Genomic DNA, 55953 nt, shown 5'->3' on the forward strand with positions numbered 1-55953 from the left:
CGCGCTTGTGCAGTTCCAGGGTCAGGTTACGGTACAACAGGTTGTAGTATGGCCGCAGCTCGAAGCTGTGGCGTTCCATCGAGATGCCGACCACGGCGTTCTTGCCGCTGATCAACTGCCGTGCCGCCGCGCTCGGCTGGTACTGGATACGTTCACTGATCTCCAGGATATGCGCGCGCAGCTTTTCACTGATACCCGGCTTGCCGTTCAGCGCCCGGCTCACCGAGGCGATCGAAACGCCAGCCGCTTCGGCGATTTCATGAATGGTGGCGCTTTTGCTGGGCACCTGCGCATCGCTTGCGGCTGCCATTTTACGGGACGGGCGGCTGGGCATAACGGGTACGGTCCTTCGGTGGGTAGAGTGCGGAACGGGGCCTTCCTTCGATTTGGGGAAGCGCTGCATGCCGCATTGTTTGTTGTGCGGGTGGCCGATTGTGTGCAAATGATCATACCGCCTGTGTCCGCTACTGGGTAGCGCGGCCCGACCATCGTATAACGTCAAGGGTAATTCCTTCCCAAAGGGTAACTTCTCGACCTTTGACATCTTCACTGCTGCCTCCGCTTCGATCGCGGCGCTTCCAGGGCGCCGCATCACTCCGGTAGGCGTGAATTCCTGCTCGTTTATGCTGCATTCAAAATGCATTTTAATCGCATAATTATAAGAAAAATAAAGATAATATTTTTTTTAGAAAAATTTAAGTGCGCCTGGCTGTTGCATTGGGAACGAGGACGATATTAGTCTTGGCATCAGTTACGTAAACGCTTACGTTTCTGAGCGGTCACTACTGAATAAGGCTGCCAGGCGTGAAAGGTTGTAACGCGCTCGTGACGTAAAACATAAAAATTAAACATAACAAAAACGGTAGTTCCCACCATGAAAGCTCGCACTTCTGCCCGTGGCGCTCTCGCCCTCCGTACTTCCCTCGCACTGCTGGCCTGCGCCGCCGTTCCCGCCCAGGCCGCCGATCTCAACTCGACCTTCAGTATCGATGCCAACGTCGAGATCGATACCGATGCCGTGGATTACGGTGAAGACTCGACGAAGTTCCAACAAGGTGGTCGCGTCGAGGCCAACCTGCGCGGCGAAATCCGCAGCGAAAGCCACTTCGTACGGGGCAAGGGCACGCTGATCCTGGCCAAGGATTCCGATACCCATACCGACGACATGTGGATTCAGTTCGGCGATGACTTTTGGGACCTGCAGTTCGGCCGTTTCGAGGCGATGGACCTGTTCCCGAAAGGCAAGGACACCCTGCTGGTACGTGCCGCACCCGATGAAGTGCAGTTCTACGAGGCGAACCTGGCCCGCGGCCGCGCCGGCGACAGTGGCGGGCAGATCGCGCTGCACCTGAACGGCAGCAGCGGCTTCGGTTTCGAGCTGGCGACCCTGTTCGGCGACGACAACGCCGAGGGTACCAAGGAAGACGCGGTGACCGGCGTGCGCCCGGTGGTGTTCTACAACGGCGACGGCTACTCGGCCCGTTTCGGCGTCGAGTACAAGAAACTCGATCTGACCACCGGACGCGAAATCGAACAGCAGGGCGTGGGCGGTTCGGTCAGCTTCGGTGTCGGCGATGCGCTGATCAACCTCAACGCCGCCTGGCTCGATAACAAGACGGAAGATGACAACCTCGATGAAGTCCTGAGCCTGGGCGCCAACCTGGTCTACGGCCGTTTCGGTGTCGGCCTGATCCACTCCGAGACCGACTACAAGGTCGGGTCCGATCCGAGCGGTACCACCCTTTACGCTGCCTACACCATGCCGCTGTTCGATATCGACAATGCCAGCGTCACCTTCGCGGTGTCCGGTTCCCAGGCAAACGATGTCAGCGGTGACGACTCGGCCTACGGCGGCCGCCTGCGTTTCAACTACACCTTCTGAGCATGAAGCCGCTGCGCCGGTATCCTGGCCTCGAACCCGCTTCGGGTTCGGACGCTACAGCCCTGTCCCCGAAAGGGCGGCGCTGCCGGTGCGCGCGGTTGTTGGACCCCTTCAGCATACGAATTTCGCGGCGTGCCCCCCGGGTCCGCCGCTTTTCTTGTTCCGCGCGGCGGGCCTGCAATGGCCGTCGCGCAGCGGGTAAATGCCATGCAGGACAACAATAAGAAAATGACCATCGTGACGATGGCGCAGCGGCTCGAGGTGTCGACCGCCACCATCTCCAATGCTTTCAACCGTCCCGACCAGCTGTCGGCCGAACTGCGCGAGCGGATCCTGGACGAGTGCCGGCGCAGCGGCTATGGCGGCCCCAGGCGCGGACGCCAGAAGTCTCGGCGTCCGGTACTGGGGCTTGTGCTTGAAGGCGCCCTTGGCGACAGCCTCGGCAATCCCGAGACCGGGGCGCTGATCCGCGGGCTCAGCGAGGAACTGGACCGCCAGCAATACAGCTTGCTGTTGCTGTCCGGGCCGGGCAGCAACACCGGGGCTCAGCTGCCCGTCGTCGATGGACTGATCTACTGGCGCTTCGGTGGACGCCGCCTGGACCGGTTGCCGGAGGCCAGCGTCGTGGCACTGGAGTGCAATGTTCCGGGCTGCTCCTCGATTCGTATCGACCACTACGCCGGTGGCCGGCTCGCGGCGCGACACGGCATGAAGCTGGCCGGCGGCTCAGCGGCCATCCTGGGACTTGGCCTGCTCGACAGCGACCGTGTCTGCCGGGTGCGGGAAGCCGAAGCGCTGGCGCGCGATGGCGATCGCTGGCAGCAACGCCTGCGCGGTTACCTGGACGGTCTGCAGGAAGCCGGTGTCGGGCGGGCACGGGAACGGATCTGGCACCTGCCCGGCACGGCACCCTCAGTGGCACGACAGGCCGTGAGCGAAGCGCTGGATTGCAACCCGCGTCCGCGTCTGCTGCTGTGCATGGACGATCGCATCGCTGCCATCGCGCTGGAGGTCGCTGCCGAGCGCGGGTTGCAGGTCCCGCATGATCTGCGCGTTATCGGCTTCGGTAACGCGGTGGCGCAGGGTGAACCGGAACTGACCACCCTGGTGCCGGCACCGGCCGAAGAGCGTGGCCGCCTGGCGGCACGCATGCTGTTCGGTGAAATTCCGCTGCAGGATCAGCTTCTGACGCCTAAATTATTGCCGGGTAGAAGCTGTCCCTGACTTAATACGGTTACGGCAGGGCCAGTTTGAGCGTTATTACCTAAAACGGTTGGTGTTTAAGATGAATTTTAGTTATTAAGAGAATTTAAGAAAAATAAGTATTTTATTTAAGTAACTTAAAATCAATAGGTTATAGATTTCTTCGTGAATTCGGGTTGGCGTTCTGACGACGACCTGAAGAGTGGCTATTCTAGTAAGGGAATACCATCCGGCCGCGGCTCTGCGGTTTATATGGAGGCCACTGACATGATCAAATCAAGCGCTTTAGCACTGCTGCTTTTCAGTGCCGGGGCTCAGGCCGGTATCGGGCCTGATTCTGGCTGGGGTGATCTGTACCAGAACCGGTTTTACGAACCGGAAACCCCGGTGATACCCTTCTATGTTCGTGCCAGTACCGGCGCGGATGCCCGCCTGTTCCTGAAAAAGGCCCATGACGTTTCCGTTTTCCAGGGGCGCGACGGTAAACAGTATTTCTATGGCGGGCAGGCCCGCATCTGTTCCCGGTACTCGGTGACCGGCAGTGTCAGCGACAGCCGGCGGGAATGCCTCTCGTACGAAGAGGTGGCCCTGGTCCGGGAGCGGACCACCGAATTCCGCTACTGTACCTTCCGTTCCGATGACGACTGTCAGAGCTACGCGATCAGCGAGGACGAGTACCGGTTGGAATACCGCGTGCCGGTCATGTATCGCACCAGCGAAAGCGACAGCTTTACGCCGAGCCGCGTCGCCTTTTACAAGCCTTTGAAAATCGGCGCGTGCGATGACTGTTCGGAACGCCTTGGCTACTGAGGGCAATGAATCCTGCTGGGTGCCGGTTGATTCGGAGGTAACGGGGAGATGAGCAAAGTGTTGGGTCGTGTGATCCTGTGCGGGCTGTTGGCAAGCATCGGCATGCCTGCATCGGCTTTCTGCATCTTCAACGATAGCGGTCAGACGGTGTATTTCCAGGTGGGCGACCATGGTATCCAGTACCGCAAGAAAGCGGCGCCGGAATCCATGTCCTGCTGTGACTGGCGCCAGGAAAACTGCAACTGGACCGGGACTGCCTGGGGCGGGCTCAGCCTGCGGGTCTATGACACCCCCCCGAACGGGGTACCTCAAGCCTGTGGCTTCACCATTCGTGCCGATGGCAACGTCCGGTTGAAGGAGTTTGAACCGAGCGACGGCTGCCGCTGGGTCGTGGAACGCTAGGGAGCCTGATCGAGGCTCCGGCTCCATGCGCTGCCAGCCCGTGAAGGCCGATACCGCTGGGCGCGGTATCAGGCCCCTCGGTCGGTTGTGAAGACCTAGTCGAGCAGGGACTTCAGCAGGCGACGGGTCGGTGCGGCGTTACCGGTGGCGGTCTCGTAGCCGAACTCCATCGGGGTGATGGTGACATGGCCTTCGGCCACCTTGTAGGCTTCGCTCGAGGTGTCGGTGCCGGGCTCGGCGGCATCGATGCTGTTCGGGGCGATGCTGATGCCGGGCAGGTCGGAGCTGATGCCATAGGCCGATGCCACCGGGTCGTCACCGAGGTTCTCGGCGAAGTAGACCTTATAGCTGTCGAAGTTGCCGAAACGGGTCAGGGTCCAGGGCAGGGCCGTGCTTTCGCCCGCTTCGAATGCTGGAAAGTTGACATTGAGCGCCAGCCCTTCGGGCAGAAGCTCGCCATCGCGGGATTGCTGCTCCAGTGTATCGAGCAGTTTCAGGGTCAGGTCCGCGGCTTCTGCGGCGAGAATCTCGTCGTCGGTCGTATTGCCGTCTGCACTGACGGCAATGGCCGGAATGCCGCGGCTCAGGGCGTACTGGGCGTTGGAAACGGTGCCGGAGGAGATGGTGATCGAGCCCAGGTTCTGGCCTTCGTTGGGGCCGGAAATGACCAGATCCGGGGCCTGTCCCCACTGCGCCTGTGCCTGTACATCGATGCCGTACAACAGGGCCATGACCGGGGTGCCGGCGACATAGAAAGCATTATTCAGGCCGGCGATCTCGCCGACGCCGGGAGCGCCGGCCGGGGCGGCGTTGCCGATACAGTCACCCTCGAGCGGGCCGATCGGCTGCAGGAAATTGATCGAGGCACCCTTGCCGCTCTGGTTGTAGCAGGGCACGCTCAGAATGACGTCGTGCCCGGCCGCTTCCAGGGCGGTCTGCATTGCCTGGACGTTGACGGTGAAGCCGTCATCGTTGGACAGTACGATATTCAGGGCGTGGGACTGCAGCGGAAACAGGGCAGCACCGGCGATAAGAAGCGAGGAGAGACGGGAAGGGGTCACTTGGAATACTCCAGACAGAAAATGTAGAGGCGCATATTCTCCGTTTCGATTATTACAGGATAATGAATTATATATTTGGCATTATGCCCGCCGTGGCACTGCGACCGGGCTGGCGGGCGGGCGTTCCCTGGTCCACTATTCTTCATATCTCTCAGTGTGGAGCGGGAAAAATGCACAGATCGATCAAATGCGGTAGCCGGGAAGCCATGATCGGGGTGGCCATGTCGGTAATGGCGTCCACTGTGTTGGCGCAGGGCCCCGTGGCGCTTGCGGCGCCCGAGCCGGGGCTGGAGGTCTGCTATATCGGGGGCTTTATTCGTCATATCGACGAGATGGTGCGCCAGGAAGACCGCAAACAGTGCGAGCCCGGGCCTGTGCTGCCGCAACTCGACTACAGCACCGGCACCGGCAATGTGTTGACGAGCCAGGACCATGACGGCGTCATGGCGCGGATTAGTGGCTTCATTCACCTGGAACAGGCCGGCTCCTATACCTTCGCCTTCGAATCCAACGATGGCGTCCGGCTCGAGATCGACGGTGCCATGATCCTCGAGGACCCGGACGTCCATTCGGACCAGTTCTCCGACTACGGCTACCTCGAAGTCACCGAACCCGGCTGGTATCCGCTGCTGATCCGCTATTTCGAACGCAAGAACACCTCGACATTGAAGTTCCACTGGCAGCCGCCAGGCACCGAGGGCACCATGCCGCTGGTGCCCGCCGTCGCGCTTGCGCACGGCTCCTAGCACGGGGCAGCAGCCTGTTTGGGCATCGTGACGGAGGTGCCTCAGCAGCGCCATGCAAACGAAAAAAGAGTCCCGCCGCGTCCCGCAGCATGTAGAGTGTGCGAGGCGTGAGGGGACTCAAATCGGCCGACCCGGCCGAGGATCGGGTACGGCCGGCGGTGCGGGGCGAGTTACCGCACCTGACTGAACAGCGAACCCCAGCTGTGCAGTCGTGACGAATCGGCGCCGGCGAGCCGCATGCCTTTCCAGACGCCGGTCGCGATACTGTCGTAGATCGGCACACCGAGTTCCCGCTCGAGCTCGGCGGCAACGCGGGTACCGCGCAGGTTGGTGCAGAATATGGCAATGGCGTCTACTTTCCGCTCCGACGCCACGGCGCGTACCATTTCGGCGATGGACTCCTCGCCGTACTCCGAAAAGGAGAAGTTGCCCCTGTCGCCCAGGTGGCGCTCCGCGACGCAGCGGTAGCCCGCCTCTCGGTAGTTGTCGACGATCTTTTCCTGCACCTCGTCGAGGTAGGGCGTGACAAGGCCGAACGTCCTGACCCGGGTTTTTTCGAAGATTTCGTTCAGCGCCAGTACCGAGCTGGACGCCGCAATGCCGGTTTCCCGGCTAATCGCCTCGCACAGCTCAGCGTCATCCTGGAAGCCCCGCCAGCCCGACGAGGTGCCGCTCCAGACGATCGACTGAACCCGGGCGTCCGCAAGCAGACGCGCCGCATCCATGAAAGGCGCCCGGTCGAACTGGCCCAGCGCCCTTTGCTCCAGTGAAATTTCGGTGACCCGAAGGCGTCCGAAGTGGGCGCTGACGTCGGGCAGTTCGTGCAGCATAAGCGTCGTCAGCGGCTCCAGCACCGTATTCGACGAGGGCGTGAGGACGCCCAGCAGGGTACGTGGGGTCATGTGTAGCTCCTGTTCAGTTAAGGCGGCACGGGTATCGAGCCGCCGTCATGTCGGCTCAGGTGCGGCCCATCAGCTGACGGACACCCTCGGCTGCGTCGCGGTGCAGCTGTTCCAGGTCCAGACCCGGAATAAGGCCGTTCTCCACCACCAGGCGGCCGTTGACGATGCTGTGGCTGACCGGTGCGGGTTCGCCGGCGGTGACCGGGGCCAGGGCCGGGTCGTGGAAGCCGAAGAAGCGCGGGTGATCGAGCTCGTACAGCACCAGGTCGGCGGCCTTGCCGACCTCGAGGGTGCCGACATCGTCGAGCCCCAGCACCCGGGCGCCGCCGGCCGAGCCCCAGTGGATGACGTCCTCGGCAAGCGTCGCTGCAGCGCCACCGGCGGCGCGGTGGATCAGCCAGGCCGTGTTGAGTTCGCCGGTCATGCTGCCGGACTCGTTCGAGGCGACGCCGTCGACCCCGATGGAGATCGGTACCCCGGCCGCAGCCATCTGCGGTATCGGCGCGATGCCGCTGCCGAGCCGCGCGTTGCTCACCGGGCAGTGGGAAACCCCGGTGCCGGTCTGCGCCAGCAGACGGATCTCGGAAGGCTGCACATGCACCATATGGGCAAACCAGACGTCCGGCCCCAGCCAGTCGTGCTCGGCGACGAACTCCACCGGCAGCAGGTTGTACTTGCTGCGGCAGAAGTCGACGTAGTTCTGCGTTTCCGACAGGTGCGTATGCAACCGCAGCCCGAGGCCCCGCGCCGCTGCCGCAAGCTCCCGGAGCAGCGTTGGCGGCAGCGAGAAGGTGGGCGTCGTCGGCGCGACCACGACCCGGCGCATCGCGTCGGATGCGCTCTGGTGATAGCGGGCCTTGAGGCGCTCTATGTCGCCGATCATGGCGTCCAGGGTTTCGGGTGCCAGCGCCGTTTTGCTGAAGCCGGGGTGTGCGTTGGCCGACTCCAGCGCGCCGCCGCGACACAGCGCGAAGCGCATGCCGAACTCCCCGGCGATATCGAACAGCGCATCGCCGGTTTCGGTGGTGCCGCCGCCGAAGTAGAGGTAGTGATGGTCGGCGCAGGCGGTGGCACCGGACAGCAGCAGCTCGGCCATGCCCAGTCGCGCGGCGGTCCGCACCAGCTGCGGCGTGAACAGGTCCAGCCGCGGGTACGGTACCGAGGCCAGCCAGCCCTGCAGGTCCTGGTTCATGCCCTCGGGCACGGCCTTGAGCAGGTTCTGGAACAGGTGATGGTGGCTGTTGACGCCGCCGGGGTACACCACATGGCGGGAGGCGTCGATGACGCGCTCGTCCGGTTGCGGCGCAAGGTCCGCCGCCATCTCGACGATGCGGCCGTCCCGGATGCGCAGGTCCACGCGACCGGCGCGCGCGCCTGCTCCGCGCAGGCCGGTCATTACCGCGATCGGGTTCTTGATCAGCAGATTCTGTGGTTGTTTCATGGCTTCTATCTCGATCGATCAGATGTTTTGGGTAACTGTTTCACGCGCCTTGGCTTGTGGCGCCTCTATGCCGTTGAGCAGGGCGTTCAGCAGCACCGACAGCAGGCAGGCAATGACCACGCTGCTGTGCAGGAAGGGCTGGCTCCATTCGGGCAGCTGCTCGAACAGCGCCGGTGACAGTACCGGCACCAGCGCCGCAGCAAGCGTGAAGCCTACGATGAGGACGTTATAGCGATTGTGCTCGTAGTCGACCTTGGCCAGCGTCTGGATGCCGGCGACCGCCACCACGCCGAACATGGCGATGCCGGCGCCGCCAAGTGCCGCGCTGGGGACCGAGGCGATCATGGCGCCGGCTTTGGGCGTCAGCGCCACGGCGCACATCATCAGTCCGCTGACGGCAACGACCCAGCGGCTGCGCACGCCGGTCAGGATCACCAGGCCGACGTTCTCCATGAACGCGATGAACGGGAAGGCCGCAAAACCGCCGGCGATGGTACTGGCCAGGCCGTTGGCGCGCAGGCCGTTGATGACCTCTTTCTCCTCGACCTTCTTGCCGACGATATCGCCAATGGCCAGGAACAGGCCCATCGACTCCACCATCTGCACGATCATCACCACCGTCATGGTGGCGATCGGGATGATCGCGAAGGTTGGCAGACCGAAATGAAAGGGCATCGGGACCGTGACCCAGGGCGCCTGCTCGACCGGCGCGAAGTCGCCCATGCCCAGCGACCAGGCCAGCACCGCGCCGACCAGCATGCCGATCAGCACCGAGAGGTTGCGCACCAGCGGGCTGCCGTAACGGTTGACCAGCAGAATGGTCGCGAGGACGGAAATCGAGACGAAGAGAAAGACCGGGGCGCCAAAATTCTCGGCGCCGTGACCGCCGCCCACCCAAGTGTAGGCAACCGGGAACAGCTGCAGTCCGATTACCGTGACGATGCAGCCGGTGACGACCGGCGGGAAGTATCGTCGCAATCGGCCGACGAAGGGCGCTGCCAGCATGGTAATGATGCCGGCGCCGATCACGGCGCCGCAGACGCCTGCGAACCCCACCTCGGGGTTGCTGCCGATGGCGATCACCGGGCCGACGCTGCTGAAGGCCACGCCCTGCAGAATGGGCAGGCGAACACCGAACTTCCAAAAGCCGACGGTCTGCAGCAGGGTGGCGATGCCGGAACAGAACAGCGTGGTACTGATGAGCACCACCGTATCCTCTTGGGACATCTGCAAAGCCGAAGCGATGATCAGCGGCACCGCGATGGCGCCGATGTAGGACACCGCCATGTGCTGAAGCCCGAGCGTCAGCATCTGGCGCAGCGGCAGCTTTTCATCGACGGGATGGACGTTTGAAGTCATGGTCATTTCTCCTCTGTATCTTTTTGTCTTTAAAAAGAGGCTTCCCCGTTCGGATTGCCGGGTGCCGCCAGCCGGTATCGGCCGGCGGGCTCCCGGGCGACTTCAATCAACGAGGCAGGCTTGGAACTCCCGGTTGAGCCGGGCACGGTCTAGATCGCGGCCAATGAACACCACTTTGCTCGAGCGCGGATCCCGTCCCCAGGGCTGGGCGGCACGGAAGTCGATCAGGCTGTGCACGCCCTGGAGGATATAGCGTTGATCGCGGCCGCGGGCGGACAATACCCCCTTCATCCGGAACAGGGTATCCGCCTGCTCCAGACGCAGCGCCTCGATCCAGCGACTGAAGGCGTCGAGGTCGATATCGGCATCGACCGCGATGCCGACCGACGTCACGCTGGCATCGTGCTCGTGGGTGTAATCCTGATCGTGGTGAGCATGGCCGCGATGTTCGTTCTCGGCGCCGATCTCCAGCAGCTTCTGCGTCGCCTCGAAGGCGCCGAGACCGAGGATGCCGGCGAGGTCGATCTCGGCGTAGCTGGACGTGACCAGCTCGGCGGTGGCGTTGAGCCCGCGGATGCGTTCGCGCAGCGCCGCGATCGCCGGTTCATCCACCAGATCGACCTTATTGATGACGATACGGTCGGCGCAGACGATCTGGTCGACGGCCTGGTTGTCGGCACCGTCGAGTTCGAGGTCCTCCAGGTGCTGGCCGATATGCTTGGCGTCCACCATGGTGACGATAGCGTCGAGCTCGACCTCCCTGGCGATGGGGTCGTCGATGAAGAAGGTCTGGGCGACGGGATAGGGATCCGCCATGCCGCTGGTTTCGACCAGGATGTGATCCAGGCGGTCCGGTCGCGCGACGAGTTCGCGCACCACGCGCACCAGGTCCTCGCGAACCTCGGCGGTACAGCAGACGCAGCCGTTGACCATTTCGTAGATCTCCTCGGAGTCGGACCTGAGCACCAGGTCGCCGTCGATGCCGACCTCGCCGAACTCGTTCTCGATCACCGCGATCTTGCGACCGTGGTTTTCGCGCAGGATGTAGTTGAGCAGGGTGGTCTTGCCGGCACCGAGAAAGCCGGTGAGCACGGTGACCGGGATCTTGTTGTTGGGACGCGGCGCGTCGAAGGTAGCGTTCATGGTGCCTCCTGGATACAGGTTGGATAGTCTGGCTGCGCGCTGACCGTCGGCTCGCGCCAGCGCAGCGCTGTGCCGGCGTCGAGTCCGAAGAGGTCGAGCACACGGCCCAGGCTGTGATCGATCATCTGATCGAGGGTGTCGGGACGGGCGTAAAAGGCCGGAACCGGGGGGGCGATGATGCCGCCCATTTCGGTAACGGCGGTCATATTGCGCAGGTGCGCCAGTGTCAGCGGTGTCTCCCGGGTCATCAGTACCAGCGGGCGGCGCTCCTTCAGGGTGACGTCGGCGGCGCGGCTGATCAGTCCAGACGAGACGCCGGTGGCGATCTCCGCGAGCGTGCGCATCGAGCAGGGTGCGACCACCATGCCCAGTGCCCGGAAGGAGCCGCTGGCAATGCCGGCCGCGATATCGTCACAGCGGTGGGTGTGGCTCGCCAGCGCCTGGACGTCCGAGAGCTTGAAGTCGGTCTCCAGCGCCATGGTCAGCTGGGCGGCGCGGCTCATCACCAGGTGGGTTTCGACGTCGAGCTCCGCCAGCAGCTCCAGCAGCCGCTTGCCGTAGACGAAGCCCGATGCGCCGCTGATGGCGACGACCAGCCGCGGCCGCGCGTTGTCGGTCGTTGAGCGGTGAATGGCGTTCATGCTTCACTCCGTTGCTGCGACAGCAGTTCGAGCGCACGTGCCCGCGCCGCTTCGTCGATACGGGCGCGAATACCGTCGAACGACGAACCCCTGGTTGCGTCCAGCGCCATTCGGGAGGTGGTCCCGTCGACCGAGGACGAGGGGTCCAGCGGGCTGCCGGGCAGGCCATCGACAATAAACTGGTCGCGGTGCGGCTGGAAATGGGTCGCCAGCGCCCAGAGCACCTGGCTGTCATCGGTGATATCGACGTCGCTGTCGACCGCGATCACCGTTTTCAGGTAGGGGTCCCATCCCAGCAGCGCCAGCATGATCTGGCGGGCCTCGCCGTCGCGGCTCTGGTCAAGCGCCACGTAGCAGTGGAAGTGGGTGCCCGAATTCGGGTAATGCACCGCGCGGACGGACGGGAAGCGGGCCCTGAGCTTTTCGCTCATCTCCGCCTCGCGGGGCAGCCGCGCCAGTGTCAGGTGCTCGGCGTAGTTGCCGCCGACGATATCGACCAGCCAGGGGGCCCGGCGCCGCATGAGGCTGTCCAGCCGCAGCAGGTTGTTGGTGGAACGGTCCGACGAGTAACCGCTGAACTCGCCGAAGGGGCCTTCGTCGGCATAATCGGCGGCATCGATGGTGCCTTCGAGCACGAACTCGGCGGCGGCCGGCACGCCAATGCCGTGCACGGGTGTGCGCACCAGCTCAAGCGGTGCGCCGAACAGTCCGCCGGCCAGCGCGCGTTCGTCGCTGCCGTACGGCAGCCGCGCCGCCGCGGCGAGCATGAACAGCGGGTGAGCGCCAATCACCATCGCTACCGGCAGCGCCTGGCCACGTTCCCGCGTGGCCTGCAGCATGCGCCAGAGGTGGCCGCGCGAGTGCAGGCTGGTGGCCAGCGCCTGGCGGGCATGGCGCATGGAGCGGTGGTAGCTGAGATTGGCGACGCCGGTGACCGGGTCCTCGGCGACGATGACCGCGTTGGTGATGTAGGGTCCACGGTCGCTGGCGAAGTGCCTGAGCATCGGCAGCCGCGCCAGGTCGAGGTCCTTGCCCCGGTAAACCTGGTCCAGCACCGGGCCGCTTTCGACATGTCGGGGTGCGAGCGGCGCATTTGCGCGGGCCTGAAAGGTGTCGTGCAGCTTGGCAGGTGTGACACCGAACAGGCGGGCGATGCGCTCCCGGGAGGCGAAGACGTTGGACACCACCGGTACCCCGAGGTCGCCGACGCGGTCGCACATCAGCATGGGCTGGCGGCCCTGCGCCGCCAGCGCGTCGATCAGTGCGGTGATGTCCTGGTCCGCGGACAGCGGCGTCTCGACCGTCAGCACGTCATCCGGGTGCTGGCGCCGGTATTCGGTGGCGAAATCGTGGAAATCCTGGCTTTCGCCAAAAAGGGTATTGGCCATGATGGCTGCTCCGTTGTCGGCAGGCGCGCGGGCGGGCAAACCTCGCCTGCGCGCCTCGGATCACTTCACGTAGGTCGCGGTGAGGCGCTTGTCCGCTTCGGCGAGGTCCTTCGGCGGCGCGGTCGGCTCGATGCCGACCAGCCGGGCAATGTTGTTGCCCAGGTAGTCCTCCAGGTGATCCTCGTCGATGCCAAGGCCCTGCGGCGGGTCGGAGCAGAGCACCTCGAGCTCGCGCAGCCACATACCCGGCTCGTTGGGCGGCGAGTCGGTGCCGAACACGATCTTGTCGCGCGGCAGCTGCTTGGCGAATTCGACGATGCGCGACTGGAAGCACCAGCCGGACTCGCAGTAGACATTGGGCGTGTCCATGGCCATCCAGAACGCCTCGAAGGAGTAGTTGCCGCCGGTCTGAATGCCAAAGTGGCCGATGATGAAGTTCACCATCGGGAACTCGCGGATGATCGGGTAGAACATGGTCGGGATGGTATAGGGGCCGTCACCGGTGTGAATCAGCACCACGATGTTGTACTTGGCGCACACCTTCATCGCCGGACGCAGCCAGTCCAACGCTCGGTCGGGCCGGTAGCCGTGCATGTTGGCGTGCAGCTTGAGCATCTTGAAGCCGTATTCCTTGATGTGGAATTCCAGCTCTTTGGCGCCGTTCTCCGGTCCCCAGCGGGGGTTGAAGGTGAAGTTGCCGATAAAGCGGTCCGGGTACGTCTGGCACAGTTCGGCGATATAGGACATGTAGTCGCGGATGCCCTCGCGGCCTCGGCGGTTGCCGTCGCGGTAGCCCGTATTGCCCGGCGGCGGCTGGATGAAGCCCATGTCAATGCGGCGCGGCTTGCCGTTGATCATGTAGGGGCCGTCCATCAGCTTGAGCATGCGCTCGCCGTTGAAAGGCGTGCCGGTATGGCGCCAGGCTTCGTCGACCAGGTTGGTGGGGTGCAGGTGGGTATCGATAATCATCTGTCTGTCTCCGGGGGGGGCTCAGGCGGTGACCGGGCTCGCGAGTAGCGCCTCGGCCTCCTCGACGGTCTTGGGCGGCGCGGTCGGCTCCAGGCCGATCATCCGGGCGGTGTTGTTGCCGAGGTAGTCCTCGAGGGTGTCCTCGTCGAGGTCCAGGCCCTGGGGCGGCTCGTGGCACAGCACCTCCAGCAGTCGCAGCCACATGCCGGGTTCGTTCGGCGGGGTGTCGGTACCGAACAGGATCTTGTGCTTGGGCAGCACCTTGGCGAACTCGACGATGCGCGACTGCAGGCACCAGCCGGACTCGCAGTAGACGTTTGGCAGCTCCATCGCCCACTGCATGGGCTCGAAGACGTAGACGCCGCCGGTCTGGACGCCGAAGTGCGCCATGATGAAGTCGACCTGGGGGAACTCCTTGATCATCGGCACCCACTCGGTCGGGATGCTGTAGGGGCCGTCGCCGGTGTGCAGCTTTACCGGAACCCCGAGTTCGGCGCATTTTTCAAACGCCGGCCGAACCCAGTCCAGCGCCCTGTCGGGACGGTAGGCGTGCATGTTCGCCTGCATCTGGACCATGCCGAAACCGTGTTCCTTGACGTAGCGCTCGATGGCCTCGACGCCGGCCTCGACGCCGCAGCGGGGGTTGTAGACGAAGCAGCCGATGAAGCGGTCGGGGTAGGTCTGCACCATCTTCAGCGTATAGGCCATGTAGGCGTCGATGGACTCCCGGCCGGAGAGTTCGCCGTCGGTCCAGGTATAGATGGTGTTGCCCTGGGGGGGCTGGATGAAGGCCTTGTCGATGCGGCGCGGCTTGCCGTTGATCATGTAGGGGCCGTCCATCATCTCCAGCAGGCGTTCGCCTGTGAAGGGGTCTCCGTCGTGTCGCCAGGCAAGGTCCACCAGATCGGTGGGGTAGCAACTGATATCGATGATCATGGATTCATCTCCTGATTGTGCGGGGAAGAGAACCTTCCGTGTCACAGCGGCGGAATCCCGATGGAGTCCCGGCCCTTGCCAGATGCACCCTTGCATCTGCCCCCGCCCGACTGCATCGCTCAATTGAACCCGCAGCTGCTTGGACCCCAGTATTGGCAAGCCTGGGAGCACCGTACAATACAATTTACCGGCGTTTGCGATAGGTATTCGATATCGTTAAGGAGTTGAGGTCAATCGAAGCGGTTAAACCCTCATCTTTAAAAGATAAAAGTGTTCCTGAAAGGCGACTCTTGCAGGTGCCATTTATTCAGTCTGATATGCGATAAGGGATAAGAAATGCTCAATTTTTTTGGATTGCATCGGGTTTATTATGCGCCTTTATTATTGTTAGGTTAACTTTACTGTGTGTCATTCAGCGTCCTCGTGGCAGTCGGCGACCAGGGTGCGAAGAGCGGCGACCACCGGCGCGACCTTCTCGTCCTGGCCCCGGGGCCAGACGGCATAGAGGTTGTAGTGTGCGCGGATCGCGGTATCGGTCAGGCGCACCAGGCGACCGGCGGCCAGGGCGTCATGGCACAGCAGGCCTCGGGCCAGGGCAACCCCGAGGCCTGCCTCGGCGGCATCCAGTAGGTTCGCGACATTGTCGAAGACCATGGCGGTTTCCGGCTCCCGGGCCTCCTGACCGGCGGCTTCCAGCCAGGGAATCCAGGATCGGCGGCTGTAGCCCAGCAACGGCAGCTCCAGCAGCGCGACCGGCGTCAGCGGAGGTTCCAGCCCCAGCGAGGCGAGCAGCGACGGCGCCGCGACGGGCGTGACCCGGTCGCGACACAGCAGTGCCATATCGCAGTCGGCCCAGTCGCCGTAGCCGTACCTCAGCGACAGGTCGACCCGCTCCAACGACACCCGATCGGCGTGCAGGCTCGAGAGCAGCGTAACCTCGTGGTCCGAAAGCCTGTTCAGCAACTGCGGCAGCCGGGCGTTGAACCAGCGCGGCGCCAGCTCGCCGTCGACATCGAGGCTCAGTTTTCGCGCCACCGGGCGGTTGCGCACCGACGACAACGCACGGTCGACCTGAGCCAGGCCGTCCGGCAGGATCTGCGCGAAAAGCTGGCCTGCGTCCGTCAGCTGAACGCCGCCTCCCTCGCGCAGGAACAGCGGTTGACCGATGAACTCCTCCAGGGTGCGTATTTGCTGGCTGATGGCGCTGTGTGTCAGGTTCAGCTGACGGGCCGCGCGGGTGAAGCTGCCGGTACGCACCGCCTGCAGAAAGGCGTTCATGGACTGAATAGACGGGTAGCGTTTGTGCATCAGTGTAAGTTCCGCTTACAGGTTAGGTCAGAAATCATCGCTGGTAGAGGCTGAATTTCGCTTCCTATAATCGCATCAACATCCGGGAGCGCCAAGACGCCGGTTTGGAGGAAGATTAAAAATGATAAAAATCCAGGTTAACGGTCGTAATCACGAATTAAGTCAGGACCTCGCCTCGACGCCATTATTATGGGTGCTGCGCGATAAACTTAAATTGAAGGGCACCAAGTTTGGGTGCGGAAAAGGCCTGTGCGGAGCCTGTACCGTTCATTTTAACGGTAATCCGACCCGTGCCTGCCAGTTACCCCTGTCCGCTGCGTCCGGTGGTCAGGTCAGGACGATAGAAGGCCTGTCGGAAAACGGTGATCACCCGCTGCAGAAAGCCTGGATCGAGGAGGACGTGCCCCAGTGCGGATATTGCCAGCCCGGGCAGTTGATGTCCGCGGCCGCGCTGCTCGCCTCGGGCGCACCGGTCGATGACGCCTCCATCCGCGCTGCCATGTCCGGCAATATCTGTCGCTGCGGTACCTACGGGCGTATCGTCCGGGCGATCAAGCGTGCCGCTGACGAAGGAGGCCGGGCCTGATGAAAAGCCGTCATGTACAGGACATTCGGCCGGCGCGGCGCCGCTTTCTCAAGCAGAGCGCGCTTCTGACCACCGGTCTTGCGGTAGGCTTTCACTGGATGCCTGGCGCTGTCGCAGGCGACGAGGGTAACAGGCTGGCGCCTTTCGAGCCCAACGCCTGGGTGCGGGTGCTGCCGGATGGCACGGTGAAGCTGGTGGTGCACAAGCACGACTCCGGTACCGGGACCCGCACCGCACTCGCGGCCTGTGTCGCCGAGGAGCTGGAGGTGGATCCGATGGCGGTCGAGGTGATTACCCCCGAAAACCCGTTCTTCGAGGCCTACATTCATCCGGTCTGGCACGTCTTCTCGACCGGCGGTAGCACCAGCGTCTCGCTCGAGTACGACCGGTTGCGCCAGGCGGGTGCCACGGCGCGGGAACTGCTCGTCGCGGCGGCGGCAAAACGCTGGGGCCTGACGCCGGACCGGTGCCGCGCGGTCGACGGCCGGGTGGTGCATGCCGGCAGCGGTCGTTCCGCCGGTTACGGTGAACTCGTCGACGATGCGGCAAAGCTGCCTGCGCCGGACTCGGTGGTCCTTAAAGCCCCGTCGCAGTTCCGCTACATCGGCAAACTGCGCCACAAGCGGGACGCCGCCGCCAAGGTCCGCGGGCGATTGCGCTACAGCATCGACGTGGATCTGCCGGACATGCTGGTTGCGGTCATTCAGCGGGCGCCGGTCATCGGTGCCCGCGTTGATGGCCTGGATGCCGCAGCCGCGCTGGCGGTGCCCGGCGTGCGTCAGGTCATCCGGGTGCCGGCACGTCCCGATGTGTTCGGCGGCAATCAGGAGGGCGTTGCGGTACTGGCCGAAGACTACTGGTCGGCGCAGCAGGGCCGGGAGGCGCTGCAGGTGCGCTGGAGTGCGAGTCCCTTCTCTGAGTTCGACAGCGAATCGCTGCCGGGGCGTTTTCGCGCCGTGCTTGACGAGCCCGGTGCACCTTTGGTCAGAACGCTTCAGACCGGCGACGCCGACAGTGCCTGGCCGGTGGCTGCACAGCTGCTGGAGGCGGATTATGCCATGCCCTACAAGGCTCAGAACCCGCTCGAGCCGATCTGCATCACCGCCGAGCTGGTCGATGGCCGGCTGTATTTCCGTGGCGGCGTCCAGGTGCCGTCCTTTGCCCGCGAAGCCGCAAAGGCGGTCTGCGGGCTCGACGAGGACAGCGTGGTCATCGAGGAGCTGATATCGGGCGGCAGTTTCGGCGCCAGGGAGGCAAAGTACTGGCTGATGGAGGTCGCCTACCTGGCGCAGCAGGCCGGTGCCCCGGTTAAATTGATGAATAGTCGCGAGGACGAGGTGCGGGCGCTGTTCGGCCACGCCGCCACGCTGCACCGTCTTGAGGGCGCGCTGGACGGCGACGGGCGCCTAAGCGCTCTGCGCCTGCGGGCGCTGTCGCCGGCATCCGGCGAGCAGTGGGAGCCGGGATACGACGAGCGTCCGGATCATATGGATTACAGCACCACCGAGGCCATTTCCGCCTGGGACTTCGCGTACCGCGCGCCGCATCTGGATCTTGGCTGGGTTCGCCATGAAACCGGTGTCCCGACCGGTTGGTACCGGTCGGTCAGCTTCATTCCGAACGTCTTTGCCGTGGAGAGTTTCATGGACGAGCTGGCCCATGCCGGCGGGCGGGACCCGCTGGCATTCAGGCTGGCTCATATGGAGGAGCGTCCAAGGCATGTGCGAGTGCTTATGAAGGCGGCGGCGCTTGCGGGCTGGCACCGTCCGCTGCCGGAGGGCACCGCTCTCGGACTTGCCACCAATCAGGGATATGGCAGCTTCGTTGCCGTGGTGGCGCGGTTGTCCCGCAGGGACGGTGTTATTAAGGTCGAGCGGCTCAGCTGCGTTATCGACTGCGGACTCGCGGTGGCCCCCGGTGGTGTCGAGGAACAGGTCTATGGCGGGTTGATGTGGGGCCTCGGTCACGCGCTGTTCGACCGGCTCGACATCCGTCGTGGCGAGGTGGTGCAGAGCAACTTCCATGACTACAGGGTCGCGCGGATGTCGGACATGCCTGATATCGAGATCCGGATACTGGAAGGGGATCGGGACAACCCGTCCGGCGTCGGCGAGCTGACCAGCCCGCCAGTGGCACCAGCGCTCGCCAATGCCATTCATCGGCTGACCGGGCGGCGCCTGCGCAGCACGCCGCTTGACCTGACCCTGCCGGGCTGAAGGTGGCGCCATGAATCTGAGGTTATTGCGTTACTTCGAAGTGCTGGCCGAGGAACTTCACTTCGGTCGGGCGGCTGCCCGGCTACACATATCCCAGCCACCGCTGAGTCAGCAGATTCGCCTATTGGAGGAGGAGCTGGGCACACCATTGTTCGAGCGCAGTCACCACCGCGTTGAACTGACGGCGGCCGGTCGTGTGCTGCAACGGCAGGTGCCGCTGGTCTTCAATCAGCTCGAACGGGCGTTGGATCTGACCCGGCAGGCGGGGCGGGGGCAGGTCGGCGAGCTGGCAATCGGCATGATCAGCTCGGTAATGGTCGGCGTTCTGCCGCGGGCCCTGAGTCTGTTTCGCGAGCGTCATCATGCAGTCGAGTGGCAGTTGTTCGAGATGACGCCTGCCGCGCAGCTGGACGCGCTCAAGCAGGGGCGAATCGACGTATGCGTGTTCCGGGGGCGTTACGATGACCCGGAACTGCGTAACGAGTTGCTGATGTGCGAACCGATCCAGGTCGCGCTGCCTTCGGACCATCCGCTCGCGATAAAGACGGCGATAGCACCGAAGGAACTGGCCGAAGAGCCTTTCGTGGCGCTGGAACTCAAGCAGTCGCATTTCGCAAGCCTGCTCTATCAGAGCTGCGTTCATGCCGGCTTTACACCGAAGATTCGGCAGCAGGTGATCGAGGTTCAGACCCTGCTGAGTCTGGTGCGGGCGCATATTGGCGTGGCCGTGGTGCCGGCCTCGATCGCGCAACTGGCGCCGGACGGTGTCGTTTTTCGTCCCATGGAGCCGTCGTTACCAATGGTGCCGCTGTACGCGACCTGTCGGGCTGATGACGACTCCCCGGTGCTGAAGCTGTTCCTCGATACGCTGCATGAGCTGGTGGTCGAGCAGGCGCAGGAGGCGGGACAGTCGTCGCCGGCCGTTCCGGCAATGATGGGGGAGATGTGAACGATGAACAGTATCGATCGGCAGGTCATCGACTCGGCTCTGCGCTGGAACCAGTCCGGTGAGCCTGTCTGGTTCTGTACGGTGCTGTCGACCTTCGGCTCGTCGCCGCGCCCGCCGGGCTCGATGTTCGCGGCCGTGGACGCTATACGGCACGCGGGTTCGCTGTCGGGCGGTTGTGTCGAGGAAGCCTTTCTCGAGCGGCTCGAGGCAGGAGGCTTCGCCGCCGAGGCCGAGATCGTCGCCTACGGCGACGGCGGTGATGAGAGCCGGCGCCTCGGTTTGCCCTGTGGCGGTGTGCTCAGGGTTCTGGTGGAGCGGCTGGCGCCGACACCCGGTACGACAGCGCATCTGCAAATGCTGCAGCGGGCGCTGTCGGATCAGCTTCGTGTTGTCAGGCGGGTTGACTGCCTTGGTAATCGGTCCCTCGAGCCTGATGTCGAGCAGGGGCCCGTCGTCGATGTCGGCGAACGGGATATTCGGGTGCGTGTCGGACCCCTGACGACGCTGCTGCTGGCCGGCACCTCGCCGGTGGCCGCTTACTGCGCGCAGTTCGCGATGGCGCTCGGCTTCGAGGTTCTGGTGTGTGACCCCCGCGAAGAGGCGCGGGTCCGGTTTGACGTTCCGGGCATAGAGGTTCTGCCGCTGTTACCGTCTTCTTATATCGCGCAGCATGGCTGCCATTCGAACACCGCGGTGGTCGCCTTAACCCATGATCCCAGGATCGACGATCTGGCGATGATGGAGGCGGTGCGTACCGATGCTTTCTATCTCGGGGTTATGGGCGCGGCGGCGACATCTGCCAGACGGGCCGAACGCCTGGCGCGCATCGGTGGTCTGACACCAGAACAGATCGCCCGCATTCGCATGCCGGTGGGCCTGCCGATCGGCAGTAAGACGCCAGCGGAAATCGGGCTCTCGGTGATGGCCGATATTGTTCGTACGCATGCGGGCTTGCAGGTCGAGGCGGATAGTTAGCGCCCAAGGCTCTTAGATGGGTGGAGCGGCGCTGCGGCAGAGGGCGATCATGTCTCGATCAGGGGGGCTGTATCCTATATGCGGTTTCGGGCTGGCGAGTCATCGATGGAATCCGTGATCCACGAGCAGTCACCATCGACGGGAGATTGCGTCAAAGCATCGCTACATCCAATGTACTACTCTTGTTGTCGTAATTTGTTAAGTTTTTGTCCCAAAGTACCATGGTATGTGGCGCTGGCAGATTGCTATCCTCGTTAGAGAGGATACGTTGAGTGTCCCCTTCGATAACAACAAAGAGGAATCGACTTATGTGGACGAAACCGGCCTACACCGACCTGCGCATCGGCTTCGAAGTCACCATGTACTTCGCCAACCGTTAAGCGGTCGCGTTTTCGGCCCCCGACGGGGGCCGCAGAATCCCCACAGGCAGGCCGCGCCTGCCTGATTCCGACAGACAGCCGAAGATCACCATAACAATGAAAATTCAGATACTCGGTTCCGCGGCGGGCGGCGGCTTTCCGCAGTGGAACTGCAACTGTCACAACTGTCATGGTTTGCGTCAGGGTACCCTCAACGCCCGACCCCGCACCCAGTCTTCCATCGCGGTGAGCGCCGACGGCGTCAGCTGGATACTTTTCAATACCTCACCGGATATCCGCGCCCAGCTGGAATCCTTTGCGCCGTTGCAGCCGGCCCGCAACGTTCGCGATACCGGCATTGCCGCCATCGTGCTGATGGATAGCCAGATCGACCATAGCACCGGCTTGCTGATGCTGCGCGAAGGCTGCCCCCACGACGTCTGGTGTACCGGTCGTGTGCACGAGGACCTGTCGCAGAGCTTCCCGATTTTCCGCATGCTCGAGCACTGGAACGGCGGCCTCAACTGGAACCCCATTCCGGTCATGCCCGGCCAGAGCAGCTTCGTCATTCCGCAGGTGCCGGAACTGACCCTGACTGCCGTACCGCTGACCAGCAGCGCGCCGCCGTATTCGCCGCATCGCGCCGATCCGCACCCGGGAGACAATATCGGCATGCTGATAAGTGACCGGCGCAGCGGCAAGTCGCTGTTCTATGCGCCGGGTCTCGGTGTCATCGAGCCGCACCTGCTGCCCTACATGGAGGAATCCGACTGCCTGCTGGTGGACGGCACCATCTGGCGCGACGACGAGCTGATCCATGCCGGCGTCGGTACCAAGCTAGGCCGCGACATGGGCCATCTTTCATTGTCCGGGCAGGGCGGCATGATCGAGTTTCTCGACAGCCTCGAGCGGCCGCGCAAGGTGCTGATACATATCAACAACACCAATCCGATTCTCGACGAAGATTCCGCCGAGCGCGCGGAACTCGAACGCCACGGCATCGAGGTGTCGTACGACGGCATGTCTATCGAACTCTGACCGCGGAGGCAGACGGATGAACAGCATTGTCACAGAGCGCCAGGACCTGGCGCCGCTCAGTCGCGACGAGTTCGAACGTGCGCTGCGCGCCAAGGGCGACTACTACCATATCCACCATCCCTATCACCGCGCCATGTACGAGGGCCGCTGCACGCCGGAGCAGATTCGCGGCTGGGTGGCGAACCGCTTTTACTACCAGATCAGCATCCCGGTGAAGGATGCCGCCATCATGGCCAACTGCCCGGATCGGGAAACCCGGCGCCTGTGGGTGCAGCGGGTGCTGGATCACGACGGTTACGATGGCGCCGAGGGCGGCATCGAGGCCTGGCTGCGTCTCGGCGAAGCCGTGGGGCTGACGCGCGAGGAAATCCTGTCGCAGGAGCATGTGTTGCCGGGGGTGCGTTTCGCCGTCGACGCCTACGTCAATTTTGCCCGCCGCGCCACCTGGCAGGAGGCGGCCAGCTCGTCGCTGACCGAGCTGTTCGCGCCGACCATCCATCAGTCGCGGCTCGATAGCTGGCCGCAGCACTATCCCTGGATCGACGCCAATGGCTACCAGTACTTCCGCAACCGCCTGACCGAGGCGCGGCGCGATGTCGAGCACGGTCTCTCGATCACGCTGGATCATTACCGTACCCGGGAATCGCAGGAGCGGATGCTGGAAATCCTGCAGTTCAAGCTCGATGTGCTCTGGAGCATGCTAGATGCCATGACCATGGCATACGAACTCGGCCGGCCGCCCTATCATACGGTGACGGACGCGCGGGTCTATCACCGGGGGCTCTGGCAATGAACGAGAGCAGCATCCCGAGTTTCAATCCACTGTTTCGCTTCCAGTGGGAAAAAGCGCAGGACTGCTACGTGCTGCTGTATCCGGAAGGCATGATCAAGCTCAACCCCAGCGCCGGCGAGATACTGGCGCTGGTCGACGGCAAGCGGACGCTGGGCGAGATCACCACACAGCTGGAGCGCAAATTTCCCGACGCCGGCACGCTTGGCGACGACGTGCGCGAATTCATCGGAGTGGCCCATGAACAGAACTGGATCCGGCTGCAGTGACGGCCTGGTGCCCCGCGGGCAGGAAAAATCCGCCGGCCAGCCGCTCTGGCTGCTGGCGGAGCTGACCTACAAGTGCCCGCTGCAGTGTCCCTATTGCTCCAACCCGCTGGATTTCGCGGGGCAGGGCGAGGAACTCACCACCGAGCAGTGGATACGGGTGTTGCAGGAAGGGCGTGAGCTGGGCGCCGCCCAGCTCGGCTTTTCCGGCGGCGAGCCGTTGGTGCGTCAGGACCTGGTCGAGCTGATCCGGGAAGCGCGCAGCCTTGGCTATTACAGCAACCTCATTACCTCGGGGCTCGGCCTCAACGAGCACAAACTGGAGGCGTTCCGCGACGCCGGCCTCGACCATATCCAGGTCAGTTTTCAGGCCAGCGACGAGGAGGTCAACAACATGCTGGCCGGCTCGGAGAAGGCGTTTGCCCAGAAGTTGCGGATGGCGCGTGAGGTCAAGGCGCACGGCTATCCGATGGTGCTGAATTTCGTCACCCACCGTCACAACATCGATCGCATCGACCGGATCATCGAGCTGTGCATCGAACTTGGCGCCGACTACGTCGAGCTGGCGACCTGCCAGTACTACGGCTGGGCGCTGCAGAACCGGGCGCAGCTGATGCCATCGCGCGGGCAGCTCGAGCGCGCCGAGCGCATCACCAACGAATACCGCGAGAAGCTCGCCGCCGAAGGCAACCCGATGCGGCTGATCTTCGTCACGCCCGACTACTACGAGGAAAGGCCCAAGGCCTGCATGAACGGCTGGGGGCAGATTTTTCTCACCGTGACGCCGGACGGCACAGCACTGCCGTGCCACAGCGCGCGCCAGTTGCCGGTCGAATTCCCCAACGTCCGGGATCGTTCGCTCGGCGATATCTGGTACCGCTCTTTCGGCTTCAACCACTTCCGCGGTTACGAGTGGATGAAGGAGCCGTGCCGCTCCTGCGACGAGAAGGAGAAGGACTTTGGCGGCTGCCGTTGCCAGGCCTATCTGCTGACCGGCGACGCCGCCAATGCCGACCCGGTGTGCAGCAAGTCGCCGCACCACGACCGCATACTGAGTGCCCGTCAGGAAGCCGAGCGCCCGGACGAGTCCCCCTTTACCTATCGCAACGAGCGCAACAGCCGTGTCTTCTGTCGCAGCTGAACCGCTGGATGCGGCCCGGGCCTGCATGGCGCAGCGCGACTATGCCGCGCTCAAGCTCGGACGTGACGGCCTTTACTGGGTGCAGTACTGTCCGGAGGACGGCCGCAACCGCATCGTGCAGCTGAGCGGTGGACGCCAGCGCATGCTGACACCGGAAGGTTTCAGCGTGCGCAGCCGGGTACACGAGTACGGTGGCGGCGCCTGGTGTCTCGCCGGAGACAGGCTGTTGTTCGTCAACGATGAAGACCAGCAGATCTGGTTGCAGCCGTTGTCCTGCCAGGGGCGTGTCGTACCGCCGTTGCGTGTCACCGATACGCCGGACTGCCGTTACGGCGATCTGCTCTGGGATCCGCACCGCCGCCTAGTGATAGCCGTGGCCGAGCAGCATGCGCAGGACGGCGTTCACAACCGTCTGGTGGCGGTGTCGCCGCACAGCGGACAGCAGCGCGTGCTGGCACAGGGGCACGATTTCTACAGCTCACCCAGCCTGAGTCCCGACGGTCGTTTCCTGGCCTGGCTGGCCTGGGATCATCCGCATCAGCCCTGGACCGCGACCCGACTTTACCGTGCGGTGCTGGAGCGCGACGGACGCTGTCACGCCGCCGAGCTGATGGCCGGCAAGGACGCGACGGAGTCGCTGTTTCAGCCGGGCTTCGACGACGATGGCGTACTGCATGTGGTCAGTGACCGCGGCGGCTGGTGGAATCTGTACCGCCTTGCCAACGGGCGCTGGCGCAATGTCTGTCCGCTGGATGCGGAGTTCGGCGTGGCCCAGTGGCAGCTCGGCCTGTCGACCTGGACCAGTCCGGAGCCCGGTCGCTATGGCTGCAGCCTGATCGTCAACGGCGCTGGCCGCCTGCTCGACATCGGTCGTGGCGGTGAGGCGCGACGTCTGGTCGCCGGCTTCTCGCTGTTCCGCTCGCTGTGTTCGGACAGCCGTCGTCTCTATGCCATTGCCGAGGCGCCGGACCGCCAGGTCGCGGTCATCGCCGTCGACCGCGAGAGCGGCGCCCTCGAGATACTGGCCGGCGGTGAGCGTCCGGATCATGCATTGTCGTCGCCGGAGGCTTTTCACTGCGACGTCGGCGCCGAGCGCGTGCATGGTTTCTTCTATCCGCCGCTGGAGGCCGGCGCCGCGGCACCGCCGCTGCTGATCATGACTCATGGTGGCCCCACCGCAACCAGCTATCCGGTCTATCGACCGGCACTGCAGTACTGGACCGGTCGCGGATTCGCGGTACTGGATCTTAACTATCGTGGCAGTGCGGGCTTTGGCCGGGCCTATCGTCACCGGCTGGCCGGCAGCTGGGGACAAACCGATGTCGAGGATGTGGCCGCCGCGATCGGCGCCCTGGTCGAGCGGGGGGCGGTGGATCCCGCGCGGATCCTGATACGCGGTAACAGCGCCGGTGGCTATACCACGCTCAATGCCCTGGCCTCGCTCGGCAACATCCGTGCCGGCGCCAGCCTCTATGGCGTCGCCGACCCCGGGGCGCTGCGCCAGGTAACCCACAAGTTCGAGTCGCACTACCTCGACTGGCTGCTCGGCGACCCGGAACGCGAGGCGCAGCTGTATCGCTCGCGCTCACCGCTGCACCGTGCCGAGGCCATCCGCTGTCCGGTGATCTTCTTCCAGGGGGCGCGGGATGCCGTGGTTCTGCCGGATCAGACCCGGCGCATGCACGAGGCGCTTAAGGCCCGCGGTGTTGCGACCGAGCTGCATCTGTTCGAGGATGAGGCCCACGGCTTCCGGCTGGCGGCGAACCAGATCCGTGTACTGGAGCGGGAACTGGCCTTCTATCGCGACCAGATCGGCTGAGCCCCCAAGGCTTTTCAATCCCCCCGATACCCTGACGGCTGCCATGGAGGCCAGGTCCAGTCAGGCAGTGCCCAGGAGAGCTCCATCGCACGCTGCGGTGGCTGACCTTTGACTCCCGGACTGGCCAGCTGATTTTCCGTTAATATTGCCTTAAGCTTTCTACCCCAGGCTCGGGCCTTTTGGACGACGTTCGACGATGGATCTGTTGCTGATCGAAGACGATGAACTGCTGGGTCGCGGTATCCGCGAAGCGCTGTCGCAGGACTACCGGGTCGAGTGGTTTCGCGACGGGCGTCAGGGGCTGGCCGCATTGCTGGACCTGGCGCCGGATCTTGCGGTCCTCGACCTGGGGCTGCCGGGCATGGACGGTCTCGAGGTGCTGCGCGAAGCGCGGCAAAAGGGGATCGAAACGCCGATCCTGATCCTCACCGCCCGGGACGGTATCGAGGATCGTATCGAGGGGCTGGACCGGGGGGCCGATGACTACCTGCTCAAGCCCTTTTCGCTGGCCGAGCTCGAGGCCCGGCTGCGCGCCCTGTATCGCCGGGCCCGCGGCCGCAGCGACGACAAGCTGCAGTACCGTGATCTCGAGATCGACACCCGCCAGCGTCAGGTCACGCTGGATGGCGCGCCGCTGATACTGAGCCGTCGCGAGTACGAGCTGCTGATGCGCCTGATCGATGCCAGGGGGCAGGTCATGACCCGGCGCAAGCTCGAAGAACACCTCTATGGCCTCAATGAAGAGCTCGAGAGTAATGCCCTCGAAGTCCATATCCATAACCTGCGCAAGAAGATCGGACGGGACCTGATTCATACGGTGCGCGGCGTCGGCTATATGATGGACCGGGACTAATGCGCTCCATCCGACGTTTTATGCTGCTGACGCTGCTGCTGCTGCTGTCGTTGAGCGCCATGATCACGGTGTTCTGGACATACCTGCACAGCAGTCACGAGGTGGAGGAGGTATTCGACGCCTCCCTGGTGCAGAACGCCAAGGTGCTGCATGGACAGGTGATCGCCTACCGCCAGCGCGCTGCGTTGCAGGAGCTACAGCGATCGGTCAGCCTCGAACGACTCGATCAGGCGCCCGATGATGATGACTACCACAGCGGCAACGCCAACGACCCGGGCCATCCCTACGAGTATCAGGTCGGCTTTCAGGCCGGCAGTCTCGACGGAGAACTCTGGGTCAGTACACCGCCGGACTTTCCCGTCGTCGAGCGGGTCGAGCCTGGGTTCATGACGGTCGGCGAGGGCGACAATCGCTGGCGTCTCTACACCCTGCGCAACCCGGAGCTTGGCATCTGGGTGCGTTCCGGCCATCGCATGGCGGTGAGGGACGAGCTGACCGGGCAGATAGCCGCCAAGCTGCTGTTGCCGATCGTGGTGGTGCTGCCGGGACTTTTGCTGTTGCTGAGCCTCGGTATCCGGCGTGGACTGGCGCCGCTCGAAACCATTCGTCAGAGTCTGGCCAGCCGGCGCAGCGACGACCTTCAGCCCCTGCCCAGCGAGCGCTTGCCGTCGGAGCTGGTGCCGGTGGTCGGCTCTATGAACGACCTGTTCGCGCGCGTGGCGTCGACGCTGGACCGCGAGCGCCGTTTTACCGCCGATGCGGCCCACGAACTGAGAACGCCGCTGGCGGCACTGCGTATTCACCTGGAAAAGCTGCGCCTGCCGGAAACGCAGTCTGCCGACCTGATGTGCAGTATCGACCGCATGGAGCGGGTCGTGACCCAGCTTTTGATGCTGGCACGGATCGAGCCGCAGCGCGGCAAGGTGCCGCTGAAGCCGCTGAATCTGTCGCAGCGTTGCTGCTCGCTGGTGGCCGAACTGTACCCGAAGGCGCTGGAACGGGGGCTCTCGATCGAATTCGAGGAGGGCGCGGACCTCCAGGTAGCCGGCGACGAAACCCTGCTGGATATACTGCTGCGTAACCTTATTGAAAACGCGATTCGCTACACTTGTGCCGAAGATGTCATACGGGTGCGCCTGTCGCGGGAATCGGACCGGGCCTGCATCGAAGTGATCGACCATGGCCGGGGTATCGCCGAAGCCGATCGGCAGAAAGTGCTGGAGCGTTTTTATCGGGAAGGCCGCCAGAGTGTCGAGGGCGCCGGTCTCGGGCTGTCGATCGTGGTGCTGATCGTCGAGCTGCACAACGGTGAGCTGAGGCTTGAAGAAACCCCGGGCGGCGGGCTGACGGTGCGGGTATTGCTGCCGGGTATTTGATTGTTCTTGGGCAAGGCCCTGATGTCCGCACGTACAGCCCGAAAACCGACGCAATTTCCAGCATGCTCGGCTGCAGACAGTGGTCGTTCGTCTGGTGATGGGACCGGATCCGCAGCGGCAGTTCCCGAAGCCTGCTCAGTAATAACGTGCCTTGACGCTCCACCGCTGCTCGCCCTCGCGACAGGCGATGACCTGTTCCTCGTTCCACTCGTCTCCGATCACCAGGCGTTCGCTGAATTCCCTGCAGTAGTCCCCATCCGGGGTGCGGAAGGTGCGTGTCGGCGTGATAATGACCCGTTCGCGGCCCTGACCCTGCCAGCTTGCAGTGCTGCCGCTGCGCTGATGTTCCAGCACCTGGTCGACAAGCAGTTGCAACGCCTGTCTTTCCCGAGGTCCTAGCTCATTGGCCTGGCCTGCGGTTTCGAGCTTAATTTGGCCGGACAGCCAGTAACCGCCAGCGCCAGCAAGCGAGATTGCAGCCAGAAGCAGCAGACAACAGGGTTGCCAGCGCAGTGGTTGCGATGTGCCGAGCCACTTGCAGAACAGCGCCCAGAAACTGTCGCTCGGACGGACCTTTCCAATGCGAAGCGTCGGTACCCTCTGCGCCGCTATCGGTGCGTAGGCCTGTCTCAGCAGGCGATCGAGCGACTGCAGCGATTCGGCCTGCCGTTGCAACCGGGGTTCCCGCGCCAGCCGTTCGGCGAAGGCATCCCTGTCGGCGGCGGGGAGTTCGCCATCCATCCAGGCTTGCAGTTGCAGTTCGTCTTGACGGGTCATGGGGGGCTCCTTTTCAGCTGCCGGCCATTTTTCGGGAGGTGCCGGCCTCGAGCTGTTCGAGCAGCGCGCGTCGGCCCCTCGCCAGGCGGCTGGTCAGTGCCGGTTCGGAAATTTCGAGCACGCCGGCTGCCTCGCGGTAACTCAGCCCTTCGACCGAAACCAGCAGAACGGCCAGCTTCTGGTCGTCCGGCAACGTCTCGATGCAGCGCTGCACGCGTTCCAGCAGCAGGCCGCTCTCGGCATCCTGCTGTGAACGCAGGCTGCTTAGCCGGTCGGGGTCGGTGACGGGCAGGTGGAGGCCGCGCACCCGGTCAGCGCGTCGCTGGTTCAGCCAGAGGTTCTGAATGATGCGGTACATCCAGCTGTCCACGCGGGTGCCGGGCTGCCACTGCCTGATCGATTTCAAGGCACGCTCGAAAGCGGTCTGCACCAGTTCGTCGGCCTCGTCGGACGAGCCGCAGAGGCCATAAGCGAATCGCCGCAGGCGTGGATACATGCCGATCGCGGTTTCGATGGCCTCGCGGCGACTGAGCGGCGGGAGCTGGGTGAGATCCTGTTCCGGACTATGCATCTTGGCTGCACTTAGCGGCTGTTGTCGGGCATGGTCTCTCTGTCATGGCGACACTTCGTTCATGAGAACTCTGTCACGACAACACCTCGGCGAGCTTTTTCTCGCAAAAGAAAAAATTTTATTTTTTGCGAGAATCCCGGCCCTGGCGTGTTGTACCTCCAAGACTGGCACAGAACGGCTGATCTGCCAGCGAGGAGGCGAAATGAACGGTCGATATCCAGCGGTCATAATGCGACGTAATTGCCTGACCGGGAAGCTGATCCGGGTGACAACCTGCAGTGCTCTGGCTCTTTTGATGACGGCAGGCCCTCCGGCGCATGACAACCAGGGGGGATACTTCGGCTACGCGTCGGTTTATGCCAGCTCCTGTTTCATCGGCAGCGTCCGGATACTGATGGCGGACGGTCGCGAGCGAGCCATCGCCGATGTCAGGGTCGGTGACAGGGTCGTCGGGCGTGATGGCCGGGTCAACCGGGTGTGCGCGATCGAGCGGGTTCCCCTTGGCGGACGGCGACTGTATTCCCTGAACGGAGGGGCCGCCTTCGTCACGGCGGAGCACCCTTTCATGACATCGCGAGGCTGGCGCTCGATCGATCCGGAGCAGACTGCGCGGGAGAATCCGGCATTGCGCATCGAGCGGATTCAGGTCGGAGACCGGCTGGTTCGTGCCAGGACCTGGGACATGCGGGCGGCATTCGACGGTAATGCGGCTCTGGCGGCCGTTATCGACGTCGAGTTTGCCGATGAGCTGCTGCGTGACATCGAATCCCAGGAGGCGCCGGCCTCGACCTGGGTGTACAACCTGATCCTTGACGGCGATCACAGCTACGTCGCCGAGGGCTATCTGGTGCACAACAAGGGCGGCGATGGCGGCGATGGCGGTGGCGATGGCGGCGGTGATGGGGGGGGCGACGACAGTGGCGGTGATAGTAGTGGCAGCAGCCGGGACGACAGCGGCAGGGACGACAGCGGCAGGGACGACAGCGGTCGGGATGACAGTGGCCGGGATGACGGCGGCCGGGATGGCAGTCGCAGCGGGCGCGAAGAACGTGGAGGCCGGGACGATGTGCAACGGGCGTCGTCCCGGGACAGCGACGACGTTCGAGGGCGCGGCCGTGGGCGTGGAGAGCACGGCTTTCCCGAACGCGAACCGGGCGACCAGCGCCGTGGCCGTGGCGCCGACGATGCGGTTGAAGGGCATCGCAGTGCCGGCGCTCACGAGCAGGGGGCGGGCGTCGATGATGACCTCCACGATCGGGGGCGGGGGGCGGATGATGCGGTCGAAGGGCATCGCAGTGCCGGTGTTCACACTGAAGCGGCGTCGAGCCGTACGACCCGGGGGCTCGAGGACAACCCCGAACGTATCGGCCGTGACGATTCCCCCGGCAGTCGTGACCGCAGCCGTGGCGCCCTGTCCGGCACCGATCTTACGCCCGAGCAAGAGGCGGCAGCCATCGAACGGGGCTGGAAATAGGGGCGTCACGGGAGGCAAAGCACATGAGTAGCGTATTCAACTGGGGTGGAACCTGGCTGCTGGTCGCCTCGCTGTCGGGTTGTGCGTCGTCTGGCGCAGGCCTTGGCGGTGCCCCGCCACTTTATCAGCGAATGAGCGATGGCGATGTGGAACTGGCCGATGCGACGGTTCAGTTCGCGCTCGACAGCACGCCAAGCCGGCAGCAGAGCCGATGGCACAATCCGCTCAGTGGCAATGAAGGGATGGTAACGCCATTGCGCAGTTTCAAAACGGAAGGCGGCATCTTCTGTCGGCACTACAGCGAGCTGATAAGGGTCGATAGCGAACAGGAACGATACGAAGACACCGCCTGCCGGGCTGAGGATGGCGTCTGGTACCCGCTGTAAGCGCCTGAGCGCCTGCTGGCGGGCTGTGCCGACCCGTCGCCGGTTACTGGCTTAGCAGGGTGTTGAAAAACGTTTTCGAGGCAGTCGAGGCATATGAAGTGCCACTACGGCTCCACCCATCCTGCGATTTGCGCAGGGCCCGATACCCTGCCTGAAACCTGTTTTTGACGCTGCATTCGGCAACGCCTAGCCCGGCGGGCGGCCATCGCCCTGGTCGCCCGCTCGTTTATGTCGCGTTGGGTAAGACTATCTTAAGACTTGGCACCGATGATGGGGGCTCAGACCAAGACGGAGGCTTTACCGTGAAGAAACTGCTGCTGATGCCTGTTGCTTTGATGCTTGCTACCCCGGCCTTTGCCGGCCCGACCTGTACCGATGCTGCGCGCGACGGCTGGATACCGGCCGATGAAATGAAGCAACGTATCGAAGCCGAAGGTTATAGCATCAAAAAATTCAAGGAAACCGACGGTAATTGCTACGAAATCTACGGTTACGACAGCGAGAACCACAAGGTGGAAATCTATTACAATCCGGTCGATGCCCGGGTGGTCAAGAAGGAGATTGACGACTGATGAACAGGCCAGCGCTCGAAACCAAACTGATCTGGGATCCGGTCGTCCGGCTTTTCCACTGGAGTCTGGCGCTGGCATTTCTGCTCAATTATGCAGTGCTGGAAGAGGGCGAGGACGCGCATGAGTGGGTGGGTTACTACTGCCTGGCGATCATCGCGGTGCGCGTCGTCTGGGGCTTTGTCGGCCCCCGCAATGCCAGGTTCAGCGATTTCTTCCCGACCCGGGCGGGGGTCCGCCATCACCTGTCGCTGCTGAAAAGCGGTCGTATCGAGGCGCACGAGGGGCACAACCCCCTGGGTGGCTTGATGATCCTCGCACTGATGGCAGGCGTGACCCTGACCGGCATCAGTGGCTGGATGCAGGGGCTCGACGCCTTCTGGGGCGAGGACTGGGTCGAGGAATTGCACGAGGTCATGGCCAATATGACCATGCTGCTGGTGCTGGTTCACGTATCGGCAGTGGCGCTGTTCAGCTGGCTGGGGCCGGTCAACCTGGTGCGGACCATGATCACCGGTCGGCGCAAACAGTAGGAACGGCGCAGCCAAACCCGGGGGCACTTCCCCGCCGCGAACATCGCGGGCACTTTGCCGGAGGATTCGCGGCGCAGGGCCCCACAAACCCTGCTTTTGTGCATCCGTGCACACGCAGGATAAGTACATCCATAAACCCTGCTTTTGTGCATCCATGCACACGCAGGATAAGTACATCCATGTACAAAAAAACGCCGGTCAGGCGACCGGCGGGAATACAGCGGGCAGAAACGAACAACAGAAATCTTTGCCCGACCACGGCAGCGACGCCTCAAGGCGGGACCGGCGTGTCCCGCTCGTCGTTCGGTGGCCGGTAAAGAATGCCACCCGATTGGCAGCGCCGCATTCGTCCGATGGTCGTTTTGTTATACGACTTTTGTCGGGTGCGACGGTATTTTCGCCGCGGGGCGCGACTCCTACGAACGCGCCGCACTATCCGACCCGTAGGAGCGGCGCCCCGCCGCGAACAACGCTACTGCGGAGCCAGCCCTGTTCGCCGCGAAGAAGTGCCCTTCGGGTACGCGGCTTACGAGGGGTGCCGGGCACTAACGCCCGTAGGGGGGGCGTACCCAAAACTTACGGGCACTTCCCCGTCGCGAACTTCAGATATTGAGGAAGGAGTTGAGGAACGCCCGGGTGCGCTCGTGCTTCGGCTGGTTGAAAATCTGCTCCGGCGGGCCTTCCTCCACGATTGCGCCGGCGTCGAAGAAGCAGACGCGATCGCTGATTTCCCGTGCGAAGTACATCTCGTGGGTCACCAGTATCATGGTGTAGGCATCCTCGGCGGCGAGCTTGCGGATGACTTCGAGCACCTCGTCGACGAGTTCCGGGTCTAGCGCCGAGGTGATCTCGTCGAGCAGCAGGATGCTCGGTCTCATCGCCAGCGCCCGGGCGATGCCGACTCGCTGCTTCTGTCCCCCTGAAAGCTGACTGGGGTAGGCGTCGGCCTTGTCAGCCAGTCCCACGGTGCGCAGCAGCTCCAGGCCGTTGGCGCGGGCTTCCTCCTTCGACTGTCCCAGCACATGGATAGGCGCTTCGGTAATGTTGCGCAGCACCGTCATGTGCGGGAACAGATTGAAGTGCTGGAACACCATGCCCATATGGCCCCTGCATTTACGCAGATGACGCTCGTCGGCAGGCAGCCAGGCGCCGCCTTTCTGCATGTGCCAGAGCGATTCGCCCTGGACGCGGACCATGCCTGCGTCGATGCCTTCCAGTGTCATCAGAATGCGCAGCAGCGTCGATTTGCCCGAGCCGCTGGGGCCAATGATGGACACCACTTCGTTCTTGCGGATGTTGAAGTTGAACTGCTCGAACAGCACATTGTCACCGAATTGCTTGGTGACGTTGTCGAACTCGACAGCGTAGTCGCTCATGACAGGGTGAATCCTTCTTTCGGGAAACGGCGTTCGGCCTGGCGGATGCCGGCGCTGGCGATCAGACTGAGTACCAGGTAGATCAGGCCAACCAGGGTGAAGGGCTCGAGGTAACGGAAATTCTCCGACCCCATGATCTTGGCCAGTTGCAGCATCTCCAGCAGGGTGATGGCCGACAGCTGTGGGGTTTCCTTGAACATCGCGATGATGTAGTTGCCGGTCGCCGGAATCATCGCGCGCAGCGCCTGGGGCAGAATGACGTCGCGGTAGGTGTGGTACGGCGAAAGGTTCAGCGCAATCGATGCTTCCCACTGGCCCTTGTCAACGCCGTCGATACCGCTGCGGAACACTTCGGAGAGATAAGCGCCGTAGTGCATGCCCAGCGCCAGTACGCCGGTGACCATCGGCGACAGGTTCAGGCCCCACTCCGGAGCCACGTAATAGAGAAAGTAGATCTGCACCAGCAGCGGGGTGCTGCGCACAAACTCCATCCACCAGTAGGCGCTGTAGCGGACGGCCTTCCATTTACTGCGTCGCAGCAGGGCCAGGAGCAGGCCGATGACGATTGCGAGCAGGCTCCCCAGCACCGTCGCCTGCAGCGTGATCTTGCAGGCATCCAGCAGCAGCGGCAGCACCTCCCAGGCGAAATCCCAGTCCCATTGAAACTCGATCATGCCAGACCTCCGCGATCCATGCCTTTGCCAAGGTGTTTCTCCAGCGCCCGTATGGCCAGGGTCAGCACCTGCGCCATGACGAAGTAGAACACCAGCACCAGCCCGAAGATCTCCTCGACCTGCAACGTCATGTCGGCGAGCGATTTGGCGCGGTAGGTGAGGTCGGCGATGGTGATCAGGCTGACCAGCGAGGTGGCCTTGACCAGCTCGATGGCGAGGTTGCCGAATGGCGGCATCATGCCGACCAGGGCCTGCGGCATGATGATGCGCCACAGCCGCTGGCGCGGCGAGAAGTTGAGCGCGATGGCCGCTTCGGTCTGACCCCTGTCGACCGACAGCAGACCGCCGCGGACCACCTCCGAGCCGTAGGCGCCGATATTGAGGCCCAGCGCGACCACGCCGGCGGTAATGGCATCGATGGAGATGCCGAAAAACGGCAGCACGAAGTAGATCCAGTAAAGCTGAATCAATGCAGAAGTGCCGCGAAAGAATTCGACGTAGATCGCGGCAAGCCAGCGCAGGGCGCGGTGTTCGCTAAGCCGAAGCAGGCCGGATATAAAGGCCATGGCGGTCGCCAGCGGCAGGGCCATCGCAACGAGCTGGATGGTGACCAGAGCGCCTTCGGCGAGCACGCTGAAAATTTCGTTGAGGGGCATCAGGCTTCCTTGGGGGGCGGGTTGGGCGTTTTCATCTCGCACAGTCGCCGGTTCAGGCCCCACAGCGGCCTTGCCGTGGGGCTGGCAGGCTTCAGGGGGTGCAGAGCTGCTCGGCGGTGACACCGCCGGGAAGGGTGTGTGCACCGAAACCGTAAGGCTCGACCATGGCGATGTGTTCGTCGCTGCCGATGAAGCCGCCCAGTTCGTTGTTGAAGGCGTCACGCAGGCGCTCGTCGCCCGGGCGGAAGCCGAAGCCGCCGTATCCGTTGACCTTTTCGCCGTTGATGACCAGGTCCTCGAACGGCTGTGCCAGTTCGACGGCGTCATCCTTCTTGCCCAGCTCCGCCATGGTGAGGACGGTGCCGGCCAGCGCATCGATGCGGCCGGCCTTGAGCGCGGCGACGCCGCTCGGGTAATCCGGCAGCGTCACGATCTGGTCCAGCGCGATACCGAAATCCTTGGCGTAGCCGAACTCGACCGCGCCGGCCATGACGCCGAGCTTGAGGTCGCCGTTGTCCTTGACGTCGGCATAGCTGTCGAGCGACTCCGGGTTGCCGGACTGAACCAGGAAGCCTTCGCCGATGGTGTAGGTGGGGTTGGAGAAGAGGATCTGCTGGCAGCGCTTGGGGTTGATGTACATGCCGGCGGCAATGACATCGAAGCGTCCTGCCTTGAGACCGGGAATCAGGGAGCCAAATTCGGTAACCAGGACTTCGACGTCGTCGATGCCGAGCTTATCGAGCACGTGCAGGGCGATTTCCGGCGCCTCGCCCTTGGGCTCACCGTCCGATGACAGATAGCCATAGGGCACCTCGTTGGCCACCGCCAGCGTCAGTTTGCCGGACGCCTTGGCATCGTCCAGGGTGTCTGCCGTGACGAGGGTGCTGGCCATTCCCGCCAGGACCAGGGTCAGTATGCGGACCATTCGACTCTCCTTGGTAGATTTTTTACGTGGTTTTTTATCTTAAGGAAGCGAAAAGTGTTTCGCAAATCGAAGTAAAAAATTATGAAAATCAGGCTTTTCTTTGCAAATATCTTGCGATTACAGCGATTTGTGCTACGGAATATTTAACGATATTCGAAGTAATGGGTGACGGGTGACGGGTGACGGGTGACGGGTGGGGCGTGTTGGGGGAAAGCCATTCCCGGTGCAGGGCGTCCCTGAGCGAAGCGACCGCCATGGACGGCGGAAAGATCGGTCCTGCAGGAGCGAATGTCGACGAATGGCGCCGGACGGGAATAACAGGTTTCGCGTCATGCTCGACGCCACGCAGACCCTGCCGGTAAGAGGCGGCGCCTTTCGTTGCACTCAAGGCGCCCTAAGCGTCACATCTCATGCGTAACACGTCTCGTGCGGCGGACGGGTGTCCGCCGGCGTCAAGGGACAGGCAATCAGCCCAGCTGATCAACCAGTACGGCGTTGGAGTAGACCAGGGCGCCGTCGCTGGCGCGGTGGCCGGTGAGGAAGAAGTGGCTGCGGTCCTCGTGGGGGTGGCGGTAGACGTGGAAGGCGGCGTCCGAGAGTCCGTCGCACTCGGGCGGAAGCTGCAGCTCGAGGCTGTCGATATCGATCGGAATATCCATTTCGTGAGCCTTGGAGTCGAGAGTCATCTGGTCTTCCGCCTGCTCCATTTTCAGGTGAGCGTCTTCGCTGACCCTGAAGGTCATCAGTCCCATCGGTTGGGACTTGGATGCGCCCTTGGGTTTGCACCAGGATTCAAGGTTGAACGTATTCATGCAGACACCTCCGGTTGCTTATTATTCTGCCGCAACAGAATGTATAGGCAGGGATTGCCGTCCTCTCAAGTATAGCCAGCGCAAAAGCGGCGCCTCGGTACAGGACCGCGCTGCGCGCCAGAGCCTCTTCGGGATCTACAGGATTACGCACTTTAGTCCGTTTCGGACCAGCCCTGGTATTCGGCGGCGTTTGCCGACGTAATCAGCTTGGGGGCGATCAGAATGCGTTGCTGCTCGATGCGCTCGCCCGAGAGCAGTGCGGCGCCGGTATCGACCGCCCGTCTGGCGATACGGCGTGGAAACTGCGCGGCGGTGGCCTGCAGCAGACTGCCGGGCTGCTGCAGGCGTTCGATGGCGGCGGGGGAACCATCCACACTGACGATAACGAAGCTGTCGCGACCGGCTTGCCGGGCGGCCTGTTCGGCACCGAGCGCCGAGGGGTCGTTGACGGCGAACACACCCTGTATATCCGGGTGCGCGGTCATCAGTGCTGTCATTTTTTCCATGCCGCCCTCACGGGCGCCGGCGCCGTTTTCACTGTCGGACAGCAACTCGATGCCGGGGTAATGATCAAGCGCCTCGCGGCAGCCCTCGACACGCTCGATGATCGACGAAACCGGCGGGCCGTTGATGATCACGACCCTGCCCGTGCCGCCGATGCGTTCGGCCAGGTAGTGGCATGCCTGCGAGCCTGCCTGCCGGTTGTCGGTGGTGATGGTGACGTCGGCGCCGCTCGCCTCGACGTCGATGGCGATGACGCGGACGCCGGCGTCCCGGGCGCGCGTCACCGCCGGCGCAATGGCCTCGGGGTCGGCGGCCGAGAGCAGGATCAGACGCGCGCCGCTGGCGATGAAGTGATCGATCTGGCCGATCTGGCGCTGCAGGTCATAGGCGCTCGACAACACTTCGACCCTTATCCCCGGGGAGAGCGCCTGGGCGCGGCGTTCGGCGCTGCGGGCAATGGCGACGAAATAGGGGTTGCCGAGGTCCGAAACCGAGACGCCCAGGGCGTCGCCGAGGGCGGAGGCGGGCTCGCCGAGCGCCGGATTCGGCAGCAGCAGGCAGGCGCTCAGCAGTGTGGTCAGGATCGGGCGAGTCGGCATATCCGGGTTTCCGGCCAGCGGTTAACGGGGCGGTATACCCGGTCAATTGTCCGGCTAATCGAGTGGCGCCGCAATGCCAGAGCCTTATTCGGACTTGTTCACAGGCTCCCTATAGAATCTGGTTGAATTCGAGGGTCTCGCCGCCGGGGCCGCGGATGGAAAAGTACTTGCAGCCATTTTCCCACAGCGGCAGTTCGACCGGTGCCTGCTGCTGGGTCTCGAAGCCGGCGGCGCGCAGCTCCGCGAAGGCGGCGTCGATGTCACGCACGGAAAAGGCGACGTGGTCGATATGGCCGTCGCGGCGGCGTGCGACCTCGGCACGGCGCTCGCCCGGCTGCAGGTAGAGCTCGATCACCATGCTGCCACGCTTGACCATGACCGCGGTCACCGGTCCTTCGTCGTCCTCGAAGCTCTTTTCCATCACCGGGCGAAAGCCCAGCCGGCCGTAGAAATGCTTCGAGCATTCGAGATCGGTCACCGGCACGCCGAGGTGCTGCAGCCCCTGAAAGTTTTCGTCGAGCAGCTGTGTCATTTGAAACTCCTTGTTGAATGCTTTGAATGTCCGGTCACGCCGGCGATTCTCGACTGTAGGAGCGCCGCCCCGGTGCGAAATCGCCACCTCAGCATCGGATTTCGCCGCGGGGTGCGGCTCCCACAGGATCAGGCGGCGAAAGCGCCGGCCGGATGGTCGTTCGGGTCCAGTGCCCCGGTCATGATCGCCACCGCATCGGACATGGAATGGGTGTCCGGCTTCACCACCGCGACCCTTCGGCCGAGGCGGTGGATATGGATGCGGTCGGCGACCTCGAACACGTGCGGCATGTTGTGGCTGATCAGGATCACCGGTAACCCCCTGTCGCGCACATCCTTGATCAGGTTCAGCACCCGGCGGGATTCCTTGACGCCGAGCGCTGCGGTGGGCTCGTCCATGATCACCACGTGGCGGGCGAAGGCGGCGGCGCGGGCGACCGCAACCCCCTGACGCTGCCCCCCGGAGAGGGTTTCCACCGCCTGACCGATGTTCTGGATCGTCAGCAGGCCCAGCTCCGAAAGCTTCGCCTTGGCATCCTCGTGCATGCCCTTCTTGTCCAGCATCCGGAACACCTTGCCGAGGATGCCGGGCCGGCGCCGCTCGCGGCCGAGGAACATGTTGTCGGCAATGTCCAGCGACGGCGAGACCGCCAGGTTCTGGTAAACGGTTTCGATACCCTGTTCGCGTGCGTCCATCGGGGTTTTGAAATGTACCGGCTCGCCGTCCAGCAGGATCTCGCCGGAATCGGGGATCAGGGCGCCGGAGAGCGCCTTGATCAGCGACGATTTGCCGGCACCGTTGTCGCCGATGACCGCCAGCACTTCGCCGGCGCGGAGGTCGAAATCGGCGTGGTCGATGGCGGTGACATGGCCGTAGCGCTTCACCAGGCCGCGGGCTTCGAGTACGATTTTCTTCTGTTCTGTCATGACTGCGACCCTCCTCAGACTTTGCGAATCCACTGGTCGACGCCGACGGCGACGATGATCAGCAGGCCTACGGTGAAGTCCTGCCACAGGACGTCGACGCCGGCCAGCGCCAGGCCGTTGCGGAACACGCCGACCACCAGAGCGCCCACCAGGGTGCCGAAAATGGAGCCGCGGCCGCCGAACAGGCTGGTGCCGCCGATCACCACTGCCGTGATGCTGTCGAGGTTGGCCATCATCCCGGCCTGCGGGCTGACCGAGCCGATGCGGCCGATCAGGGCCCAGGCGGCGACGGCGCACAGCACGCCGGCGACGACGTAGACCGAGAGCAGTACCCGCTCGACGCGGATTCCTGCCAGGCGCGCCGCCCCCGGGTCATCGCCGGTGGCGTAGACGTGCTTGCCCCAGGCCGTGCATTTGAGCGCGTACCAGAGCACCACGAACAGGGCGAGCATCAGCAGGGCGCCGTAGGTGAAACGGGCGCCGAGGAATTCGAAGGCGGTGCCGGTCCAGTGCAGCAGCGGTGCAGCGGCGTCGATATCCTGGGAGCGGATGGTTTCGCTGCGCGAGTACCAGAGGTTGAGTGCGAAGAAGATGTTCCAGGTGCCCAGCGTCACGATAAACGGCGGCAGGCGGAAACGGGTGACCAGCATGCCGTTGATCCAGCCCGTCGCGGCGCCGGCGATCAGGCCAAGGCTCAACGCCAGCCCCGCTGGCAGGCCGACTTCGACGGCCATGCGTCCCATCACCACCGAGGTCAGCACCATCACGGCGCCAACCGAGAGGTCGATGCCGGCGGTGAGGATGATCAGCGTCTGGGCGGCGCCGAGAATACCGATGATGGTGACCTGCTGCAGGATCAGCGACAGGTTGAAGGGGTGCAGAAAACGGTCGCCGACGAGGGCGCTGAACAGCGCAATGGCGGCCAGCAGCACGATGGTCGGTGCTGCCACCGGGTACTGGTGAAAGAACTGGTGCAGCTTTTCCTTCAGCGAGACCTGCTCCGGCTCGATGCGGGCGAAATCGCCGGTCGCGGCGTCGGCGATCTTTTCATGGTCGGCCACGGTGGACCGTGCAGTCGGTGTGGTGCTCATAACGTCATCTCGTTGTTGTTCTTGTCATGGCTTGCCGGGCGCGGGCGCCCGGCGGTCCTTGGCCCGACCGAGGGCGAGGTCACTTACCCCCAGCAGAGGTCCAGACCTTCGGCGGAGGTCTTGGACTCGACCTCCCCGACCGGCTGGTCGGTGATCAGCTCGACACCGGTATTGACGAAGTCCAGGCCTTCGCTGGCGGCGGGACGGGTGCCGCTGCTGGCGTATTCGATGATGGCGTCGACGCCCATCGAGGCCATGCGCAGCGGAAACTGCATCGAGGTGGCGCCGATCACGCCCGCCTGGACGTTCTTGACGCCGGGACAGCCGCCATCGACCGAAACGATCAGCGCGTCGGTCTTGCCGACCGCCTTCAGCGCCTCGTAGGCACCGGCTGCGGCCGGCTCGTTGATGGTGTAGACGACGTTGATTTCAGGGTCTTTCTGCAGTAGGTTTTCCATCGCGCGACGGCCGCCCTCTTCGGAGCCGGCGGTAACGTCGTTGCCGACAATGCGTGAATCGGTCTCGTCACCGATGTCATTGGGGTCGTTCAGGTCGATGCCGAAGCCCTTGAGAAAGCCCTGGTTGCGGGCGACGTCGACGCTGATTTCGCTGGCGCTGAGGTCCAGCATCGCGATCTTGGCGCTGTCGGCCTTCGGGCCGAGTTGGACCCGCGCCCACTGGCCAATCAGCTCGCCGGCCTTGAAGTTGTCTGTGGCGAAGGTGGCGTCGGCGGCTTCGGCCGGCGACAGCGGTGTATCGAGCGCGATCACCAGCAGGCCCGCCTGTCGGGCCTGCTCGACGGCCGGCACGATGGCGGCGGAGTCGTTCGGGGTGATCAGGATGCCCCTGGCGCCGGCGGCGATCAGGTTCTCGACCGCCTGTACCTGGGAGTCGTTGTCGCCGTCGAACTTGCCGGCGAAGGTTCGCAGTTCGACACCGCTGGCGTCGGCTTTCATCTGCGCGCCTTCGCGCATCTTGACGAAGAAGGGGTTGGTGTTGGTCTTGGTGATCAGGCCGATGATCGGCTTGTCGGCGGCAAGGGCGAACGGGGAGGCGAGGGTGATGGCCAGGGCCAGTGTGCTCAGCTGCTTTTTCATTGTGGTCTCCGGTTGTTTTTGTTGTGTCGCGCTTTTCGGATAGGGGCATTGGAACGCCGGAGAATTAACGGTGAATTTCGTCGCGAATTCGTTCCGTTAACAAATGCAATAATCCGTTAGGCGTTAGGCGTTAGGCGTTAGGCGTTAGGCGTTAGGCGTTAGGCGTTGGGCCTTATGCGTTAGGCCGCATGGCGTCGGAGAGCGCCTGAGCCAGCGTTTGCAGGCGGTAGGGTTTGGCCAGGACCGGCACGTCGGGGGGGAGGTTGTAGCGGCTGTCGAGCAGGTCGCGGGGCAGGCCGGAGGCGAGTATGCAGGGCAGATCGGGCCAGCGCCCGGCCAGTTGCGCGCGCAGCTGGATGCCGGTGCGGCCGCTGCCGAGGTTGATGTCGCTGAGTACCAGGTCGGGCAGGCCGTCGCGCTCGAGCAGGTTCAGGGCCTCCTCGGCGCTGCGACAGCTCAGGGGTTCGTAACCGAGTTCAGCCAGCATGTCTTCGACCGCTTCCAGCACCAGGCCGTCGTCCTCGACCAGCAGCACCTGCTGGCCGTTGCCATATTGCAGTGGCTGACTCTGGCCGCTGTCGGATTCAGCGGCGGGCCCTCGGTAGAGCGGCAGGCGAATGCTGATACGGGTGCCCTGGCCGGGCGCGCTGTCGATGGTGATATCGCCGCCGGACTGGCGTACGAAGCCGTAGACCATGCTGAGGCCAAGGCCGCTGCCGCGACCGACCTCCTTGGTGGTGAAAAAGGGATCGAACACCCGCTCGCGCAGCTCTTCGGGAATGCCGTGGCCGGTATCGCCCACTTCCACCAGTACCCATGCGCCCTGTTTGGCATCCTGCTCGAGGGCGGTACTGAAGGTGAGGGTGCCGCCGTCCGGCATGGCCGCGCCGCTGTTGAGCGCGAGGTTGAGCAGGGCGTTCTCGAGTTGGCCCGGATCGACGTAGACAAGATCTTCCTCGGCCTCGAGGCGGGTGCGGATGTCGATCTGGGAGCCGACGCTGTATTCCACCAGGTCGAGCATGCCCTCGATGATGCCGCCCAGCGACTGCGGTTCCGGGTGCAGCTGCTGCTTGCGCGAGAATGCGAGCAGACGCTGTACCAGGCTGGCGCCGCGTTCGGCGGCGGCCAGCGCGCGCTGACCGTAGCGGCCGGCCTTGTCGCTGAGGTCCCGCTGCTGTTCCAGCAGCTGCAGGTTGCCGATAACCGCAGCCAGCAGGTTGTTGAAGTCGTGGGCGATGCCACCGGTGAGCTGGCCGAGCACCTCCATTTTCTGCGCCTGGCGCAGCTGCGATTCGATCGCCTTGCGGTCGGTCAGGTCGCTGTAAAGGGTCACGAAGCCGCCATCGGGCATGGGCTGGCTGCGGAACTCGATGACGCGCCCGTCGCGGTAGTGGCGTTCGAAACGCACGGGCTTGCTGGGACGCTGCAGATTGGTTTCGGTCATGTCCAGCGGCCGGTTGTCGAGGGTGCGGTTGCCATGCGGGGCCTCCGCCATCAGCGCCTGCAGCCGCTGCAGCGTAACGCCGCGCTGCACGCGCGCCGGCGGCAGGTCGAAGATACCGAGGTAGCGGGGATTCCAGGCCACCAGGCGCTGGTCGCGGTCGAACACGCTGAGGCCGTCGTTGATGTTGTCGAACACCGTCTGCAGCAGTCGCTGCTGGCGCCGCAGGTCCTCGGTGATCGATTGCAGTTCGCGGCTGTTTTCGCGAAAGACATTGAAGGCGCGGGCCAGGCTGCCGATCTCGTCGCGGCGCTGTACCGCCGGCGTGGCCTGGCCTGTCACGCCGGCGGCCAGGCGGGTCATCAGGCCGGTGACGGCCTGGAGGTTGCGGGTCAGGTTCAGTACCAGGGCGGTGCCGGCCAGCAGCGCCAGCAACGCCAGCAGGCTGATTGCGAGAATGCGGATCTGGCCCTTGCGCACCGTGGCCGACAGCGCCTGCTGCTGTTGGCCGAAGCGCTGCTGCAGGCTGTCGACGAAGCCCTTGACCTCGGCGGACAGCTGGTCCGATATCGACCGCACCGAGGCCAGCAGGTAGCCCTGGCGCTGCTGAAGATCGAGCTGGCGATGACGCAGCGCAAACACCGGGGCGGCGCTGGCGGCAAGTTCGGGGCTGATGTCCTGGCTGACGCCAAAGCGGCGTTCCAGGCGTTCAAGCTCCTGGCGCGGCGCCGAAGCCGCGGCCAGCAGCTGGTCCACGGCTCTGCGGTCTTCCGCGCTCTCGAGGCCTTCCAGCGGGTACAGCAGCTGGCGCAGGTCTTCGCGCTGGAACAGCGCCTGCCGGGTCAGTGCGATCAGCTCGTCCAGCGTGGCATACAGCCGTTCCAGCAGCTGGCGCAGCTGCGGCGCGGACTCGAGGTGGCGTATGCGCCCGGCCAGCTGCTTGAGCTGCTCGGTGCGCTGCTGCAGCCGGTTGCGGTCATGCTGCAGCTGGGAGGGCGACGAGGCCTCGGCCACGAAGGGGGCCAGCGACGCCAGGCTGGCGGTGCGCTCGGCAAGCTCGAGCGAGTGGGAGATGTCCGGCAGTATTTCGCGACGCAGTTCTTCCAGTGCGGTCTCGGTATCGGTCAGACTGCGCCAGCCGACGAACGCCAGCACCAGTGCCGCGACCATGATGCTGGCAAAGGCGATAAGCAGCCGGGCCCGTACGCTGTGCATGCTCAGGGCCCGCCGCGGCATTCAGCCGTGCCGGGCATTTCAGACCTGGCTGACCTGGGCATGAAAGCAGTACCCGAGTCCGCGCTCGGTGCGGATATAGCGGGGCTGGCGCGGGTTGGGTTCCAGTTTGCGGCGCAGGCGCAGGATCAGCACGTCGATGGTGCGGTCGAACACCTCGCTGTTGTCGCTGCGGGTCATGTCCAGCAGCTGATCGCGGCTCAGTACCCGGTTGGGCGACTGGACCAGGGCTTCGAGCAGGTTGAATTCCCCGAATGTCAGCTCGACCGGAGTGCCGTCGCTGCGGCTCAGCTGGCGCGCCGTCAGGTCCAGGATCCAGTCGCCGAACGCCAGCCTGTGGTGGCTGTGGCGGTCGTCGGCGCGGGGGCTTGTGGCGGCGGAGCGGCGCAGCAGCGCGCGCACCCGGGCCAGCAGTTCGCGCACGTTGAACGGTTTCATCAGGAAGTCGTCGGCGGCAAGTTCCAGGCCGAGTATGCGATCGGTTTCGTCGCCCTTGCCGGTCAGCATCATGATCGGAATGGCCGACTCGGCCCGCAGCTCCCGGGCCAGCTGCAGTCCGTCTTCGCCGCGCAAGCGCAGGTCGAGAATCACCAGGGAGAAAGCGTTGTCGCCAAGGGCCTGCTGCATGGCGTTACCGTCGGCGACGGCAATGGTGTCGAAGCCGTTGTCATCGAGCAGGTCCTGCAGCAGCGCGCGCATATCGGGTTCGTCGTCGACGATCAGTATCTTGGGGCGTCGGGTCTCGGTCATCTTGTGCCTTGTTGCGTATGGCGTCTGGCGGATGTTGTGCGCGCTTACGCCTGAAGCCTTATTAGTAGCACAACACCCGATTCTGGCTATTTCAAATGTTACTTCCTAGTGTACTGCTTCATCCTTAAAGGCACTTATAGCGAGCCGCCAAGGGGAGCTCGCCAATTCGCGCCCAACTGCGTTGCCGTTCTTGGCAAGAGCCCCACTATTCCCGGCGAACGGCGCCTTGCTGGACAGGAATTGGCGGGCTCTATAAGTATCTATTAGGGTGAAACAGTACACTAGACGTTAGTACATGCAGGTGCGCCGCTCTTCCCGAATGTCGGCATTGCAAGTGCGGCGGCAATGATGGTTAATGGTCGCCAGTCCGGCTGGTGTTATGGTATTTAGGTAAGTTTACGAAAATAAATCTTTAACGTCTTTTGATATGGCGTTACTATCGGAAAATTAACCTATAATAATTCCGCGAAGGTCCGTTATGTGCATTTCTTGTTGCAGCTTGCCGAATATCACCCTGTCTCCGGCCGCTCCGGTGCAATCGCGTTCCGGCCGTTCCGGTGTCCAACAGGGGAGGTTCTCTCATGTCCGCTAAAGTGATCGCTTTCGGCGAAGCCCTCATCGATATGCTGGCGCGGCCGCAGGCCTCGGGCCCGGTCAACTTCGTCGCGCACCCGGGCGGCGCCCCGGCCAATGTGGCGGTGGGGATTGCCAAGCTCGGGGGGAATGTCAGCTTTCTCGGTCAGGTCGGCCGGGACATGTTCGGCGACAGCCTGGTCACGACCATGGCGGGCTTCGGCGTCGATACCTCGCAGCTGGTACAGACCGCGGATGCCCATACGGCGCTGGCGTTCGTGAGCCTCGACGCCGAAGGCGAGCGCAGCTTCGCCTTCTACCGTGACCGCAGTGCCGATCTGCTCTACCGTTCGGATCAGTGCCCGGAATCCGTTCTCGAGGGCGCCGCCATCTTCCACTGCTGCTCCAACACCCTGACCGAGCCCGGTATCCGGGAAACGCATCTGGTACTGATGGAGCGGGCGCGCAAGGCCGGCTGCATGGTCAGTTTCGACGTCAATTACCGCCACAACCTCTGGCCGCAGGGAGAGGATGCGCGCGAGCCGATCTGGCAGGCAATGGCGGCATCGGATCTGGTGAAAATCAGCCGCGAGGAACTGGAAGCGCTGTACGGCCGCGACGAGGAGCTGCCCCGGCGGCTGCTCGAGGCCGGCGTCGGTCTGCTGCTGATCACCGATGGCGGCGAGCCCCTGGAAGCACACTGGTTCGGCGGCTCGCTCGAGCTGGTGCCGCCGGCCACGAAGGTGGTCGACAGTACGGCTGCCGGCGACTCCTTCGTGGCCGGGCTGCTGCTGCGGCTGTCGCAGGAGGCGCCGGGGCGCGAGGCGCTTGCTAGCTGGCTGGCGGATCCGCGGCAGGTCGAGGCGGGGCTGCGTTTCGCCAGCCGCTGTGGCGCCCTGACCGTATCGCGCTACGGCGCTTTCGAGGCGCTGCCGCTGGCCGCGGAGCTTGACGAGCCGGGCGCCGGCTGAGGGCTGGTCGGCTGATAGATGGGCGAAGCCGCGCCGGCACCTGCTATCGGCGTACATCAGTGGTTAAGCGGCCTAACCCATCGCCAGCGTCCATTGCCATCGCGATGTTCCGAGAACGCATGGGATGGGTTGCGCGATAAATTCGCATCGCCTTAGCTCGGTAGCGGTCGCGGCCGTTTGTCGCGGCCGCGTGCCCGCAGTGAGGCACTGATCGACTGCGGCGGCTGCGGTTTGCCGAGCAGGAAACCTTGCACCTCGTTGCAGTCGCACTGGCGCAGAAAGTCGAGCTGCGCCCGGGTTTCGACGCCCTCGGCGATCACCTTCAGCCCGAGGTTCTGTCCCAGTGCGATGATGGTGCGGGTGATCGCCTGGTCGTCGCTGTCGCCCGGCAGGCCGTCGATGAAGGCGCGGTCGATCTTGAGTCGGGTCAGCGGCAGCGTCTTGAGGTAGGAGAGCGACGAGAAGCCGGTGCCGAAGTCGTCGATCGCCAGCTCGAATCCCAGCAGGCGCAGGCGCCGGAACATGGCAATCGCCCGCTCCGGATTCTGCATCAGAAAATCTTCCGTGACCTCGAGTTCGAACCATTCGGGGCGGCAGCGGTGTCGTTCCAGTCGCTGCTCGAGCCATTCCAGCTGGCGTTCGTTGTCGACCTGGCGCCCCGACAGGTTGATGGCGATGACGCCGGGATCCAGTCCCTGCTCGTGCCAGATACGGGTCTGCTGCATGACCCTGTCGATTACCAGGTTGCCGATGCGTACGATCAGGCCGGAGCCTTCCGCGATTGGCAGAAAGCGCGCCGGCATCAACAGCCCCTCGGTGGGGTGCTGCCAGCGTACCAGCGCTTCCATGCCGATCGGCGCCAGGCTGTTGAGGTCGAACTGGGGCTGATAGTGCACCTCGAACTCGTCCTGCATCAGCGCCCGGTGCAGCTCGGAGGCGAGCGATACCTGCTCCATGGCGCGCCGGGTCAGCTGCTGCGAGTAGTAGCGGTAGACGTTCTTGCCGTCGTCCTTGGCCTTGTACATGGCGGCGTCGGCCGCGCTGATCAGCGACTCGGTGGTGTTGCCGTCGTGGGGATAGACGCTGATACCGACGCTGGTGGTGATGAACAGGCGGTGGCTGTCGACCTGGTACGGCGGTTCGATGCACTTGATCAGTTTCTGCGCCAGCAGCGCGGCGTCGTCGTTGTTCGGCAGCGGTGACATGATGACGGTAAACTCGTCGCCGCCCAGGCGCGCCAGGGTGTCGCTGGCGCGGATGGTCTGGCTCAGGCGCTGCGCGGCCATGCGCAGTACGCTGTCCCCCGCCTGGTGGCCGAGACTGTCGTTGATTTCCTTGAAGCGGTCCAGATCGATGAACAGCAGTGCGAACCGCTGTTGTTCCCGCCGCGCCCGCAGCAGCGTCTGCTCCAGCCGGTCGATAAAGAGCGTGCGGTTGGGCAGGCCGGTCAGCAGGTCGTGGTGCGCCAGTTGCTTGAGGCGTGCCTGTTCTTCGTGCAGCTCGCGCAGCAGGCGCGTGTTTTCGGTAATGTCCCGGTACAGTTCGATGACGCCGTTGAGGGTGCCGTCGGGCTGCGTCAGCGGCGTGGCGATGCGCTCGATATGTCGCCATTCGCCGTCGTGGCCCATGTAGGTGCACACTTCGGCCGTGCGCCCGCTGCCCATGAGCATGCGCTGCGCCGCCGAGTGGCCGCTGGCGGCGAGATTTTTCGGCAGCGGCTGTTTACAGGGGTGGCCCGGTTCGCTGTCGCGCGCCGCGCGGTTGATCAGCCGTACCTTGCAGTCGATATCCCTGACCACGATGGCATCCCCGACGCTGTCGACGATGTTCTGCAGAAACGACCTGGCTTCGCGCACCCGTCGCTCTTCCCGTATCCGGTTGCTGATGTCGTGGGACACGGTGATGATGCATTCGGCGTGCCCGTTGCGGTCGTAGAAGGGCACCGCGTAGGTCTGCAGCCAGGCCTCCTGGCGCGCGTAGGGCCGGTGCAGGCGATACTCCAGGTTGCCACCCTGGCCGTCGAAGGCATTGGCGATCAGTGTGGCGAAGGCCGCGCGGTCCTCCTGTGCCACGAAGCGTTCGCCGAAGCGGATGCCGATGGCGCTGTCGGTGTCGATGCGCAGCATGCGCGCGCCGGCGCTGTTGAGGCTCAGGATGCGGTCGTCGCGGTCGATCGTCAGTACGCAGGCAGGCTCCGCCTCGATCAGGGTCTGGAGATATTCCTGCTGCTGTTTGAGCGTCGCGGTCTGGCGCTCGACCTCTTCGTTGAGCTGGTCCACCGAGACGGTGGTACTGCGCAGGCGCGACAGCATGGTGTCGAATCCGCGGGCAAGCTCGCCGAGTTCGTCATTCTTGTGGTGTTCGTCCAGCGACAGCCAGAGGTTGCCGGCGGTGACGCGCTGCATCTGCAGGCGCATCCGGTCCAGGCGACTCTTGAGGCCGTTGGCGAGGGGGAAGGCGATCAGCACCAGCACCAGTGTCAGGGTGATCATCAATCCCAGGGAGATCAGACGGCCTTGCTCACTGGCTTCCTGGATGCGCTGCTCGGCCGTCGCGGCCAGGCGCAGGGCGTCGTCGGTCATGTTCTGCAGCGTGGCGTAGATGCGGGAGGCGAGCTGAACCTGCCCCGGGCTGTCGTGCGCTTCCCGGCCAATCAGGGGCGACAGCTGAGCCAGGGTGTTGCTCTGGTAGCGGATGCTGCTGATATAGCGCGACTGGCTTTCGGGCCGTTGTGCCAGGATGCTCGGCAGGCGCTGCTGCGCCTGACGCCACTCCGCCAGCGAGCGCTCGTCGTGCAGGGACAGGTAAAGCCCGAAACGGGTGTTGAGCCGGGTAACGCTGTGTTGCACGGTATTGGCGTACTGTAACTGCTGCATGGCGCTTGCACTGCGCGCAGCGCTCCACTGGTTGGCCACCCAGCCGGAAAAGGCTGCGGTGGCGGCCAATGTTGCCAGCAACATCAGGCGTGTGCCTACCTTCATACGAACCTCAGGGCTGGCCGGTGGACGGGATGACCTGCTGCAGCAGCGAGCCGTCGAGAAAATGGCGGAAATCGGGCAGAGGCTGCGCCTTGACATGACCGTTGTTGAGGGCCCAGCGGGCGCCGCTGTCGAGCGCGATCAGCAATGAGTTGGGCAGTCCCAGGCGAAAATTGTAGTCGGGCCAGACCCACTCGATGAAATCCGCTTCGAGCCCCAGTCTGTCGCGCGCGATCTTTCTCGCCTGACCGGGGTTTAGGTGCATGAAGTCGATGGACTGGTCGAGTGCCCGCAGTGCTGCCGCCAGGGTTTCGCGCCGCGTGGTGACTGTGCTGTCGAGCGCGAGCAGGTTGAAGTTGATGCTGTGCAGGCCTCGGGTCGGAAGGACCACGGCTTTCTCCCCAAGGGCTCTGACTGTCTGATAAGCATAGGGCTCCCAGGTGGAAAGCGCCTCGACATGGCCGTCGAGCAGGTTTGCGCTCATGTTTTCAGGGTTGATCGCGCGGGTTTCGAGGCGGCTTCCGTCGATGTCATGCATGAGCGCAATGCTGTGCAGGAAGTATTCGCTCGAGGAGCCGGGCGTGGTGGCGATGCGATGGTGGGCCAGGTCGATGACGCTGCGCAACGGTCCGTCGGTGCTGGCGATCAGCTTGATGTCGTTGTCGGATGTCACGAACGAGGCCAGCACCGTAAAGTCGCGTCGCTCGAAGCTGTTGAACATGATCACCGAATCGGAGCTGGTGGCAAGGTCCGTGCGACCCTCGATGAGCTGATCGAAAGCGCGGTTGCCGCCGATTACCTCGTGCAGTTCCACATCCAGACCCTGCTGTCGGAAGTAGCCCCTGTCGGCGGCGACGAAGATCGGTGTGGAGAGCGGTGTTCGCGCAACGGCGATGCTGAGTTTTTCGAGCGGTATCGCCGGCCGGTTCAGCAGTCCGAGGGCGAGGCCGAGTGTCGCCAGGCCAAGCGCGAGCAGCAGCGTCGCGGGCCGGGTGAGGCGTGTACTGTGCATAACGTGGTCGCTTCCTGTCGCCACGGTGAATACGAGATTACCGGTCGGGCCATTCCGTTGCCCGTGCCGTACCGCAATCGCCTTGGGCCGGACCCGAAAGTCCCTGCAGATAAAGTCCCTGCTAATTATCCGGCCTATCGCGGCTAGGATAGCCCATACGCGGTGGCTTGGGTACCGTCCGCAATCGAGACCTGAAACGACGACACCGCCCGAAGGCGGTGTCTGTTCATTCTGCTGCGGTGTTTGCGGATCAGGCGCTCAGGCGGTCGACCGTCATCCGGGCAAGGTCGCGGATGGCGTTCCAGTCCTGCCGGGCGATGAGGTCGGCCGGCGTTAGCCAGGAGCCGCCGACGCACATGACGTTGTCGAGTGAGAGGTAGTCGTCGGCGCTTTCCAGGCGAATGCCGCCGGTGGGGCAGAAGCGGACGTCCGGGAAGGGGCCGGCGTAGGCCTTGAGCGCGCCGGGGCCGCCGGCGATGCTGGCCGGGAAGAACTTGAAGCGGCGGTAGCCGCGCTGCAGGCCTTCCATCATCTCGGAGATGGTCTGGATGCCCGGCAGCAGCGGGATGTCGCTGTCGATACCGGTATCGAGCAGCTCGCGGGTGGAGCCGGGGGTGACGATAAAGCGCGCCCCGGCTTCGCAGGCGGCCTTGTACTGCGCCGGGTTGGCGATGGTGCCGGCGCCGACGCGGGCTTCCGGCAGTTTGTCGGCCAGCAGCTGAATGGCGTCGAGCGCCGCTTCGGTGCGCAGCGTGACCTCCAGCACCGGCAGTCCGCCTTCGACCAGAGCCTCGGCGATGGGCAGCGCCTCGGCGGCGGAGTCGAAGGTCAGTACCGGAATGACCGGCGCCAGCGCGCAGATGGCGTCGATCTGGGCGGTTTTGTGCTCGGGCAGTGTCTTCAGTGTCATGGGAGAGTCCTGGTCTGGGAAGCGTTTGCGGGTCGCTGCTGAGGGTTGCCTGCTGGCAGCCTCAGGGGCTCCAGTAAATGGTCAGTGGTCGTTGCAGGAACAGCCGGATGGGCATGGCGTCGATATCGTCACCGGCCAGAGCGCGCTGCAGTGTTTCGAGCTTGTCTTCGCCCTTGAGGTGAAGAATGCGCTCACGGCTCGCCAGCAGGCGCTGTGCGCTCAGCGTCATGCGCTCGTGCGGCGCGCTGGTCGGGGTCAGGGCGCAGCAGGGCTGCGACGTCCCCAGTGCGCGTCCTAAGTCCTGCGCGCAGGGAAACAGCGATGCGGTATGGCCGTCGTTGCCCATGCCAAGGATCACGACGTCGAGCTGCTCGGGCAGTGCGGCAAGCCGTCTTGCGCATGACGCTTCGGCCTCGCGGGCGCTGCCAGCCGGTTGCCAGAGTCCGATGAACCTCGCGCTTGCGGCCCGGTCCTGCAGCAGGTGCCGGCGTACCAGGCCTTCGTTGCTGTCGGGCGAGTCGGTGTCGACCCAGCGGTCATCGGCCAGGGTGAGCGTTACCTGCTGCCAGGGCAGTGGCTGCTGACGCAGGCGCTCGAACAGCGGCAGCGGCGTGCGCCCGCCGGAGAGCGCCAGCGCCGCCTCGTTGCGCGCGTCAACGGCTGTGCGGATCAGCGATGCAAGGTGTTCAGCGAGGGCGTCGCACAGGCGGTCGGCGTTGTCGAAGCGCTGCAGCCGAACCTGCGCCGGCAGTACCAGTTCAGTCGTGCTCATGCCACGCCCTCCCGTCTGCGGCCAGCATGGCGTCCGACGCTTCCGGGCCCCAGCTGCCGGCGGCGTAGGGCAGAGGCTTGTCGCCGTCCTGCCAGTGCTCGAGGATCTGGTCGCACCACTTCCAGGCGTTCTCGATCTCGTCGCGGCGCACGAACAGGTACTGATTGCCCTTGATGACCTCCAGCAACAGTCGTTCGTAGGCATCCGGCACCCGGCTCATCTCGAACGCCTGGGAAAAGCTCAGTTGCAGCGGCGCGGCGCGCAGCTGCATGCCCTTGTCGAGCCCCTGGTCCTTGGTGATGATCTGCAGCGAGATCCCTTCGTCGGGCTGCAGCTTGATGGTGAGCTGGTTCTCGGCCAGCTTGCGCTGCTCCGGGTCGAAGATGTAGTGCGGCTGCTGGCGGAAATGTATGGTGATCTGCGACAGCTTTTCCGGCATGCGCTTGCCGGTGCGCAGGTAAAAGGGCACGCCGGCCCAGCGCCAGTTGCGGATTTCGGCCTTGATGGCCACGAACGACTCGGTGTTGCTGCTGGTGTTGGCGTCCGGTTCCTCGAGGTAGCCCGGCACCGTCTCGCCACCGATCTGGCCGGCGCTGTACTGACCGCGTATCAGGTGACTGGTGCGGATGTCGTCGGTAATCGGGCGCAGCGCCTTCAGTACCTTTACCTTCTCGTCGCGAATGGCGTCGGCGCTGAGATCCGAGGGCGGGTCCATCGCCACCAGGCAGAGCAGCTGCAGCAGGTGGTTCTGTACCATGTCGCGCAGCTGGCCGTACTTGTCGAAGTAGTCCCAGCGCCCCTCGATGCCGACCTTTTCCGCCACCGTGATCTCGACGTGGGAGATGTGGTTCTGGTTCCACTGGTTGCCGAACAGGTTGTTGGCGAAACGCAGTGCAATCAGGTTCTGCACGGTTTCTTTGCCGAGGTAGTGGTCGATGCGGTAAATCTGCGCCTCGTCGTAATACTGGGCGACGGCGGCGTTGACCTCGTGGGACGATTCCAGGCTGTGGCCGATCGGTTTCTCGAGCACGACCCGGGTGTGCTCGTCGATGCAGCCCGCGGCATCGAGATGCGCGCTGATCATGCCGTAGATCGATGCCGCGGTGGAGTAATAGAAGATACGGGTGCTGCCCGGACGCTGGTCGAGCAGCGACCTGAGTGCGCGATAGTCTTCGGCGACGCCAAAGTCGATATCGAGAAACTGCAGTCTGCCGAGGAAACGCTGCAGGGCGGCGCTGTCGATCTCGGCCTCGGCCACGAAGCGGCGCAGGTTGGCTTCGCTGCGGGTCAGGCTCTCGGTCGGCTCGGAATCGCGTGCAAGACCGATGATGCGGGTTTCCGGGCTCAGCAGGTTGGCGCGCTCGAGCTGATAGAGCGCCGGCAGCAGTTTGCGTTGGGTCAGATCACCCAGGGCGCCGAAAAACAGTATGTCGCAGGAAGTGTCAGCTATGGACATGGCGTGGGCCTGTTTTTTTTGGTTATTCAACGAATATGTGGCGATCTTATCGCTCAGTGTCGGCTTGGTCAATGCATAAGTTTGTAAAATTTACATAAATTAAGAGGCGCCTCCGGGCTTGAGAGGCCTCCAGGCCCGCGGTGGCCGGGCTGGCAGCCCGGGCTTCGGAGCGCTATAGTGGCTGCAAAACTGAAATGTAGATAATTTACAAATACAGATGCGGCAGCTATGAACACTAACAGTGTTAATCTACTGGAGCAGATTCGCCAGCGCCTGGAGACTCTCAACAAGTCGGAGCGCAAGGTCGCGACAGTGATTTTGCGCGATCCCCAGTCGGCGACCCGACTCAGCATTACCGCGCTGGCCCAGGCGTCCGGTGTCAGCGAACCGACGGTGAACCGTTTCTGTCGCAGCTTCGACAACCGTGGCTATCCCGATTTCAAGATCCAGCTGGCGCAGAGCCTGGCCGGCGGCATGCCCTATGTTTCACGCAGCGTGGAACAGGACGACAGTACCGAGGAATACACCGACAAGATTTTTTCCTCCACCATCGCGGAGCTGGATACCGCGCGCCAGAGCCTGCAGCCGGCGCTGATCTCGCGGGCCGTGGACTATCTCAGTCAGGCCAAGCAGGTTGCCTTCTTCGGTCTGGGCGGTTCCGGGCCGGTGGCGCAGGATGCGCAGCACAAGTTTTTCCGCCTCAACATTCCGGTCATGGCCTACGATGACGTGCTGATGCAGCGCATGGTCGCTGCCGGCGCCAATACCGGTGATGTGGTGGTGGTGATCTCCTATACCGGCCGTACCCGGGAGCTGGTGGATATCGCCCGGCTGGCGCGGGAAAGCGGCGCCACCGTCATCGGCCTTACCAGCGAGCGTTCGCCCCTGGCGGAAGAGTGCACGCTGCTGCTGCCGGTGCCGATACAGGAAGATACCGACATCTACATGCCGATGACCTCGCGGATCATTCAGCTGACGCTGCTCGACGTACTCGCCACCGGGGTGACCCTGCGCCGCGGCGTCGACTTCCAGCGCTATTTGAAGAAGATCAAGGACAGCCTGATACCGACGCGCTACCCGCAGGAATAGTCGTAGGAAGCGCGCCCGAACCGCGAACGGTCGGGCTCCATTGCCTCTTACCCGATACAAAAATAAGAGATGAACACTCACAAGCCGATTTACGTCGTCGACGACGACGCCGAGATCCGTTCGCTGCTGCAGAGCTATCTCGAGCGCAACCAGTTCGAGGTGCGCACTGCGGAGGACGGCGAGCAGCTGCTGACGGCGCTTCGCGGGGGCGACGCTGCGGCGCTGGTGGTGCTCGACGTTATGCTGCCGGGCGACGATGGCTTCGAAGTATGCCGCAAGCTCCGCACCTTCTCGCAGGTGCCGGTGATCATGCTGACCGCAAGCTCCGATGAGATGGACCGCATCGTCGGCCTCGAGATCGGCGCCGACGATTACCTGGCCAAGCCTTTCAACCCGCGCGAACTGTTGGCGCGCATCCGCGCCATCCTGCGTCGCAGCGATCAGCGCAGTGAGGCGGCCGCCCCGGGGGCGGGGCGCTACCAGCGTTTTGCCGGCTTCGAACTCGATGCGGCTCAGCGTCAGCTGGTCGACCCCCATGGTGTCCCGGTAACCCTGTCCGGCGCCGAGTACGAGTTGCTTCACCTGCTGGTGGATCACGCCGGCGAGGTGCTGAGCAGAGAGCGTATCGCCGAAGCGACGCGCGGCCGGGGCAATCTGCCGATGGACCGCTTTATCGACGTGCAGGTGAGTCGCCTGCGGCAACGCCT

The 55953-nt window shown here is 63.8% G+C and carries 54 protein-coding genes (2 of these 54 only partly in view); 24 read left to right on the top strand and 30 right to left on the bottom strand.

All coding sequences use genetic code 11. From position 1 onward, the window contains the following. On the bottom strand, positions 1-334 hold the 5' end (the start) of the coding sequence (locus tag IEX85_RS17120; RefSeq protein ID WP_229721981.1) for a LacI family DNA-binding transcriptional regulator. 683 nt of this gene lie to the left of the window's left edge; the window shows 334 of its 1017 coding nt (coding positions 1-334); the start codon lies at positions 332-334; its stop codon lies off the left edge, out of view. A 540-nt stretch (positions 335-874) separates the two neighbouring features. On the opposite strand from IEX85_RS17120, the gene IEX85_RS17125 reads away from it, so the two are divergent. From IEX85_RS17125 to IEX85_RS17140, 4 genes are all read left to right on the top strand, one after another. Next, on the top strand, positions 875-1882 hold the full coding sequence (locus IEX85_RS17125) for a carbohydrate porin (protein ID WP_188861839.1): 1008 nt from the start codon (positions 875-877) through the stop codon (positions 1880-1882). A gap of 207 nt (positions 1883-2089) precedes the next feature. Beyond that, positions 2090-3106 (top strand): substrate-binding domain-containing protein, encoded by a 1017-nt coding sequence (locus IEX85_RS17130; RefSeq protein WP_188861840.1) that lies wholly within the window; start codon positions 2090-2092, stop codon positions 3104-3106. Positions 3107-3352: 246 nt separating this feature from the next. Further along, positions 3353-3895, top strand: a complete 543-nt coding sequence (locus IEX85_RS17135) for a hypothetical protein (RefSeq protein WP_188861841.1) — start codon at positions 3353-3355, stop codon at positions 3893-3895. 48 nt (positions 3896-3943) lie between these two features. Next, complete coding sequence (locus IEX85_RS17140; protein WP_188861842.1) at positions 3944-4297, top strand: hypothetical protein; 354 nt, start codon at positions 3944-3946, stop codon at positions 4295-4297. Between the two features lie 95 nt (positions 4298-4392). Here IEX85_RS17140 and IEX85_RS17145 read toward each other — a convergent pair whose 3' ends face one another. After that, entirely contained in the window at positions 4393-5358 is a 966-nt protein-coding gene (locus tag IEX85_RS17145) for a 5'/3'-nucleotidase SurE (protein ID WP_188861843.1), read from the bottom strand. A 170-nt stretch (positions 5359-5528) separates the two neighbouring features. Between IEX85_RS17145 and IEX85_RS17150 the strand changes: the two genes are divergently transcribed. Continuing rightward, positions 5529-6104: a PA14 domain-containing protein gene (locus IEX85_RS17150; RefSeq protein WP_188861844.1), complete on the top strand. Its 576-nt coding sequence runs from the start codon at positions 5529-5531 to the stop codon at positions 6102-6104. Between the two features lie 170 nt (positions 6105-6274). On the opposite strand, the gene IEX85_RS17155 is transcribed toward IEX85_RS17150, so the two are convergent. The 9 genes from IEX85_RS17155 to IEX85_RS17195 all read right to left on the bottom strand — a co-directional run bounded on the left by IEX85_RS17155 (position 6275) and on the right by IEX85_RS17195 (position 16191). Further along, positions 6275-7006: a maleate cis-trans isomerase family protein gene (locus IEX85_RS17155; protein ID WP_188861845.1), complete on the bottom strand. Its 732-nt coding sequence runs from the start codon at positions 7004-7006 to the stop codon at positions 6275-6277. Between the two features lie 55 nt (positions 7007-7061). Beyond that, entirely contained in the window at positions 7062-8447 is a 1386-nt protein-coding gene (locus IEX85_RS17160) for an amidohydrolase family protein (protein WP_188861846.1), read from the bottom strand. A gap of 18 nt (positions 8448-8465) precedes the next feature. Then, entirely contained in the window at positions 8466-9806 is a 1341-nt protein-coding gene (locus IEX85_RS17165; protein ID WP_188861847.1) for a nucleobase:cation symporter-2 family protein, read from the bottom strand. A gap of 102 nt (positions 9807-9908) precedes the next feature. Beyond that, positions 9909-10949: a CobW family GTP-binding protein gene (locus tag IEX85_RS17170; RefSeq protein WP_188861848.1), complete on the bottom strand. Its 1041-nt coding sequence runs from the start codon at positions 10947-10949 to the stop codon at positions 9909-9911. Further along, a complete protein-coding gene (locus IEX85_RS17175; protein ID WP_188861849.1) occupies positions 10946-11590 on the bottom strand; it encodes a UbiX family flavin prenyltransferase in 645 nt (214 codons plus the stop codon). Before IEX85_RS17175 ends, IEX85_RS17170 begins: the two co-directional genes overlap by 4 nt. Beyond that, entirely contained in the window at positions 11587-12978 is a 1392-nt protein-coding gene (locus IEX85_RS17180; RefSeq protein WP_188861850.1) for a UbiD family decarboxylase, read from the bottom strand. The genes IEX85_RS17175 and IEX85_RS17180 overlap by 4 nt, the downstream gene beginning before the upstream one ends. A gap of 60 nt (positions 12979-13038) precedes the next feature. Continuing rightward, on the bottom strand, positions 13039-13947 hold the full coding sequence (locus tag IEX85_RS17185) for an amidohydrolase family protein (protein WP_188861851.1): 909 nt from the start codon (positions 13945-13947) through the stop codon (positions 13039-13041). 21 nt (positions 13948-13968) lie between these two features. Next, positions 13969-14883: an amidohydrolase family protein gene (locus IEX85_RS17190; RefSeq protein ID WP_188861852.1), complete on the bottom strand. Its 915-nt coding sequence runs from the start codon at positions 14881-14883 to the stop codon at positions 13969-13971. 408 nt (positions 14884-15291) lie between these two features. After that, complete coding sequence (locus IEX85_RS17195) at positions 15292-16191, bottom strand: LysR substrate-binding domain-containing protein (protein WP_188861853.1); 900 nt, start codon at positions 16189-16191, stop codon at positions 15292-15294. Positions 16192-16312: 121 nt separating this feature from the next. On the opposite strand from IEX85_RS17195, the gene IEX85_RS17200 reads away from it, so the two are divergent. From IEX85_RS17200 to IEX85_RS17255, 12 genes are all read left to right on the top strand, one after another. Further along, positions 16313-16777: a (2Fe-2S)-binding protein gene (locus IEX85_RS17200; protein WP_188861854.1), complete on the top strand. Its 465-nt coding sequence runs from the start codon at positions 16313-16315 to the stop codon at positions 16775-16777. Then, positions 16777-18993: a xanthine dehydrogenase family protein molybdopterin-binding subunit gene (locus tag IEX85_RS17205; RefSeq protein WP_188861855.1), complete on the top strand. Its 2217-nt coding sequence runs from the start codon at positions 16777-16779 to the stop codon at positions 18991-18993. The genes IEX85_RS17200 and IEX85_RS17205 overlap by 1 nt, the downstream gene beginning before the upstream one ends. Before the next feature lie 10 nt (positions 18994-19003). Further along, positions 19004-19942, top strand: coding sequence for a LysR substrate-binding domain-containing protein (locus IEX85_RS17210; RefSeq protein WP_188861856.1), 939 nt, complete (start codon positions 19004-19006; stop codon positions 19940-19942). A gap of 3 nt (positions 19943-19945) precedes the next feature. Then, complete coding sequence (locus tag IEX85_RS17215; protein ID WP_188861857.1) at positions 19946-20917, top strand: XdhC family protein; 972 nt, start codon at positions 19946-19948, stop codon at positions 20915-20917. A gap of 308 nt (positions 20918-21225) precedes the next feature. Next, a complete protein-coding gene (gene pqqA, locus IEX85_RS17220; RefSeq protein ID WP_003243383.1) occupies positions 21226-21297 on the top strand; it encodes a pyrroloquinoline quinone precursor peptide PqqA in 72 nt (23 codons plus the stop codon). 96 nt (positions 21298-21393) lie between these two features. Further along, entirely contained in the window at positions 21394-22314 is a 921-nt protein-coding gene (pqqB, locus tag IEX85_RS17225; protein ID WP_188861858.1) for a pyrroloquinoline quinone biosynthesis protein PqqB, read from the top strand. Positions 22315-22330: 16 nt separating this feature from the next. Continuing rightward, on the top strand, positions 22331-23107 hold the full coding sequence (gene pqqC / locus IEX85_RS17230; protein WP_188861859.1) for a pyrroloquinoline-quinone synthase PqqC: 777 nt from the start codon (positions 22331-22333) through the stop codon (positions 23105-23107). Then, complete coding sequence (gene pqqD / locus IEX85_RS17235; RefSeq protein WP_188861860.1) at positions 23104-23373, top strand: pyrroloquinoline quinone biosynthesis peptide chaperone PqqD; 270 nt, start codon at positions 23104-23106, stop codon at positions 23371-23373. The genes pqqC and pqqD overlap by 4 nt, the downstream gene beginning before the upstream one ends. After that, the gene (pqqE, locus tag IEX85_RS17240; RefSeq protein WP_188861861.1) at positions 23345-24511 is read left to right on the top strand and encodes a pyrroloquinoline quinone biosynthesis protein PqqE; all 1167 of its coding nucleotides are present in this window, start codon (positions 23345-23347) and stop codon (positions 24509-24511) included. The genes pqqD and pqqE overlap by 29 nt, the downstream gene beginning before the upstream one ends. Further along, on the top strand, positions 24492-26330 hold the full coding sequence (locus IEX85_RS17245; protein WP_229721982.1) for an alpha/beta hydrolase family protein: 1839 nt from the start codon (positions 24492-24494) through the stop codon (positions 26328-26330). Before pqqE ends, IEX85_RS17245 begins: the two co-directional genes overlap by 20 nt. Positions 26331-26526: 196 nt before the next feature. Beyond that, a complete protein-coding gene (locus tag IEX85_RS17250; RefSeq protein ID WP_188861862.1) occupies positions 26527-27183 on the top strand; it encodes a response regulator in 657 nt (218 codons plus the stop codon). Beyond that, positions 27183-28559, top strand: coding sequence for an ATP-binding protein (locus tag IEX85_RS17255; protein ID WP_188861863.1), 1377 nt, complete (start codon positions 27183-27185; stop codon positions 28557-28559). Before IEX85_RS17250 ends, IEX85_RS17255 begins: the two co-directional genes overlap by 1 nt. A 135-nt stretch (positions 28560-28694) precedes the next feature. Here IEX85_RS17255 and IEX85_RS17260 read toward each other — a convergent pair whose 3' ends face one another. Further along, positions 28695-29336 carry an RT0821/Lpp0805 family surface protein gene (locus IEX85_RS17260; RefSeq protein ID WP_188861864.1) on the bottom strand — a complete coding sequence of 214 codons (642 nt, stop codon included), beginning with the start codon at positions 29334-29336 and terminating at the stop codon, positions 28695-28697. A gap of 13 nt (positions 29337-29349) precedes the next feature. Then, entirely contained in the window at positions 29350-29907 is a 558-nt protein-coding gene (locus IEX85_RS17265; RefSeq protein ID WP_188861865.1) for an RNA polymerase sigma factor, read from the bottom strand. Between the two features lie 295 nt (positions 29908-30202). Between IEX85_RS17265 and IEX85_RS17270 the strand changes: the two genes are divergently transcribed. The 4 genes from IEX85_RS17270 (at position 30203) to IEX85_RS17285 (ending at position 32869) form a co-directional block, all read left to right on the top strand. Then, positions 30203-31381 carry a Hint domain-containing protein gene (locus IEX85_RS17270; protein ID WP_188861866.1) on the top strand — a complete coding sequence of 393 codons (1179 nt, stop codon included), beginning with the start codon at positions 30203-30205 and terminating at the stop codon, positions 31379-31381. Between the two features lie 23 nt (positions 31382-31404). Next, positions 31405-31767: an RT0821/Lpp0805 family surface protein gene (locus IEX85_RS17275; RefSeq protein ID WP_188861867.1), complete on the top strand. Its 363-nt coding sequence runs from the start codon at positions 31405-31407 to the stop codon at positions 31765-31767. A 302-nt stretch (positions 31768-32069) separates the two neighbouring features. Further along, complete coding sequence (locus IEX85_RS17280; RefSeq protein WP_229721983.1) at positions 32070-32339, top strand: PepSY domain-containing protein; 270 nt, start codon at positions 32070-32072, stop codon at positions 32337-32339. Further along, a complete protein-coding gene (locus IEX85_RS17285; RefSeq protein WP_188861868.1) occupies positions 32339-32869 on the top strand; it encodes a cytochrome b/b6 domain-containing protein in 531 nt (176 codons plus the stop codon). Before IEX85_RS17280 ends, IEX85_RS17285 begins: the two co-directional genes overlap by 1 nt. A 602-nt stretch (positions 32870-33471) precedes the next feature. Here IEX85_RS17285 and ehuA read toward each other — a convergent pair. From ehuA to IEX85_RS17345, 12 genes are all read right to left on the bottom strand, one after another. After that, positions 33472-34245, bottom strand: coding sequence for an ectoine/hydroxyectoine ABC transporter ATP-binding protein EhuA (gene ehuA, locus IEX85_RS17290; RefSeq protein ID WP_188861869.1), 774 nt, complete (start codon positions 34243-34245; stop codon positions 33472-33474). Then, positions 34242-34919, bottom strand: a complete 678-nt coding sequence (ehuD, locus tag IEX85_RS17295; protein ID WP_188861870.1) for an ectoine/hydroxyectoine ABC transporter permease subunit EhuD — start codon at positions 34917-34919, stop codon at positions 34242-34244. The genes ehuA and ehuD overlap by 4 nt, the downstream gene beginning before the upstream one ends. After that, on the bottom strand, positions 34916-35575 hold the full coding sequence (ehuC, locus tag IEX85_RS17300; RefSeq protein ID WP_188861871.1) for an ectoine/hydroxyectoine ABC transporter permease subunit EhuC: 660 nt from the start codon (positions 35573-35575) through the stop codon (positions 34916-34918). Before ehuC ends, ehuD begins: the two co-directional genes overlap by 4 nt. Positions 35576-35666: 91 nt before the next feature. Then, positions 35667-36500 carry an ectoine/hydroxyectoine ABC transporter substrate-binding protein EhuB gene (ehuB, locus tag IEX85_RS17305; RefSeq protein WP_188861872.1) on the bottom strand — a complete coding sequence of 278 codons (834 nt, stop codon included), beginning with the start codon at positions 36498-36500 and terminating at the stop codon, positions 35667-35669. Positions 36501-36967: 467 nt separating this feature from the next. After that, the gene (locus tag IEX85_RS17310) at positions 36968-37312 is read right to left on the bottom strand and encodes a hypothetical protein (RefSeq protein ID WP_188861873.1); all 345 of its coding nucleotides are present in this window, start codon (positions 37310-37312) and stop codon (positions 36968-36970) included. Between the two features lie 152 nt (positions 37313-37464). Continuing rightward, positions 37465-38415 (bottom strand): ABC transporter substrate-binding protein, encoded by a 951-nt coding sequence (locus IEX85_RS17315; protein ID WP_188861874.1) that lies wholly within the window; start codon positions 38413-38415, stop codon positions 37465-37467. A gap of 109 nt (positions 38416-38524) precedes the next feature. After that, a complete protein-coding gene (locus IEX85_RS17320; RefSeq protein WP_188861875.1) occupies positions 38525-38947 on the bottom strand; it encodes a VOC family protein in 423 nt (140 codons plus the stop codon). Positions 38948-39075: 128 nt separating this feature from the next. Then, positions 39076-39873, bottom strand: a complete 798-nt coding sequence (locus IEX85_RS17325; protein WP_188861876.1) for an ATP-binding cassette domain-containing protein — start codon at positions 39871-39873, stop codon at positions 39076-39078. Positions 39874-39887: 14 nt separating this feature from the next. Then, entirely contained in the window at positions 39888-40964 is a 1077-nt protein-coding gene (locus IEX85_RS17330; protein WP_188861877.1) for an ABC transporter permease, read from the bottom strand. Positions 40965-41047: 83 nt separating this feature from the next. Further along, on the bottom strand, positions 41048-42061 hold the full coding sequence (locus IEX85_RS17335) for a sugar ABC transporter substrate-binding protein (RefSeq protein WP_188861878.1): 1014 nt from the start codon (positions 42059-42061) through the stop codon (positions 41048-41050). A gap of 172 nt (positions 42062-42233) precedes the next feature. Continuing rightward, positions 42234-44717 carry a PAS-domain containing protein gene (locus IEX85_RS17340; protein WP_188861879.1) on the bottom strand — a complete coding sequence of 828 codons (2484 nt, stop codon included), beginning with the start codon at positions 44715-44717 and terminating at the stop codon, positions 42234-42236. A 39-nt stretch (positions 44718-44756) separates the two neighbouring features. Continuing rightward, positions 44757-45485 carry a response regulator gene (locus IEX85_RS17345; RefSeq protein WP_188861880.1) on the bottom strand — a complete coding sequence of 243 codons (729 nt, stop codon included), beginning with the start codon at positions 45483-45485 and terminating at the stop codon, positions 44757-44759. A gap of 581 nt (positions 45486-46066) precedes the next feature. On the opposite strand from IEX85_RS17345, the gene IEX85_RS17350 reads away from it, so the two are divergent. Continuing rightward, complete coding sequence (locus IEX85_RS17350; protein WP_188861881.1) at positions 46067-47029, top strand: carbohydrate kinase family protein; 963 nt, start codon at positions 46067-46069, stop codon at positions 47027-47029. 152 nt (positions 47030-47181) lie between these two features. Here IEX85_RS17350 and IEX85_RS17355 read toward each other — a convergent pair whose 3' ends face one another. The 5 genes from IEX85_RS17355 to zwf all read right to left on the bottom strand — a co-directional run bounded on the left by IEX85_RS17355 (position 47182) and on the right by zwf (position 54157). Next, positions 47182-50010, bottom strand: a complete 2829-nt coding sequence (locus tag IEX85_RS17355; RefSeq protein WP_188861882.1) for an EAL domain-containing protein — start codon at positions 50008-50010, stop codon at positions 47182-47184. 7 nt (positions 50011-50017) lie between these two features. Continuing rightward, on the bottom strand, positions 50018-51019 hold the full coding sequence (locus tag IEX85_RS17360; RefSeq protein ID WP_188861883.1) for an ABC transporter substrate-binding protein: 1002 nt from the start codon (positions 51017-51019) through the stop codon (positions 50018-50020). A gap of 250 nt (positions 51020-51269) precedes the next feature. Beyond that, complete coding sequence (locus IEX85_RS17365) at positions 51270-51929, bottom strand: bifunctional 4-hydroxy-2-oxoglutarate aldolase/2-dehydro-3-deoxy-phosphogluconate aldolase (RefSeq protein WP_308425658.1); 660 nt, start codon at positions 51927-51929, stop codon at positions 51270-51272. Between the two features lie 61 nt (positions 51930-51990). After that, complete coding sequence (gene pgl, locus IEX85_RS17370) at positions 51991-52701, bottom strand: 6-phosphogluconolactonase (protein WP_188861884.1); 711 nt, start codon at positions 52699-52701, stop codon at positions 51991-51993. After that, positions 52688-54157: a glucose-6-phosphate dehydrogenase gene (zwf, locus tag IEX85_RS17375; protein ID WP_188861885.1), complete on the bottom strand. Its 1470-nt coding sequence runs from the start codon at positions 54155-54157 to the stop codon at positions 52688-52690. Before zwf ends, pgl begins: the two co-directional genes overlap by 14 nt. A 228-nt stretch (positions 54158-54385) precedes the next feature. Here zwf and IEX85_RS17380 point away from each other — a divergent pair, with 228 nt between their 5' ends. Together IEX85_RS17380 and IEX85_RS17385 are read left to right on the top strand one after the other, a co-directional pair. Next, positions 54386-55246 carry a MurR/RpiR family transcriptional regulator gene (locus tag IEX85_RS17380; RefSeq protein ID WP_188861886.1) on the top strand — a complete coding sequence of 287 codons (861 nt, stop codon included), beginning with the start codon at positions 54386-54388 and terminating at the stop codon, positions 55244-55246. Between the two features lie 69 nt (positions 55247-55315). Then, on the top strand, positions 55316-55953 hold the 5' portion of the coding sequence (locus tag IEX85_RS17385; RefSeq protein ID WP_188861887.1) for a response regulator. Its footprint extends 100 nt past the window's final position; the window shows 638 of its 738 coding nt (coding positions 1-638); it begins with the start codon at positions 55316-55318; the stop codon falls past the right edge of the window.

This window comes from Marinobacterium nitratireducens, from assembly GCF_014645375.1.
Taxonomy (GTDB): domain Bacteria; phylum Pseudomonadota; class Gammaproteobacteria; order Pseudomonadales; family Balneatricaceae; genus Marinobacterium_A; species Marinobacterium_A nitratireducens.

Excerpts from the sequence above, each read along its gene's own strand:
- IEX85_RS17125 (WP_188861839.1), top strand. The coding sequence starts at position 875 with ATGAAAGCTCGCACTTCTGCCCGTGGCGCTCTCGCCCTCCGTACTTCC.
- IEX85_RS17130 (WP_188861840.1), top strand. The coding sequence starts at position 2,090 with ATGCAGGACAACAATAAGAAAATGACCATCGTGACGATGGCGCAGCGG.
- IEX85_RS17135 (WP_188861841.1), top strand. The coding sequence starts at position 3,353 with ATGATCAAATCAAGCGCTTTAGCACTGCTGCTTTTCAGTGCCGGGGCT.
- IEX85_RS17140 (WP_188861842.1), top strand. The coding sequence starts at position 3,944 with ATGAGCAAAGTGTTGGGTCGTGTGATCCTGTGCGGGCTGTTGGCAAGC.
- IEX85_RS17150 (WP_188861844.1), top strand. The coding sequence starts at position 5,529 with ATGCACAGATCGATCAAATGCGGTAGCCGGGAAGCCATGATCGGGGTG.
- IEX85_RS17155 (WP_188861845.1), bottom strand. The coding sequence starts at position 7,006 with ATGACCCCACGTACCCTGCTGGGCGTCCTCACGCCCTCGTCGAATACG.
- IEX85_RS17160 (WP_188861846.1), bottom strand. The coding sequence starts at position 8,447 with ATGAAACAACCACAGAATCTGCTGATCAAGAACCCGATCGCGGTAATG.
- IEX85_RS17165 (WP_188861847.1), bottom strand. The coding sequence starts at position 9,806 with ATGACTTCAAACGTCCATCCCGTCGATGAAAAGCTGCCGCTGCGCCAG.
- IEX85_RS17170 (WP_188861848.1), bottom strand. The coding sequence starts at position 10,949 with ATGAACGCTACCTTCGACGCGCCGCGTCCCAACAACAAGATCCCGGTC.
- IEX85_RS17175 (WP_188861849.1), bottom strand. The coding sequence starts at position 11,590 with ATGAACGCCATTCACCGCTCAACGACCGACAACGCGCGGCCGCGGCTG.
- IEX85_RS17180 (WP_188861850.1), bottom strand. The coding sequence starts at position 12,978 with ATGGCCAATACCCTTTTTGGCGAAAGCCAGGATTTCCACGATTTCGCC.
- IEX85_RS17185 (WP_188861851.1), bottom strand. The coding sequence starts at position 13,947 with ATGATTATCGATACCCACCTGCACCCCACCAACCTGGTCGACGAAGCC.
- IEX85_RS17190 (WP_188861852.1), bottom strand. The coding sequence starts at position 14,883 with ATGATCATCGATATCAGTTGCTACCCCACCGATCTGGTGGACCTTGCC.
- IEX85_RS17195 (WP_188861853.1), bottom strand. The coding sequence starts at position 16,191 with ATGCACAAACGCTACCCGTCTATTCAGTCCATGAACGCCTTTCTGCAG.
- IEX85_RS17200 (WP_188861854.1), top strand. The coding sequence starts at position 16,313 with ATGATAAAAATCCAGGTTAACGGTCGTAATCACGAATTAAGTCAGGAC.
- IEX85_RS17205 (WP_188861855.1), top strand. The coding sequence starts at position 16,777 with ATGAAAAGCCGTCATGTACAGGACATTCGGCCGGCGCGGCGCCGCTTT.
- IEX85_RS17210 (WP_188861856.1), top strand. The coding sequence starts at position 19,004 with ATGAATCTGAGGTTATTGCGTTACTTCGAAGTGCTGGCCGAGGAACTT.
- IEX85_RS17215 (WP_188861857.1), top strand. The coding sequence starts at position 19,946 with ATGAACAGTATCGATCGGCAGGTCATCGACTCGGCTCTGCGCTGGAAC.
- pqqB (WP_188861858.1), top strand. The coding sequence starts at position 21,394 with ATGAAAATTCAGATACTCGGTTCCGCGGCGGGCGGCGGCTTTCCGCAG.
- pqqC (WP_188861859.1), top strand. The coding sequence starts at position 22,331 with ATGAACAGCATTGTCACAGAGCGCCAGGACCTGGCGCCGCTCAGTCGC.
- pqqD (WP_188861860.1), top strand. The coding sequence starts at position 23,104 with ATGAACGAGAGCAGCATCCCGAGTTTCAATCCACTGTTTCGCTTCCAG.
- pqqE (WP_188861861.1), top strand. The coding sequence starts at position 23,345 with ATGAACAGAACTGGATCCGGCTGCAGTGACGGCCTGGTGCCCCGCGGG.
- IEX85_RS17250 (WP_188861862.1), top strand. The coding sequence starts at position 26,527 with ATGGATCTGTTGCTGATCGAAGACGATGAACTGCTGGGTCGCGGTATC.
- IEX85_RS17255 (WP_188861863.1), top strand. The coding sequence starts at position 27,183 with ATGCGCTCCATCCGACGTTTTATGCTGCTGACGCTGCTGCTGCTGCTG.
- IEX85_RS17260 (WP_188861864.1), bottom strand. The coding sequence starts at position 29,336 with ATGACCCGTCAAGACGAACTGCAACTGCAAGCCTGGATGGATGGCGAA.
- IEX85_RS17265 (WP_188861865.1), bottom strand. The coding sequence starts at position 29,907 with ATGCATAGTCCGGAACAGGATCTCACCCAGCTCCCGCCGCTCAGTCGC.
- IEX85_RS17270 (WP_188861866.1), top strand. The coding sequence starts at position 30,203 with ATGACGGCAGGCCCTCCGGCGCATGACAACCAGGGGGGATACTTCGGC.
- IEX85_RS17275 (WP_188861867.1), top strand. The coding sequence starts at position 31,405 with ATGAGTAGCGTATTCAACTGGGGTGGAACCTGGCTGCTGGTCGCCTCG.
- IEX85_RS17285 (WP_188861868.1), top strand. The coding sequence starts at position 32,339 with ATGAACAGGCCAGCGCTCGAAACCAAACTGATCTGGGATCCGGTCGTC.
- ehuA (WP_188861869.1), bottom strand. The coding sequence starts at position 34,245 with ATGAGCGACTACGCTGTCGAGTTCGACAACGTCACCAAGCAATTCGGT.
- ehuD (WP_188861870.1), bottom strand. The coding sequence starts at position 34,919 with ATGATCGAGTTTCAATGGGACTGGGATTTCGCCTGGGAGGTGCTGCCG.
- ehuC (WP_188861871.1), bottom strand. The coding sequence starts at position 35,575 with ATGCCCCTCAACGAAATTTTCAGCGTGCTCGCCGAAGGCGCTCTGGTC.
- ehuB (WP_188861872.1), bottom strand. The coding sequence starts at position 36,500 with ATGGTCCGCATACTGACCCTGGTCCTGGCGGGAATGGCCAGCACCCTC.
- IEX85_RS17310 (WP_188861873.1), bottom strand. The coding sequence starts at position 37,312 with ATGAATACGTTCAACCTTGAATCCTGGTGCAAACCCAAGGGCGCATCC.
- IEX85_RS17315 (WP_188861874.1), bottom strand. The coding sequence starts at position 38,415 with ATGCCGACTCGCCCGATCCTGACCACACTGCTGAGCGCCTGCCTGCTG.
- IEX85_RS17320 (WP_188861875.1), bottom strand. The coding sequence starts at position 38,947 with ATGACACAGCTGCTCGACGAAAACTTTCAGGGGCTGCAGCACCTCGGC.
- IEX85_RS17325 (WP_188861876.1), bottom strand. The coding sequence starts at position 39,873 with ATGACAGAACAGAAGAAAATCGTACTCGAAGCCCGCGGCCTGGTGAAG.
- IEX85_RS17330 (WP_188861877.1), bottom strand. The coding sequence starts at position 40,964 with ATGAGCACCACACCGACTGCACGGTCCACCGTGGCCGACCATGAAAAG.
- IEX85_RS17335 (WP_188861878.1), bottom strand. The coding sequence starts at position 42,061 with ATGAAAAAGCAGCTGAGCACACTGGCCCTGGCCATCACCCTCGCCTCC.
- IEX85_RS17340 (WP_188861879.1), bottom strand. The coding sequence starts at position 44,717 with ATGCACAGCGTACGGGCCCGGCTGCTTATCGCCTTTGCCAGCATCATG.
- IEX85_RS17345 (WP_188861880.1), bottom strand. The coding sequence starts at position 45,485 with ATGACCGAGACCCGACGCCCCAAGATACTGATCGTCGACGACGAACCC.
- IEX85_RS17350 (WP_188861881.1), top strand. The coding sequence starts at position 46,067 with ATGTCCGCTAAAGTGATCGCTTTCGGCGAAGCCCTCATCGATATGCTG.
- IEX85_RS17355 (WP_188861882.1), bottom strand. The coding sequence starts at position 50,010 with ATGAAGGTAGGCACACGCCTGATGTTGCTGGCAACATTGGCCGCCACC.
- IEX85_RS17360 (WP_188861883.1), bottom strand. The coding sequence starts at position 51,019 with ATGCACAGTACACGCCTCACCCGGCCCGCGACGCTGCTGCTCGCGCTT.
- IEX85_RS17365 (WP_308425658.1), bottom strand. The coding sequence starts at position 51,929 with ATGACACTGAAGACACTGCCCGAGCACAAAACCGCCCAGATCGACGCC.
- pgl (WP_188861884.1), bottom strand. The coding sequence starts at position 52,701 with ATGAGCACGACTGAACTGGTACTGCCGGCGCAGGTTCGGCTGCAGCGC.
- zwf (WP_188861885.1), bottom strand. The coding sequence starts at position 54,157 with ATGTCCATAGCTGACACTTCCTGCGACATACTGTTTTTCGGCGCCCTG.
- IEX85_RS17380 (WP_188861886.1), top strand. The coding sequence starts at position 54,386 with ATGAACACTAACAGTGTTAATCTACTGGAGCAGATTCGCCAGCGCCTG.